59 protein-coding genes, 2 tRNA genes, 2 pseudogenes and 1 riboswitch (1 of these 64 running past the window's edge) are annotated in these 57,671 nt (G+C 34.6%); of the genes and pseudogenes, 35 read left to right on the top strand and 28 right to left on the bottom strand.

Annotated elements, in window-relative coordinates:
* From gyrA to CLV62_RS17285, 3 genes are all read left to right on the top strand, one after another.
* Positions 1-2,039 carry the 3' portion of a DNA gyrase subunit A gene (gene gyrA, locus CLV62_RS17295; protein WP_110312034.1) on the top strand. It extends 526 nt beyond the left edge of the window, so 2,039 of the gene's 2,565 nt are visible here — the last part of the coding sequence; its start codon lies beyond the left edge, outside the window; its stop codon occupies positions 2,037-2,039.
* Between the two features lie 27 nt (positions 2,040-2,066).
* Complete coding sequence (locus CLV62_RS17290) at positions 2,067-3,332, top strand: UDP-N-acetylglucosamine--peptide N-acetylglucosaminyltransferase SPINDLY family protein (protein ID WP_110312033.1); 1,266 nt, start codon at positions 2,067-2,069, stop codon at positions 3,330-3,332.
* Positions 3,333-3,770: 438 nt separating this feature from the next.
* The gene (locus CLV62_RS17285) at positions 3,771-4,349 is read left to right on the top strand and encodes a superoxide dismutase (RefSeq protein WP_087880175.1); all 579 of its coding nucleotides are present in this window, start codon (positions 3,771-3,773) and stop codon (positions 4,347-4,349) included.
* 88 nt (positions 4,350-4,437) lie between these two features.
* Here the strand turns inward: CLV62_RS17285 and CLV62_RS17280 are convergent, their stop codons facing one another.
* On the bottom strand, positions 4,438-5,418 hold the full coding sequence (locus tag CLV62_RS17280; protein ID WP_110312032.1) for a metallophosphoesterase family protein: 981 nt from the start codon (positions 5,416-5,418) through the stop codon (positions 4,438-4,440).
* Positions 5,419-5,607: 189 nt separating this feature from the next.
* Positions 5,608-5,695: riboswitch (TPP riboswitch) on the top strand.
* Between the two features lie 106 nt (positions 5,696-5,801).
* Here CLV62_RS17280 and CLV62_RS17275 point away from each other — a divergent pair.
* The 5 genes from CLV62_RS17275 to CLV62_RS17255 all read left to right on the top strand — a co-directional run bounded on the left by CLV62_RS17275 (position 5,802) and on the right by CLV62_RS17255 (position 11,621).
* Positions 5,802-8,027, top strand: a complete 2,226-nt coding sequence (locus tag CLV62_RS17275) for a TonB-dependent receptor (protein WP_110312031.1) — start codon at positions 5,802-5,804, stop codon at positions 8,025-8,027.
* A gap of 92 nt (positions 8,028-8,119) precedes the next feature.
* Positions 8,120-8,734: a nicotinamide riboside transporter PnuC gene (gene pnuC / locus CLV62_RS17270; protein ID WP_110312030.1), complete on the top strand. Its 615-nt coding sequence runs from the start codon at positions 8,120-8,122 to the stop codon at positions 8,732-8,734.
* Positions 8,721-9,365: a thiamine diphosphokinase gene (locus CLV62_RS17265; protein ID WP_110312029.1), complete on the top strand. Its 645-nt coding sequence runs from the start codon at positions 8,721-8,723 to the stop codon at positions 9,363-9,365. The genes pnuC and CLV62_RS17265 overlap by 14 nt, the downstream gene beginning before the upstream one ends.
* A 148-nt stretch (positions 9,366-9,513) precedes the next feature.
* Positions 9,514-10,164 (top strand): DedA family protein, encoded by a 651-nt coding sequence (locus CLV62_RS17260; protein WP_221409254.1) that lies wholly within the window; start codon positions 9,514-9,516, stop codon positions 10,162-10,164.
* A 134-nt stretch (positions 10,165-10,298) separates the two neighbouring features.
* Positions 10,299-11,621 (top strand): NAD(P)/FAD-dependent oxidoreductase, encoded by a 1,323-nt coding sequence (locus tag CLV62_RS17255; protein ID WP_110312027.1) that lies wholly within the window; start codon positions 10,299-10,301, stop codon positions 11,619-11,621.
* Positions 11,622-11,680: 59 nt separating this feature from the next.
* On the opposite strand, the gene CLV62_RS17250 is transcribed toward CLV62_RS17255, so the two are convergent.
* The 8 genes from CLV62_RS17250 to CLV62_RS17215 all read right to left on the bottom strand — a co-directional run bounded on the left by CLV62_RS17250 (position 11,681) and on the right by CLV62_RS17215 (position 19,789).
* On the bottom strand, positions 11,681-12,490 hold the full coding sequence (locus CLV62_RS17250; protein WP_110312026.1) for a glycosyltransferase family 2 protein: 810 nt from the start codon (positions 12,488-12,490) through the stop codon (positions 11,681-11,683).
* Complete coding sequence (locus CLV62_RS17245; RefSeq protein WP_110312025.1) at positions 12,487-13,338, bottom strand: beta-1,6-N-acetylglucosaminyltransferase; 852 nt, start codon at positions 13,336-13,338, stop codon at positions 12,487-12,489. Before CLV62_RS17245 ends, CLV62_RS17250 begins: the two co-directional genes overlap by 4 nt.
* A gap of 11 nt (positions 13,339-13,349) precedes the next feature.
* Entirely contained in the window at positions 13,350-14,405 is a 1,056-nt protein-coding gene (locus tag CLV62_RS17240) for a glycosyltransferase family 4 protein (protein WP_110312024.1), read from the bottom strand.
* Between the two features lies 1 nt (position 14,406).
* Positions 14,407-15,246 carry a glycosyltransferase family protein gene (locus tag CLV62_RS17235; protein WP_110312023.1) on the bottom strand — a complete coding sequence of 280 codons (840 nt, stop codon included), beginning with the start codon at positions 15,244-15,246 and terminating at the stop codon, positions 14,407-14,409.
* A 101-nt stretch (positions 15,247-15,347) separates the two neighbouring features.
* A complete protein-coding gene (locus CLV62_RS17230) occupies positions 15,348-16,394 on the bottom strand; it encodes a glycosyltransferase family 4 protein (RefSeq protein ID WP_245904112.1) in 1,047 nt (348 codons plus the stop codon).
* Positions 16,357-17,643, bottom strand: a complete 1,287-nt coding sequence (locus CLV62_RS17225) for a hypothetical protein (RefSeq protein ID WP_110312021.1) — start codon at positions 17,641-17,643, stop codon at positions 16,357-16,359. The genes CLV62_RS17230 and CLV62_RS17225 overlap by 38 nt, the downstream gene beginning before the upstream one ends.
* A 6-nt stretch (positions 17,644-17,649) precedes the next feature.
* Positions 17,650-18,711, bottom strand: a complete 1,062-nt coding sequence (locus tag CLV62_RS17220) for a glycosyltransferase family 2 protein (RefSeq protein WP_110312020.1) — start codon at positions 18,709-18,711, stop codon at positions 17,650-17,652.
* Positions 18,712-18,715: 4 nt separating this feature from the next.
* Positions 18,716-19,789, bottom strand: a complete 1,074-nt coding sequence (locus tag CLV62_RS17215) for a glycosyltransferase (protein WP_110312019.1) — start codon at positions 19,787-19,789, stop codon at positions 18,716-18,718.
* 192 nt (positions 19,790-19,981) lie between these two features.
* Here CLV62_RS17215 and CLV62_RS17210 point away from each other — a divergent pair, with 192 nt between their 5' ends.
* The 6 genes from CLV62_RS17210 (at position 19,982) to CLV62_RS17185 (ending at position 24,483) form a co-directional block, all read left to right on the top strand.
* On the top strand, positions 19,982-21,352 hold the full coding sequence (locus CLV62_RS17210; RefSeq protein WP_110312018.1) for a sugar transferase: 1,371 nt from the start codon (positions 19,982-19,984) through the stop codon (positions 21,350-21,352).
* A gap of 115 nt (positions 21,353-21,467) precedes the next feature.
* Positions 21,468-22,007: a nitroreductase family protein gene (locus CLV62_RS17205; protein WP_110312017.1), complete on the top strand. Its 540-nt coding sequence runs from the start codon at positions 21,468-21,470 to the stop codon at positions 22,005-22,007.
* A gap of 30 nt (positions 22,008-22,037) precedes the next feature.
* Complete coding sequence (locus CLV62_RS17200) at positions 22,038-22,361, top strand: LiaF transmembrane domain-containing protein (protein WP_110312016.1); 324 nt, start codon at positions 22,038-22,040, stop codon at positions 22,359-22,361.
* Positions 22,362-22,368: 7 nt separating this feature from the next.
* Positions 22,369-23,133: a Rossmann-like and DUF2520 domain-containing protein gene (locus CLV62_RS17195; protein WP_110312015.1), complete on the top strand. Its 765-nt coding sequence runs from the start codon at positions 22,369-22,371 to the stop codon at positions 23,131-23,133.
* Positions 23,134-23,140: 7 nt separating this feature from the next.
* Positions 23,141-23,662, top strand: coding sequence for a KdsC family phosphatase (locus tag CLV62_RS17190; RefSeq protein WP_110312014.1), 522 nt, complete (start codon positions 23,141-23,143; stop codon positions 23,660-23,662).
* A gap of 92 nt (positions 23,663-23,754) precedes the next feature.
* Positions 23,755-24,483 carry a glycoside hydrolase family 25 protein gene (locus tag CLV62_RS17185; RefSeq protein WP_110312013.1) on the top strand — a complete coding sequence of 243 codons (729 nt, stop codon included), beginning with the start codon at positions 23,755-23,757 and terminating at the stop codon, positions 24,481-24,483.
* Between the two features lie 326 nt (positions 24,484-24,809).
* Here CLV62_RS17185 and CLV62_RS17180 read toward each other — a convergent pair whose 3' ends face one another.
* Positions 24,810-25,976: an AIR synthase-related protein gene (locus CLV62_RS17180; protein WP_110312012.1), complete on the bottom strand. Its 1,167-nt coding sequence runs from the start codon at positions 25,974-25,976 to the stop codon at positions 24,810-24,812.
* 127 nt (positions 25,977-26,103) lie between these two features.
* Between CLV62_RS17180 and CLV62_RS17175 the strand changes: the two genes are divergently transcribed.
* The 11 genes from CLV62_RS17175 (at position 26,104) to CLV62_RS17125 (ending at position 36,647) form a co-directional block, all read left to right on the top strand.
* The gene (locus CLV62_RS17175; RefSeq protein WP_110312011.1) at positions 26,104-27,063 is read left to right on the top strand and encodes an SDR family oxidoreductase; all 960 of its coding nucleotides are present in this window, start codon (positions 26,104-26,106) and stop codon (positions 27,061-27,063) included.
* A gap of 156 nt (positions 27,064-27,219) precedes the next feature.
* A complete protein-coding gene (locus tag CLV62_RS17170) occupies positions 27,220-27,903 on the top strand; it encodes a TIGR02117 family protein (RefSeq protein ID WP_221409253.1) in 684 nt (227 codons plus the stop codon).
* Between the two features lie 196 nt (positions 27,904-28,099).
* Complete coding sequence (gene nusB, locus CLV62_RS17165; RefSeq protein ID WP_110312009.1) at positions 28,100-29,026, top strand: transcription antitermination factor NusB; 927 nt, start codon at positions 28,100-28,102, stop codon at positions 29,024-29,026.
* A gap of 108 nt (positions 29,027-29,134) precedes the next feature.
* Positions 29,135-29,452: a preprotein translocase subunit YajC gene (gene yajC, locus CLV62_RS17160; protein WP_110312008.1), complete on the top strand. Its 318-nt coding sequence runs from the start codon at positions 29,135-29,137 to the stop codon at positions 29,450-29,452.
* Between the two features lie 137 nt (positions 29,453-29,589).
* The gene (locus tag CLV62_RS17155; RefSeq protein WP_110312007.1) at positions 29,590-30,585 is read left to right on the top strand and encodes a YbbR-like domain-containing protein; all 996 of its coding nucleotides are present in this window, start codon (positions 29,590-29,592) and stop codon (positions 30,583-30,585) included.
* A complete protein-coding gene (gene coaE / locus CLV62_RS17150; protein WP_110312006.1) occupies positions 30,582-31,160 on the top strand; it encodes a dephospho-CoA kinase in 579 nt (192 codons plus the stop codon). Before CLV62_RS17155 ends, coaE begins: the two co-directional genes overlap by 4 nt.
* Positions 31,157-31,798, top strand: a complete 642-nt coding sequence (locus tag CLV62_RS17145) for a carbonic anhydrase (protein ID WP_110312005.1) — start codon at positions 31,157-31,159, stop codon at positions 31,796-31,798. Before coaE ends, CLV62_RS17145 begins: the two co-directional genes overlap by 4 nt.
* A 293-nt stretch (positions 31,799-32,091) precedes the next feature.
* Positions 32,092-32,955: a metal ABC transporter solute-binding protein, Zn/Mn family gene (locus CLV62_RS17140; RefSeq protein ID WP_110312004.1), complete on the top strand. Its 864-nt coding sequence runs from the start codon at positions 32,092-32,094 to the stop codon at positions 32,953-32,955.
* A complete protein-coding gene (locus CLV62_RS17135; RefSeq protein WP_110312003.1) occupies positions 32,948-33,745 on the top strand; it encodes a metal ABC transporter ATP-binding protein in 798 nt (265 codons plus the stop codon). The genes CLV62_RS17140 and CLV62_RS17135 overlap by 8 nt, the downstream gene beginning before the upstream one ends.
* Before the next feature lie 141 nt (positions 33,746-33,886).
* On the top strand, positions 33,887-34,744 hold the full coding sequence (locus CLV62_RS17130; protein WP_110312002.1) for a M48 family metallopeptidase: 858 nt from the start codon (positions 33,887-33,889) through the stop codon (positions 34,742-34,744).
* A 256-nt stretch (positions 34,745-35,000) separates the two neighbouring features.
* The gene (locus CLV62_RS17125) at positions 35,001-36,647 is read left to right on the top strand and encodes a diphosphate--fructose-6-phosphate 1-phosphotransferase (RefSeq protein ID WP_110312001.1); all 1,647 of its coding nucleotides are present in this window, start codon (positions 35,001-35,003) and stop codon (positions 36,645-36,647) included.
* Between the two features lie 74 nt (positions 36,648-36,721).
* Here CLV62_RS17125 and dprA read toward each other — a convergent pair whose 3' ends face one another.
* Positions 36,722-37,837, bottom strand: a complete 1,116-nt coding sequence (dprA, locus tag CLV62_RS17120) for a DNA-processing protein DprA (RefSeq protein WP_110312000.1) — start codon at positions 37,835-37,837, stop codon at positions 36,722-36,724.
* Positions 37,838-37,928: 91 nt separating this feature from the next.
* Here dprA and CLV62_RS17115 point away from each other — a divergent pair.
* The 4 genes from CLV62_RS17115 (at position 37,929) to CLV62_RS17100 (ending at position 40,359) form a co-directional block, all read left to right on the top strand.
* A tRNA-Gly gene (locus CLV62_RS17115) sits at positions 37,929-38,001 on the top strand.
* 270 nt (positions 38,002-38,271) lie between these two features.
* On the top strand, positions 38,272-39,501 hold the full coding sequence (locus tag CLV62_RS17110) for a site-specific integrase (RefSeq protein ID WP_110311999.1): 1,230 nt from the start codon (positions 38,272-38,274) through the stop codon (positions 39,499-39,501).
* Positions 39,502-39,523: 22 nt separating this feature from the next.
* Positions 39,524-39,760 (top strand): ORF6N domain-containing protein, encoded by a 237-nt coding sequence (locus CLV62_RS22275; protein ID WP_317048089.1) that lies wholly within the window; start codon positions 39,524-39,526, stop codon positions 39,758-39,760.
* Positions 39,761-39,963: 203 nt separating this feature from the next.
* Positions 39,964-40,359 carry a hypothetical protein gene (locus tag CLV62_RS17100; protein ID WP_110311998.1) on the top strand — a complete coding sequence of 132 codons (396 nt, stop codon included), beginning with the start codon at positions 39,964-39,966 and terminating at the stop codon, positions 40,357-40,359.
* Between the two features lie 270 nt (positions 40,360-40,629).
* Here CLV62_RS17100 and CLV62_RS17095 read toward each other — a convergent pair whose 3' ends face one another.
* From CLV62_RS17095 to CLV62_RS17085, 3 genes are read right to left on the bottom strand one after another with little or no spacing between them, the layout of a single operon-like run.
* Entirely contained in the window at positions 40,630-41,322 is a 693-nt protein-coding gene (locus tag CLV62_RS17095; protein ID WP_110311997.1) for a hypothetical protein, read from the bottom strand.
* A 4-nt stretch (positions 41,323-41,326) separates the two neighbouring features.
* On the bottom strand, positions 41,327-42,109 hold the full coding sequence (locus tag CLV62_RS17090; RefSeq protein ID WP_110311996.1) for a ParA family protein: 783 nt from the start codon (positions 42,107-42,109) through the stop codon (positions 41,327-41,329).
* A gap of 24 nt (positions 42,110-42,133) precedes the next feature.
* Positions 42,134-42,592 carry a DUF3408 domain-containing protein gene (locus tag CLV62_RS17085; protein WP_170120087.1) on the bottom strand — a complete coding sequence of 153 codons (459 nt, stop codon included), beginning with the start codon at positions 42,590-42,592 and terminating at the stop codon, positions 42,134-42,136.
* Between the two features lie 544 nt (positions 42,593-43,136).
* Between CLV62_RS17085 and CLV62_RS17080 the strand changes: the two genes are divergently transcribed.
* From CLV62_RS17080 to CLV62_RS22090, 3 genes are read left to right on the top strand one after another with little or no spacing between them, the layout of a single operon-like run.
* Positions 43,137-43,604: a plasmid mobilization protein gene (locus tag CLV62_RS17080; protein ID WP_110311994.1), complete on the top strand. Its 468-nt coding sequence runs from the start codon at positions 43,137-43,139 to the stop codon at positions 43,602-43,604.
* The gene (locus tag CLV62_RS22180; RefSeq protein WP_262509961.1) at positions 43,589-43,714 is read left to right on the top strand and encodes a hypothetical protein; all 126 of its coding nucleotides are present in this window, start codon (positions 43,589-43,591) and stop codon (positions 43,712-43,714) included. Before CLV62_RS17080 ends, CLV62_RS22180 begins: the two co-directional genes overlap by 16 nt.
* A gap of 18 nt (positions 43,715-43,732) precedes the next feature.
* Entirely contained in the window at positions 43,733-44,386 is a 654-nt protein-coding gene (locus tag CLV62_RS22090; RefSeq protein ID WP_110311993.1) for a relaxase/mobilization nuclease domain-containing protein, read from the top strand.
* 24 nt (positions 44,387-44,410) lie between these two features.
* Here the strand turns inward: CLV62_RS22090 and CLV62_RS22380 are convergent.
* The 7 genes and pseudogenes from CLV62_RS22380 to kdsA all read right to left on the bottom strand — a co-directional run.
* Positions 44,411-45,025 (bottom strand): annotated as a pseudogene (locus CLV62_RS22380) (PD-(D/E)XK nuclease family protein); the annotation flags it as partial.
* A 126-nt stretch (positions 45,026-45,151) separates the two neighbouring features.
* Entirely contained in the window at positions 45,152-46,279 is a 1,128-nt protein-coding gene (locus CLV62_RS17065; RefSeq protein WP_110311991.1) for an OmpA family protein, read from the bottom strand.
* Between the two features lie 140 nt (positions 46,280-46,419).
* Positions 46,420-46,962: a glutathione peroxidase gene (locus CLV62_RS17060; RefSeq protein WP_110311990.1), complete on the bottom strand. Its 543-nt coding sequence runs from the start codon at positions 46,960-46,962 to the stop codon at positions 46,420-46,422.
* Between the two features lie 124 nt (positions 46,963-47,086).
* Positions 47,087-47,629 (bottom strand): hypothetical protein, encoded by a 543-nt coding sequence (locus CLV62_RS17055; protein ID WP_110311989.1) that lies wholly within the window; start codon positions 47,627-47,629, stop codon positions 47,087-47,089.
* Between the two features lie 81 nt (positions 47,630-47,710).
* Positions 47,711-48,937: a CinA family nicotinamide mononucleotide deamidase-related protein gene (locus CLV62_RS17050; protein ID WP_110311988.1), complete on the bottom strand. Its 1,227-nt coding sequence runs from the start codon at positions 48,935-48,937 to the stop codon at positions 47,711-47,713.
* A gap of 28 nt (positions 48,938-48,965) precedes the next feature.
* Complete coding sequence (locus tag CLV62_RS17045) at positions 48,966-49,538, bottom strand: Maf-like protein (protein WP_110311987.1); 573 nt, start codon at positions 49,536-49,538, stop codon at positions 48,966-48,968.
* Positions 49,539-49,626: 88 nt separating this feature from the next.
* Positions 49,627-50,424: a 3-deoxy-8-phosphooctulonate synthase gene (gene kdsA / locus CLV62_RS17040; protein WP_110311986.1), complete on the bottom strand. Its 798-nt coding sequence runs from the start codon at positions 50,422-50,424 to the stop codon at positions 49,627-49,629.
* Between the two features lie 517 nt (positions 50,425-50,941).
* Between kdsA and CLV62_RS17035 the strand changes: the two genes are divergently transcribed.
* Entirely contained in the window at positions 50,942-51,679 is a 738-nt protein-coding gene (locus CLV62_RS17035) for an HAD family hydrolase (RefSeq protein ID WP_110312038.1), read from the top strand.
* Between the two features lie 84 nt (positions 51,680-51,763).
* On the opposite strand, the gene CLV62_RS17030 is transcribed toward CLV62_RS17035, so the two are convergent.
* The 6 genes from CLV62_RS17030 to CLV62_RS17005 all read right to left on the bottom strand — a co-directional run bounded on the left by CLV62_RS17030 (position 51,764) and on the right by CLV62_RS17005 (position 56,195).
* Entirely contained in the window at positions 51,764-52,192 is a 429-nt protein-coding gene (locus tag CLV62_RS17030) for an Hsp20/alpha crystallin family protein (RefSeq protein WP_110311985.1), read from the bottom strand.
* A 295-nt stretch (positions 52,193-52,487) separates the two neighbouring features.
* Positions 52,488-52,697, bottom strand: coding sequence for a hypothetical protein (locus CLV62_RS17025; RefSeq protein WP_110311984.1), 210 nt, complete (start codon positions 52,695-52,697; stop codon positions 52,488-52,490).
* 247 nt (positions 52,698-52,944) lie between these two features.
* Positions 52,945-53,721 carry a carbonic anhydrase family protein gene (locus CLV62_RS17020; RefSeq protein ID WP_110311983.1) on the bottom strand — a complete coding sequence of 259 codons (777 nt, stop codon included), beginning with the start codon at positions 53,719-53,721 and terminating at the stop codon, positions 52,945-52,947.
* Between the two features lie 176 nt (positions 53,722-53,897).
* Complete coding sequence (gene lipB, locus CLV62_RS17015) at positions 53,898-54,569, bottom strand: lipoyl(octanoyl) transferase LipB (RefSeq protein ID WP_110311982.1); 672 nt, start codon at positions 54,567-54,569, stop codon at positions 53,898-53,900.
* Between the two features lie 4 nt (positions 54,570-54,573).
* Positions 54,574-55,431 carry a lipoyl synthase gene (gene lipA / locus CLV62_RS17010; RefSeq protein ID WP_110311981.1) on the bottom strand — a complete coding sequence of 286 codons (858 nt, stop codon included), beginning with the start codon at positions 55,429-55,431 and terminating at the stop codon, positions 54,574-54,576.
* Between the two features lie 680 nt (positions 55,432-56,111).
* Positions 56,112-56,195, bottom strand: a tRNA-Leu gene (locus CLV62_RS17005).
* A 374-nt stretch (positions 56,196-56,569) separates the two neighbouring features.
* Here CLV62_RS17005 and CLV62_RS17000 point away from each other — a divergent pair.
* Both CLV62_RS17000 and CLV62_RS16995 read left to right on the top strand, forming a co-directional pair.
* Positions 56,570-56,910: pseudogene (locus tag CLV62_RS17000) on the top strand (helix-turn-helix domain-containing protein).
* 32 nt (positions 56,911-56,942) lie between these two features.
* Positions 56,943-57,272, top strand: coding sequence for a helix-turn-helix domain-containing protein (locus CLV62_RS16995; protein WP_110311980.1), 330 nt, complete (start codon positions 56,943-56,945; stop codon positions 57,270-57,272).
* A 97-nt stretch (positions 57,273-57,369) separates the two neighbouring features.
* Here CLV62_RS16995 and CLV62_RS21565 read toward each other — a convergent pair whose 3' ends face one another.
* On the bottom strand, positions 57,370-57,573 hold the full coding sequence (locus CLV62_RS21565; protein WP_146212777.1) for a hypothetical protein: 204 nt from the start codon (positions 57,571-57,573) through the stop codon (positions 57,370-57,372).
* Positions 57,574-57,671: the final 98 nt, after the last annotated feature.

The raw sequence follows: 57,671 nt of genomic DNA, 5'->3' as shown, positions 1-57,671 counted from the left end.
TAGGTATGGCAACAAATATGCCTCCTCACAATATGGTTGAAGTAATCAATGCAACTATTGCCTATATTGACAATAGAGAAATTGACATTGAAGGCTTGATGGAGCATGTGAAAGCTCCCGACTTCCCAGGAGGAGGTTTTATATATGGTTATCAAGGTGTTAAAGATGCTTTTGAGACCGGACGTGGACGTGTTATTATGCGTGGACGTGCGGAAATTGAAATGGATGGAAACCATGAAAAAATTGTAGTTTCAGAAATTCCATATCAAGTTAATAAAGCTGATTTAATTAAGCATATAGCCGATTTAGTTGGTGATAAAAAGATTGATGGTATAAGTAATGTCAATGACGAGTCGGACCGTGAAGGAATGCGTATCGTGGTTGATATTAAGAGGGATGCCAATGCTAATGTTGTACTAAACAAACTGTATAAACTGACAGCATTACAAAGTTCTTTCAGTGTTAATAACATTGCATTGGTAAAAGGACGCCCACAAATGTTGAATCTGAGAGATATGATTTCGCTGTTTGTAGAACACAGACATGAAGTGGTTATCCGCAGAACAAAATATGATCTTTTAAAAGCCGAAGAAAGAGCTCACATCTTAGAAGGTTTAATTATTGCATCAGATAATATTGATGAAGTAATTGCTATTATACGTGGTTCTAAATCGCCTCAAGAGGCAATAGAAGGACTTATAAACAGATTCCAACTATCAGATGTTCAAGCACGTGCAATTGTTGAAATGCGTCTACGCCAATTAACCGGACTAGAACAAGACAAACTACACAGTGAATATTCTGAGATACAAAAGCTTATAGCCTACCTCAATGAAATCTTGAATGACGAAGCACTTTGTATGCAGGTTATCAAAGATGAATTAGTAGAAATCAGAGATAAATATGGTGATATTCGTCGTAGTGAAATCGTTTATTCGGATATCGAAATGAATCCGGAAGATTTCTATGCTGATGATGAAATGATCATCACAATATCTCATATGGGATACATTAAGCGTACACCACTATCGGAATTTAAAGCTCAGCATAGAGGTGGAGTGGGAGTTAAGGGTTCTGAAACCAGAGACACCGACTTTGTTGAATATATTTATCCTGCATCTATGCACAACTATATGTTGTTCTTTACTCAAAAAGGTAGATGTTATTGGTTGAGAGTATTTGATATACCTGAGGGTAGCAAGAATTCGAAAGGAAGAGCTATTCAGAATATGTTGAATATTGAAGCTGAAGATAAGGTTAATGCATTTATTAGAATTAAGGGTCTTAATGATACTGAATTCGTAAATAATCACTTCCTTGTGTTCTGTACTAAGCAAGGTGTAATTAAGAAAACCAGTTTAGCAGCATACTCAAGACCTCGTCAAAACGGTGTTAATGCTATTACAATTCGTGAAGACGATAAAGTTATCGAAGTATTGATGACTGACGGTAATAGCGAAATATTAATAGCTAATCGTAATGGTAGAGCTATTCGTTTCCACGAATCGGATGTACGCGAAATGGGTCGTACAGCAACAGGAGTACGTGGAATGCGTATAGACGAAGATCCAACAGACGAAGTAATCGGAATGATTGCAATGTCTAAAGATGCTCCGGAAGAAACTATCATGGTTGTGTCTGAACTTGGATACGGAAAACGCACCAGACTGAATGACGAAGATGGAGAGCCTGTATATCGTATAACAAGCCGTGGAGGTAAAGGTGTAAAAACCATGAGTATTACTGAAAAAACAGGTAAACTTGTTTCGATCAGTAATGTTACGGATGAAAATGACTTGATGATCATCAATAAATCGGGTATCACGATTCGAGTTAAGGTTGATAATCTGAGAGTTATGGGACGTGCTACTCAAGGTGTGAAACTGATTAATCTAGGTAAACGTAACGATCAGATAGCGTCTGTTTGTAAGGTAATGTCTGAAAAAGACGAAGATATCATCATCGAGGATGATATAATACTTGATGAATTAAACAATGAGAATAATATATCTTCGAACGAAGACAATTCTGATGAATAACAATAATTATTAAAATTTTAATAAACGATGAAGAAAGTACTTTTGACAGCAACATTGTGCATGGTAGTAGCGCTATCTTTTGCACAAAAAAAGGCGGTAAAAGATGCTAAGAGTGAAATGAACTCGAACAATTTTACTGAAGCTCGAGAACTAATCAAACCGGCACTTACCGATCCTGAAACAGCTAATGATGCTGAAACGTGGAAAGTTGCAGGTGATATTGAAAATAAAGCATTTGATACTCAAAGAACAAACCAAATGCTTCAAAAAGAGTTCAAAGAAGACATCATGTATGATGCTCTATTGAATTCATATGCACCTTATATCAAAGCTGATGAGTTGGGTCAAATACCTGATGAAAAAGGAAAAGTAAAGAACAAATTCAGAAAAGATATATCTGTAACTTTAAGAGCTAATCACCCGTTCTTTATCAATGGTGGTGTTTATTATAATGATAAACAAGATTATAGTAAAGCATCTATCTTCTTTGAAAAGTATTGGGAGTTGCCTTCTTTGAAAATATTTGCTGATGATAAGGATAAAATAAATACTAATGATAGTACATTTCAAACTATCAAGTATTATGCTGTTATCACTGCGATTCAAGCTAAAGAAGATCAAAGAGCCATTGAACTGTTAAGCAGAATACTTTCTGAACCTTTTACTCCTAACAGTACATACAAAGAAAGTGACGTGTATGAGCTTTTAGCCAGCGAATACGAAAACACTAAAGACAGTGTGAACTTTGTAAAAACACTGGAGCTTGCTGCTGCTAAATTCCCTGATAACAAATACTTTATGCCTAATCTGATCAATCAATATATAAAGGCCGGTAAATCAGAAGAAGCTATTGCGTATTTAGATAAAGCTATTGCTAATAATCCTGAAGGATCATGCGATATGTATAGCGTAAAGGCGTCATTATTTGCTGAGAAAAAAGACTTTGTAACTGCAGATGCTACATACCAAGCTGCCATAAGTAAAGATGCTGCTTGCGAAAGGGCTCTTGAAGGTTTAGCTGTATCTTATATTGTACAAGCACAAAATTTAAAAGAAGAAGCCGGTAATGTTTCTTCAGCCAAAGAAAGAGCTGAATTAGATGATAAGGCTAAAGCCTTATATACTAAAGCTGTTCCATTATTGGAAAAGTATAAATCAGTATTGGAAGGTCGTTCTGCTGACGAGTTAGAAATTAAATCAATGTTGGTAAAATTGCAAAACGTATACTATAATCTAAACATGGAGAAAGAATACGAAGCTATGAGTGCAGAACTTGAAAAATATAAGTATTAATTAATAGACTAACTTAGTTTTATTAATTATAAGAGGTTGTCCCATTGGACAACCTCTTATTTTCTTATGAAGGTCTTATTTTTGCTCTTTACTGCGAATACATAAAAGTTATATAATTACCATTATGTTTAATTGTTCTTTTATTAATTAATGAGTCAGGTAATAATCAATCAAACACTCCTATTCAAAGTATAGTGAACTAAAGTATTATGTTAAAGAATATACTCTGTCGATACAGACTTAGAAACAATCTATATAAATATGGCAGCGATATTCAAACAAATGTGGAATAGATTTGTTTAATTTGTATAATGCTTAATTAAAAACAAAAAGTATATGACTACGATTATCTCTTACTTTCTTATAACTTTACTTAGTTTTAATTTAAACGTAGAGGATCAAACAAATAATAATAACGATAATAAAAGTACAGAAGCTATGAAATTTGAAATGCCTAAGTTGCCATATGCAACAAATGCCTTAGAGCCAGTTATCAGTCAACAAACTGTAGAACTACATTATGGTAAACACCTTCAAACGTATGTAAACAATCTGAATAATTTGGTACCGGGAACTAAATTCGAAAACTCAGATCTTATTACTATAATAAAGGAAAGTGACGGAGCTATCTTTAATAATGCAGGTCAGATTTTGAATCACGATCTATATTTCGCTTCATTTACAACTCCCGGAACAGGTGGTTCTCCCAAAGGAAAATTAGCTGAAGCTATTACTGCTAAATTCGGTTCGTTTGAAAACTTCCAAAAGGAATTCAATACAGCTGGAGCTGGCCTATTCGGATCTGGTTGGGTGTGGTTAGCTAAAGATGCTAGCGGCAATCTATCTATCGAAAAAGAACCTAACGGTAGCAATCCTGTTGTAAAAGGTTTAACTCCAATTTTAGGAATTGACGTTTGGGAACATGCATATTACTTGGATTACCAAAACCGTCGTGCTGATCACTTAGCTGAAGTTTGGAAAATCATCAATTGGGATGTAGTTAGTGCACGTTACTAATCAAAACTCATAAATTTAACAAAAGCAGTCTTATATAATAAGACTGCTTTTGTTTTTTTAACAGAAGTCCCCTACTCTCTTTTAATTCTTAATATATGCAGGTTATATCTGTTATCAAAGCGGAACTTACAACCTTCTCTTGAGTTAGATTATTAACTTGTTCAGGTCTATCCAATTCCTGCGGTGAAGGTGGTATAAAAGAGCTTTTTGAGCCCTTGATTGATACCAGACGAGCTTTAGAATCAATTGATATATTTGCATACAAAGCACTTCTATACGGGACTGTATAAGGTAAAGCGGAACGTGTTTGATAAACTGATTCAGGGAAACGCGTTCTATCAGCATATCTTTCGCCAACCCATACATAGCTCGCGCTATTAATCTGCATATAATTTATTCCATCTCTAATTGTATGATTATCTATATGATTATGACCACTTAATACACCTACAATAGTTGCACCAGCTAACTTTGCATTATCTAAAACTCCTCTTAGAGCCACAAAACTCTCATTATCATCAAATGTTCCATCAACAGGTGCATGAGTAAACAAAATAATCTGTTTACTTCTGTCTTTTAATAAGGTTTCCAACCAATCTAATTGTTTAGATGATATTCTGTCATTCTTCTTTCCGTAATAATTAGAATCGGCATAATCTATCGTTTCGCCATCAGCATCAATAAAGTAATTAGTATCCAGAACTATAAAACGAAATATGCCTTTATCGAAATAGTAATAAGGAGCTTTCATCCTTAGATATTCAATATATTCTTCTTTTGTACCAATATCCATATCATGATTTCCCAACACAGAATATTTTTCCATTGGATAATTAAGCCAGAAGTCCACAAAAATTTTATTATCAGGTTTTTGCATAGCGAAATCTCCTAATTGAATGATAAATTGTGATGAATTTTTCTCCGCTGCTTCAAATATATCCCTCAGGCGTATATCTGCATCATTTATTATATCCTGATGGATATCTGTAAACAGAGTAAAATTAACAGCCTCTTGCCCTTTTAAAAATGGAGAAAATAATAAGGATAAAATTAAAATTCGTGTGTACATAGTAATGTGAGATTTATTGGGTTAAAAAGATAAATTACTAAGGTAGCTCATCATGATATATCAATAATACAAATTAGAAACGAAATACCCCCCTCAAATAATAAAGAATAATACAATTCCCTACTCTATCCTATTCTTTTTAACTATTACAGTGTCTAGTTGTGTCTTATTCTTTTATATCTTTGCCCACTGATCTAGGGGTGCCCAAAAGGCTGAGATTATACCCATATAACCTGATCCGGGTAATGCCGGCGTAGGGAAATAGATATGCTTCGTGCACAATGCATACTACTTCACAATAAGGTAAACTTCTCTTATCCCCTTTTTTATTTATTAAGCCCGATGAAATGTTCTGCATTTTATCACTAATCATTATTATTTAAATGAAAAAGGAAATATTATCTATCACTATTTTTCTATCCAGTATTTCTCTATTCTCTGAGGAAATAGAAATTCCAATTCCAGACAGCCTGAAACAAGTAAATCTAAGTGAGATTATTGTATCGGCAACCCGAGTTAACGAACGTGCTCCCATCGCATTTTCAAATATCAGCTCTATAAAAATAAAAGAAAACAATGCAGCAAGGAATATTCCCTATATTCTGGAAACAATGCCTTCTGTAGTTGCTTTTTCGGAAGATGGCTCGGGAGTAGGAAACACCTCTCTCCGAATACGAGGCACAGATGCCACCCGTATCAATGTAACTCTGAACGGAATGCCTCTCAATAATCCTGAAAGTCAGGAAGTATATTGGGTAAACATCCCCGATATATCTAATTCTCTGCAAAGCATTCAGGTACAACGTGGTGTGGGGTCTTCAACTAACGGAGCAGGAGCCTTTGGAGCCAGTATATCCATGAAAAGCCAAGGAGCAAAGCCCGAAGCATACGGTGAAGCATCGACTGCTATCGGTAGTTATAATACCTTTGTTTCTACTATTGCAGCAGGAAGTGGTATTTTGAAAAATGGACTTTCTCTTGATGCCCGTTATTCCCGTGTAACAGGAGACGGATATATCCGTAATGGCAAAGTAGATCATCACTCTGCATATGCTGCACTATCTTATTATACAGATAATCAACTATTAAAATTAAGCTACATTAATGGTATTCAGCATACAGGTATCACATGGGAAGGAATTAGTCCTGAACAGATCAAAATAGACCGAAGATACAATACTGCCGGCAGATTTTATGATGCTTCGGGGAATGTAAAATATTATGATAATGAAACAGATAATTATTATTCTAACATAGTACAGCTAACCTATTCTAATACTTTGAGTGATCAATTGTCATTAAATGTAGGATTTAACTATAATCATGGATATGGATACTATGAGAATTATAAAATGGATCAGAAATTCAAGAAATTTGGTTTAGATCCTCAGGCTGTGAATGACTCCTTATATAAGTCTTCTGATATTATCAGACAAAAACTGATGAAAAATGATTTTTACACAGGCAATATTACTTTAAATTACACTACGGATCAATTAGGTTTGGTTGGGGGTGTTATGGTATCTTCCTTTGCAGGAGATCATTATGGTCAGCTTAGATGGGCTAATTTCAACCAAAATATTCCAACCAATTTTGAATGGTATCGCAATGATGCAAACAAGAAAGAGTTTAATATCTTCACTAAGGGATCCTATAGAGTAACCGATCGTTTTTCTTTATTCGGAGATCTTCAATACCGATATATCGATTATAGAATGAAAGGCATTGATGATGACTTGCAAAATATAACCAACAATAATTATTTTAGCTTCTTCAACCCGAAAGGCGGGCTTTCTTATACCTTTGATAGCAAAAACGAAGTGTATGCGTCATTATCTTTTGCTCAACGCGAACCTTTACGGACAGATATAAAAGAATCTGTAAAGGGAGATAGCCATCAACGAATCAAACCTGAACAAATGCTTGATTACGAATTAGGGTATAGATATGCATCGGGAGGGGCTTCCTTTAATGCCAATATCTATTATATGAAATATAAAGATCAGATGGTTCAAACAGGTAAATTAAACGATGTTGGCTATAAACTGATGGAAAATGTACCTGACAGTTATCGTTTAGGTTTAGAACTGATCGGAGCTTATCAAGTTGCGGAATGGATTCGTTTAGATGCTAATCTAACGATAAGCAGAAACAAAATTAAAGACTATACTGCCTATTTCGATTTGTATGACAATCAAACCGATTGGAATTTGGTAGGTCAAACCTCTGAGCATTTCAAATCTACAGATATTTCTTTCTCTCCCAATGTTGTGGGCAGTGGAGTAATTACTGTTACACCTTACAAAAAATTGTCTATTGCCCTTATCAATAAATATGTTGGAAAACAATATTATGACAATACCTCTAATAAAGAGAATCAATTAGCTGATTATTTTGTAAGCAATCTGGCTATCGGATATACATTCAAAACTCAAAAAATGGGAGAAATTGATCTTCAATTCTTTGTAAACAATATATTTAATAAAGAATATGTAGCTAATGCATGGGTATCTACCGATAAGTTTGAGGATAATACACAGGTTGTATATACAGGATTATTTCCTCAAGCACCTCTCAATATAATGGCTAAATTGGGTATCAGATTTTAAGGTATCAGACCTTTTTGTTACTTTGGCAGGTAAAACAACAATAACCTGTTACAATTTGAGAGTATATCATTAAATACTTCCATTTATTTAAAATGAGACATATCATAGATTTTATTGAATTAAATTGGGTAGAGATTATAGGAGCCATCGTTGGGCTACTATATCTCTATTACGAATATAAAGCCGATCTCAAAATGTGGCCGGCAGGTATTATTATGTCCTCTTTTTATACGTTTGTATTTATACATGCCGGATTCTACGCGTTTGCCTCTATTAATATATACTATATCTTGGCAGGAATATACGGATGGATAAAATGGCATAAGCCTTCCAGTGAAGACGCCGGTGTAACTAACGAAGTAGGACTGCTACACACCCCTACCCGATTATTTCTGCCTCTTACTGTAGCCGCGATTATTATCTTTGGCATTATTGTATTTGTTTTACAAACTTATACCGATAGTGGAGTCGTATATGGCGATAGTTTTGTTACTACAATTAGCATTGTAGCCATGTGGATGCTCGCTCAGAAGTATGTTGAACAATGGCTTTTACTCATTGTTATAAACATTGTATCTGTTTTTTTATACTTATATCAGGACTTATACCCAACTTCTGTTATGTACCTTGTTTACAGTATAGTTTCTGTATTCGGATACCTAAGATGGAGAAAGATGATAACAAACAAAATAAATGAAAACATATAAATACCCTACTGCATCAACTAAAGCCGATGCCATAATATTGGCTGATGGAGAATTCCCTACTCATGATGTAGCCCTTTCTATTTTGCATAATAATCGCTATATTGTATGTTGTGATGGTGCTATTGATACACTTTCTCAAACTAAGGTTACACCTCAGGCTATTGTAGGTGACTGCGATTCGTTATCTGAAAAAAACAGAATGAAGTATCAGGATATTATTATCCAAATTGAGGAACAGGAGACTAACGATCTTACAAAATCAGTACAATATTGCTCCGATCAAGACAAGAAACACCTAATCATTCTGGGAGGAACGGGTAAAAGAGAAGACCATTGCATTGCTAATATCGGTTTATTAGCTGATTATATAGAATATATCGATGATATATGTATGATCACCAATTATGGCGTATTTAATGCTATTAACACTTCAAGTGTTTTTGAAACCTATCCCGGTCAGCAAATTTCCATATTTTGTATTGCACCTTGTGAGGTAACAACATATGATTTGAAATATCCGATACATAAAAGAGTATTTACCAATTGGTGGCAGGCAACATTAAATGAGGCTGAAAACCATACTTTTACAATAAAAACTACAGGAAAATTAGTTGTATTCAGGGCTTTCTGACATTGCAACATAGCCTTAATTTTAAAATTGATAAAGCCTGATATAGCTGTATTTTAGCCTTTACAGTATTTTTATTAACGATAAAAAAGCAATATCTTTGTCTCACATTAATATTGATGTTGTTTATACTACTTAATCAATGGAATTTATACACTTTATTATCGATTTTATCCTTCACATCGACAGACACTTATTGGAACTTGTTGAAAACTATGGCGTATGGGTATATGCTATTCTCTTTTTAATCGTTTTTTGTGAAACTGGTTTGGTGGTAACTCCATTCTTACCGGGAGATTCTCTCCTATTTGTAGCAGGAGCTCTCGCAGCATCCAATGTTACCGGCGATTTTAACATTATCATTCTAAATATAATACTCATCACAGCTGCTATTTTGGGCGATGGAGTAAACTATACAATTGGGCGTTTCTTTGGAGAGAAACTCTTTAGCAATCCCGATTCCAAGATATTTAAACAAAGCTATTTAGAGAAAACCCATCAATTCTACGAAAAGCACGGAGGTAAGACAATCATCTTAGCCCGCTTCGTTCCAATCGTTCGTACATTCGCTCCTTTCGTTGCAGGAATGGGACACATGGGATATAAACATTTCGCAGCATATAATGTTATAGGAGGTGTAATATGGGTTGTGTTATTTACACTTTTAGGTTATTTCGTAGGTACTATTGAGTGGGTACAACAAAATCTTAAACTACTAATGGTAGCGATTATATTTCTTTCGATTGTACCGGCTATCGTTGAAGTAATCAGAGAAAGAGCTAAGAGCAAAAAAGAAGCTTAAAACAAGCATTCTGCATAACTCATTTATTTAAAGTAATTAAAATATTTACTGTCACATTCAAAAATCATAACTAGCGGTTACTTAGTATGTTTGAATAGACACCAAATAGGTCTGAGACCTTAACTATAAAATAAATGGAAGCAATAGCAAATATACCTGACTGTCAGTCAAAAAAAAGAATCGTTATAATCGGAGGTGGTTTTGCCGGCTTGGAAATAGCTCGTAAAATCGATTCGGCTTATTATCAGGTTGTATTAATTGATAAAGTAAATTACTATCAGTTTCAGCCTTTGATGTATCAGGTAGCAACTGGAGGTTTAGAGCCCAGTTCTATATCCTATCCGCATCGAAAAACATTTCAAAGAAAGAAAGATTTTCACTTTAGAACTTGTTATGCAAAACAGGTTTTAGCCGATGAAAAGATCATTGAAACCAGTATTGGGTCTATAAAATACGATCATCTGATAATAGCAACAGGTTGTGATACCAATTATTTTGGGAATGACAGCCTCAAAGAATCGACATATGCTTTAAAATCTATTTCCGAATCGTTACTGGCTAGAAATAGAATTCTTTTCAGCTTCGAAAAAGCGTTAAGTGCCAGGACGGACGAAAAAGTGCGAGAGTTACTTACTTTCGTTATTGTTGGAGGCGGAGCAACAGGTGTTGAGCTATCGGGAGCTTTGGCGGATATGAAAAAAACAATACTACCTAAGGATTATCCGGAGTTAGACTTTAATAAGATGGAAATACACTTGGTAGATGCTTCTCCACGCTTATTATTTGCAATGTCGGAAGAATCTTCGGCAAAGGCAGAGGAAACATTACGTAACAGAGGTGTTATTATCCATCAGAATATATCCGTAAAGGACTATAATAAACCGTATGTAGAATTATCTAACGGCGAAAAACTCCATTCACACAATGTTTTTTGGGTGGGAGGTGTTAAGCCTAATAGCTTAGCCGGATTGAAAGAAGATTCTTACAACAGAGGCCGTATTCTTGTAGACGAATACAATGAAGTTATCGGTTATAACAATATATATTCTATTGGTGACACATGCTTGCTTATTTCAAACAATTCACCTAAGGGTCATCCACAGGTTGCTCAGGTAGCAATGCAAATGGCAAAAAACTTAGCTAATAATCTTAATCAGGAAGCTAAGGGTTATACCGTAAAAGAGAAATTTTCCTATACAGACAAAGGATCATTAGCTACTATCGGTAGAAATGCAGCCGTAGCAGATATATGGAAACTTCATTTTGGAGGAACCGTTGCATGGTGGTTGTGGCTATGGGTACACATCCTTTCTATTGTAGGAATGAAGAATAAAGTATCTGTTTTTATCGACTGGGTGTGGAGTTATGTTACTTATGATGTTTCGCTTCGCTTATTTATCCGTCCTAAACACGATAAAATGTATGATGAGATAGACGAAAGGGAAAAGAATAATTAAGGTTTATTTACCAAAGCAATAAAAAGGTCTAAGACCTTAAACAATAAAAGAGATCTGAATCAGATCTCTTTTATTGTTATATCGGTTTGCTTCTTTATTTTGTTTTCTCTCATTCTTTCCCATATAAAATGAGGTATCAAACGTCTCATATATTGCCTCAGGTAAGCATTTCTTATATATTTTTTGAAGTAAGAAGAATCTTTAGGAGCGCCATACGCTATTTGCATATCTACAAATTCTTTCGCATGCTTCACTTCGCTATTCATACTTATACCAACCGAAGCATCATAAGAGCAAACAATAACGGAAACATGTTTCAATACATAGCCTTCTCTATTCAACCGAAGGAAGAATTCTGTATCGGCAGCTATCTTATATTTAAGATTAAATTTATTCTTCTTGGCAACATCAACCCGGGCAAAAGCAGCCTGATGCGAAAATGGCATAAAGTGATCTCTATCACACTCATAGCCTTGTCGTATATACGAAAATGATTTTAAACGGTATTCAGCATCACCGTAGACCGTAGCATAATTAGAATAGTCTTCTTGTACATCAAAAATCTCAGAGACCGCATCAGGTGAGTAAAAATGATCTCCCGCATTCATGAAATTAATCCAATTACCCGTAGCCTTATCTATACCTTTATTCATGGCATCATAGATACCTTTATCCGGCTCACTCACAAATATGTATAGCTGATCTTCGTATTTCTTTATCAATTCGACAGTACCGTCTGTAGAACCTCCATCAATAACGATATATTCAATATTAGTGTATGTTTGGGATAATACACTTTTAATTGTTTCTTCTATTATAGACACTGCATTATATACAACGGTTACAACCGATACCTTATCTTGAATCATTGTTTTTCAGCATTTAATTTGTCTAACATATCCATTAATTGACTATCGATATTTATATCTAACTTGCGTGCAAACCAAGCCTTAGAAACTTCTATCTGAGGAAAATCTTCCGATGTCAGTATCTTTGGACTTTTGCCTTTATCTCCCCAATCAAAGAATCGATAAATCTCCTTTACCATATCTTTTTTTAGTGGAGAGTTTAATAGTACCGATTGAATATATAATTCGTCGGAACATCCTGTATGTTTAAAAAAATCCAATATATTCGGATTCTTTCCCGTATAATCCAGTAAATAGTTTACTGCTTCCATGGATAAGGTAAACCAACAAGATCCATAGTACACCTCAGGAAATGGATATTTACGTTTGAAACCCACTTTTTTAAGAATTTTCTTTATAATGTGGTTATTCCGGATATCATTTTCAGGCAAAAAGAACCAATATTCGAAACGCTTTCTCATTAAGTTAGACCAATCGTCATCTCCTAATTTAAAATAGTCTATATAACTTTTATTCGGATTATTATATAGAAATTCTACAATCTCAGACATCGGCACAATGGGATAATCCAAGCCACTGATAAATAAAATATGAGAATATGGAACTTTTGTATCGGCTATCTCATTAAATGAATTGAGGATTTGTTGTAATTGGGAAAATCTCCCCCAAACAACCTCTACCCTGTCATCCAAAAAATATACATTCTCTATAACATTTTTGAAAAGCTGTATATTAACCTTCCCATCCACATTGATAAAGATATCTACATGGGGATGTCTAAGACGGGATACTAATCGGGCAAGCTGCTCAGGGTTAGTATGTGCATGAATTAACAAGGCTACTTTCATAACAAAATAAATTATGAATATAGTTTCACCAGATCGAGAACTTGTCGGGCTGACTTATCCCATGAATATTTTTGAACCTGCTCCCTACCCTTTTCGCTCAATTCTCGCCTCAATTCAACATCACGAATCAGCATATCCATTTTAAGGCTCATATCAGCAACATTTAATGGATCTATATACAAAGCTGCATCTTCGTTTATTTCTTTCAAAGCAGGTATATCTGAGGCTATTACAGGGCAACCATATGACATGGATTCTAAAGGTGGTATTCCGAAGCCTTCATACAAGGAGGGATATACAGAGAATAAGGCATTCTTATACATGCTTTGCAAAGACTCATCATCGAGATACCCTGTTAGAATAACATTTTGACCAATGAGTTTTTGCATATCCGGTGTATTAAATGCTTTAAACTGCATCCCGATAATATATAGCTTTACCGATTTGTCTTCAATCCTATTAAAAGCCTCTACTAGACGAATAAAATTCTTTCGCGGATCCATTGAGGATACTGATACGATGTATCTTTCCGACTCTTTATTATTAAATTCTACGATTTCATTATCAATAGTATGATAAGACGGAATACTACAATTTATTACATGAATTTTTTCAGGTGAAATAGCCAGTGTCTCTTCGATTTCTTTCTTCGAAAATTCGCTCACTGTAATAACGGCATGAGCCTTTTTGCCTATCCGAGGCATCATATAGCCATAAAACCGGCAATAGTTTTTAGAAAACCATTCGGGATGCCTTTCATGGGAGACATCATGTATTGTAATTATCTGATTAGAATAGTTTAAGGGACCACACCCCGAAAAGCTTACTAACAAAGGGTTTCCCTGCTGTTTCAAATATTTAGGCAAACTGATTTGTTCCCAGAGATGGGCACTCATCGATCCGCATTGAACAGTCTTAAAAGTAAATATGTAGTCCGGATTAATTTCTTTTGGTACAGCCACATAGAAGTCAACTCCAAGTTCATGAAGTTTATTACATATCTCAAAAGCAAATCGGTGAACTCCTGTTGGCTTTTGTGTTAAAAATCGACCATTTACTACAAACATATTATTGGGTAATATCTCTATAATACTTCTTTTTAAACCAGCTTCTCTTGATAAAGAGATAAGTTAAGCGAATCCAAAAATACATTTTGAACCTCTCCCATCCTTTATTAGATATAGCTTCTTCTTTAAAAAAATCCGAATTGGCAACTATATTAAAATAACGCTTCTTCTGCGGCATTCCGCCATTTAAGAATTCAATATGATGCGTAACCATTTTTGATTTGGGAAAAACGTAGAACCGTCTTTGAACCGAATCATCAACATACGGGTACTTAGATACATAACTAGGTACATGAACAGGCATATTTTCGGTTATCCATTTAAATCTTACATCTGCATCCCTCAAATAATTGGCAATATAACATTCCGGATAAATCTCGAAATCAAATAATTTGGGATTTTGGCGAATAAAGTCTGATTTTATTACAGCAAAATCCAGAGCCAAAGCATAATCCTTATCATACCAGTCTGCACTAGCCCATACCACTTTGGATGCTTCCTCCATAAATTCAATATACTCTTTGACCGTCCGATCGGTATACATCCATGTATCAGCTTCGAGTATAACCGTATAGTCACAGTTGACAGGAATACATTTCTGCCCTTCCAATAACAATTGAGAATTACCTTTTTTATGTCCTGTGTTATGTTCTAATACCAAAAAGTTATCTATAAGACTTACTGATTCGGCACTGATACGGTGACCATCAGGATAGCCGTTACTTACAACAATAATATGATAATCAAATTCAGTCCATGTACGCTTTATGATCTGAAGGTTATACTTCAGGTCTTCAACACGATCATATACACGAATTAGAATTGCAACTTTTCTTTTCATCTAAACATTAAAGTAATATAAAATAGCTATTTCTATACTTTATAGCTATAAATAATTATGGTTATCGCACTCTCACCAAAAGCAATAAAAGGATCTGCATCTTAATTTTGGACTAAGTTCTTAACGATCTTATCCATTTTATCCACTGCAACATCCCAAGAAAATTGTTGTATAAAACTATTGCCTCTTTCCGCTAAGGATACCCTGTTTTCATTATTAACAATCAAACTTATTATTTTGTTAGCTAATTCATTTGAATCTTTAGCTTTATATAAAAGAGCTGTTTCATTGTCTTTTCCATACTCCTCGTGCCCTTTTATATCTGTTAATATAGCTGCACAACCGCAAAACATGGCTTCCATAGGGGTTAATGCCATTCCTTCGGTTAATGAATTGGATATAAATATAGCATTTCTATTATAAATCGAGCATAAATCTTTAGGATCCCGATAAAAAGTAATCCAATCCGGTAAGTTATCAGGCTCCGGGCATATTCCAAATAAGTCAACAGTCAATTCCGGATACTTCTCCTTTACTTGTACCAAAGCCTCAAGCCCATAAATCGATCCTTTGATTTCCTGTATAGAGTAAAGCATACAAATTGAAGCTGATCTTCTTCCTTCTATAGACTCTAAAACTCTGTACTTATCTTTATCAATTGCATTGGGTATAAGAAATGTAGAATTTTCAGTATATTTTTCAACAATCTCTTTCAGATATGAAGCAACTACAATATTGGTTACACCTTCCATATTATAAGAAGCATGTAATTCATCCTCATGTCCTGTCCAATTTTCATATCCTTGAATAAGGTTTATCTTTTTGCCTTTTGAATTTTTTAAAGCCCCCATTTCCAAGGCTGTTGCCCACCATGTTGCTATTATAATGTCTGAGTCTCTAACATTTTGATCTTTAAGTGAATTAGCATAAGACATTGATATTTTAGGTCTGAAATCAAACCATCTACTTGTTCTAAAGCCTTCTATATATGTTAGCAAATAGCGCACGATATATGGTAAGCGATACTCCATATACCTTGTATTCAAAGGATAAGTTATATGCACATCATACCCTAAATCAGATAATCTATTTGCATATTCGTACATAACTCTAAATCCTCCTGCGGGACGTCGAGCCTTGAACGGCATTACGAAGTGTAATCGGATTGTATTTTCCAAGTCTATATAATTGTGGTGTATAAATATAATATCTATAATGAAGAAAATAAAATACAAATAGATACATAAACAAATTTAAGTCGGACAAACCTTTATAATTCAGAGCTAAGTTATATGCATACATTACCAATAAGGTAAAGACAAAAGCCTTGTCATTAGTAAAAGACATTTTTATTAGCATAAATTGATAAAAGAAGTAAGCTATAGTACCCGGTAGCCCAACATAAAATAGCAAACGTGTGTATCCCACATCACTACCCCAAAATGACATAACTCCCCATCCATATAGCCATTGGTCAAATGTATGTGGTGTCTGAAACATTTCTCCCAGCCCATCAGAGGAAGCTGTTCTAAATTTTCCTGTTTTACTGAAATTTATAAAGGCCTCAAATGCCCAATCAGCAAATTCCGGAAAATAAATATACGCAAGTGCCTGCCCTATAAAGCCAAATAAAGCTCCAATTGCCAAAAATCGATAAAACTGTTTCCTTTGTGTATTCTTCTCATCACCAATAAAAATAAGAATTACGGCTAAAATAATACTTGCAAAAAGACCAATGGATGTAGTCCTCGCTGAAAGAAGCCCTACATATAGAATAAAACAATAGACTCCCCCAAGCAGAATAAGTGCAAATAGGTCTAACTTTGTTCTTAATATAATATATACCAGAATTATAAGAGCAAAACCACATGAAATACCTGCACCAAAAAAAGCAACTCCATATCCCAGCAAACGCGCACCTTCTGTTTCTTGCCTCTTTGCCAATGCAACGACATCTATCATTTGCAAGGAATTGAAAAAATCCCGAATGACTTCATTTTTGTGCATAGCAATAGAAATGACACACTGTACAAATATGGCTGCAACTATGTAATAAAGAAATAAAGTGAAACTTCCTCGCGGGTGCACTATAAAGAAAAGAGTAACAATAAAATACGAACCAAATATCCAGGCAATTTGACTTTTTGTATAATCCATCATATATGGATCTTTGTATGGAGTTAAATAACTAGTAAGAAAGCATGCGAATACAAATGGGATATACGATAAGAAGATATTAACAACCTCAGGAAAAGGTCTTCCGTTATAGAAATACCAGGCAAGACCTAGTGCCCCGGATGTAAATAGAAAAGAGTATCCAAAGAACGATAGAGCCTGTGGATATAGTGTGTAAAAAAGAAAAACAAATAATATCGTTATTAATAATATCCTTTTCATAAGATTTTATCTAAATACCAATTTATACAGAAATGATTTTTTGTACTCCATCTTAAATGTACACTTAATCAGCAAAATTAAAACATCTCGTCTTTTATAATAATCTTTATTATATAGCGGAGATGTAAAACATTTATTTAGAACCCGAACTCCCAATCTTGAATTAGCGCAAATCCGAATCCAATGTAAAGAGATGATTTTCTCTAAATAATCTGAAGAACAAAATTGGTTGCTCTTATTCTTATCTAACAATATTTTCATAAAATGCTCACATCTACTAAGATATTCCATAGTTGAATGCAAAGGAACACATTCTGCTACTGATGCGTATATATCTAAATCTTCTTCAGTTGACGACAATCCTAATTTTTCACAATGAATTCTAAACACTTCCTTTTTATTTCCGATTTGTTTTTTTTCATTTAATGAAGAAACTTGAGATTCATGAACCCTATAATATAAAAGAGGTTCATTTATATTTGCTAATCTTGTGCAATATAAAGCTTTAGACCATAAAGCATAATCTTCAACATGAAGATATTTCTCTTCGAATTTCAATCCTAATTCGGTAAAAAGAGTTTTACGAATCATTACTGCAGGATGGCAAATGCCGGATCTGAATAAAAGATAAGCCTGCAATTCTTCATGTGTTACCGGATTTATATACAAGTTACGCTTCGAATTATCGGTTTTAAAGGTATAAAACATTGTACTTACAATATCGTAATCAAGATTTCGTTCCAGAAAATCCACCTGTTTCTCTATCCTCGACGGAAAAGAGATATCATCCGCATCCATACGAGCGATGTATTTACCGTTACATAATTCTACACCTTTATTTAAGGTCTTTATCAATCTTAGATTTACATCGTTATTATAAATCTTGATTCGCTGATCCTTACGAGCCAATTCTTCCAGTTTATTGGCGGTACCATCAGAAGATGAATCATTTATAATAATGATCTCCAAGTTAGTATATGTTTGAGTCATTATGGAAGAAACCGATTCGATCACATAATTCTCGACATTATAACAAGGTATTAAAACTGACACCAGAGGTTTTGACATATCTTTATGAACGTTTTCCTTTATTATATATTGCCTTAAATATAGAAGTATATCCTTTTACCATTTTATCTATTGTAAAATTTTTCAAGTAAGAATCCCGTGCATTTAGCCGCATTACTTGATTTCTTGAATCATCTAAAACATAATCGATTTTACTCGTAAAAGATAGAACATTATTCTCCACAGCAAAACCATTCTTTCCATCCAGAACTTCCCCAATTCCTCCCACATCAGAGGCTACAACAGGAATACCAAAAGATAAAGCTTCTAATAAGGAAATAGGCAACCCCTCATAATTGGAAGGCAGAATAAAAACATCTGCATATCGAAAATAGATATATGCTGAATGTGTTTCACCTAAACAAAACACATTAGAAGGAAGATCATTTATTATTTCTTTATTACCGATCCATATGAATGCATATTCAGACTTTTCTTTTGCAATATCAAGAAATAAATCGAACTTTTTCTGAGCAGATATTCTCGAAACACACATTATAACCTTAGAATATTTACCCCTTATATCCTCTATCTTACGTTTTAAACTTGAATCTTCCAGAGAGGCCGTATCATCCGCTTTATGATCTGCAACTCCATTATAAACAAGCTCAACATTATGAGATATTCCTTCTTCTCTTAAACAATCTACATCATATTGGCTTACTCCAACTATTTTAGCAGCTCTATTTTTTAACAATCTCTCTACAATCAAAAATTTCCGAAATGCTTTTCTTATAGAATCGAATCCATGTACACTATAAACGATTGTTTTAGGATTAAAGACAATGCGCCCTATAGCACCCATTTTAGAAGAATGCAAATGAACAACATCCGGCTTATATTTAAGCCTTAGGCGTAGCAATTTAAAAACCAAAAACATATCCTTCCAAGAAACTTCCTTACGATGCTCACAGATTTTAATGAGATTCACTTTTCTCGTAAGGGGCTTCCAAGCCTCACCGTTTCCGCCATATAGAATAAAGACTTCATCATCGTCATTCAAACCTTGAACAAGATTCGCCACAACAGACTGAGCTCCACCAAATTCTGATACAGTTATAACTTGAAATATTCTCATCCTTTTTAACTTCCTAAATTAATAGCAAAATACAAAGATATTCCTTTTTAGTCAAAAATAATGAAGACATCCGATCTTTCCTAGTTCTTATTTCTATTAATTAAAATTTAGAATATATCCTTTTTTAGTAATATCTTTCTAAATTTGCAAATCAATACTAAATTTAGGATTTAACAATTTTAGAAATTATATATGGAAAGACTATTTACGAGAAGGGGGTTTAGTATGTTTATTTTACTCGTAGATCTCATTATCATTTATCTATCAACCTATCTTGCGTATTTATACTTCGCTGATAGTCTGGCTGCATATAACGACAATTTATACTCCATCATATCTATGGCTCCATATATCGGTTTGTTTTACCTGATTGTTGGGCATGTATTTGAACTTGATAAACCTAAGGAGTTTACATTATTTGGTGTGGCTTATTCTGTCACTGTGGCAATCCTTTGTTTGTTTATGTTAACAATGGCTATGAGTTTCCTTACAAGAAGGCTGGCTTATCCGAGAAGTATATTAATTGTCAGTTCCATAGTTCAGGTCGTTTTATTAACACTCTGGCATTTATATATTAACAAAAAATATCTTAGAGACAATGTACTGAAAACAGTCTTAGTTATCGGATATGACAAGGCCAAATATCTGGCTCTGAAATTACTGCATTCGAAAGGTATTTGGTCTAATGTTACACATATTTGTACTCCCGAATCTTCTAATCTGGAGAAATATGTAGCAAATTCTGATTTGATCTTCATATCAGATGATGTAGATGAAAGCAAAAAACAAGAAATGGCTGAAGATTGCGTCAAAAAAAACAAACAGTTTTTTTACGAACCTAAATTTCAAGAGATATTTTTATTTAATGCCAATTTTATTCAAATAGAAGATACCCCTGTCCTAAAAGTAAGGCAGTTTGATATAAATATAGAGCACGATTTTGCTAAACGTATTTTAGATATTTTACTATGCTCCATCGCTTTTATTGTAGCATTTATCCCAGGTTTATTTGTTGCTTTATGCTTGAAAATTGGAGGAGGTACCGTATTTTATAAACAAGAGCGTATTACGCGAGGCAACAGACCGTTTTTCATCTATAAATTCAGAACAATGATTGAAAATGCTGAAGCAGCTTCAGGACCCACCTTAGCACAACAATCCGATAATAGAATCACCAAACTAGGTGCTTTCTTACGAGCAACACGATTGGATGAAATACCTCAAATTTATAATATCCTTAAAGGCGATATGAGTATTGTAGGACCACGCCCCGAACGCCCGTTTTTTGTAGACCAATATTGTAAAGAGATTTCCGAATATAATTTGCGCCACAGAGTTAAAGCAGGGTTAACAGGATTGGCTCAGGTACAAGGTAAATACAACACTTCGGTTAAGGATAAACTAAAATACGATCTGTTATATATCAATGGATATTCATTTGCTTTAGACATTAAACTAATCATGCAAACCTTAACTGTATTATTAAAGAAAAGCAGTACTGAGGGGGTTCGCGATATTGTAGACCATGAAGAGTTTATAAATAAACTTATGGATAAGAACTGAATAATGCAATATTAAAGTTTCTTACTCCATTTAATATTCCGGTATACCCTGTTGCAACTCGAAAATATATTGTTAAACCTCATTCATTTAAATAAATTATTTATCCAAACCAACAATGAATAATTTCTCTGAATTAATCACTAAGAGGCGAAGTATACGCAAATTTACCACAGAGCCTCTTACTGCAGAACAAGTAGAATTAATTTTAAAGGCGGGGCTAAAGTCTCCTACTTCAAAAAATGCAAAGCCCTGGCGTTTTATTGCTATCGAAGATAAAGAGTTATTAACTCAACTTTCGCTATGCAAAAAAATGGGTAGCAAATTAATTGCAGATTGTGCTTTAGCCATAGTCGTAGCCGTTGATCCTCTGACTAGCAGTGTCTGGATTGAGGATGGCTCTATAGCCTCTATAATGATGCAACTTCAAGCCGAAGATTTAGGTTTAGGCAGTTGTTGGATACAAATCAGAGATCGTTATACAACAGCGGAAACTTTGTCCGAAGAATATGTAAAAGACCTGTTAGATATCCCTATGCAATTACAAGTTCTATCGATTATAGCTTTTGGTCATAAAGATCAGGAAAAGCCTCCACATGATGATGATAAATTAGAATGGGAAAAAGTACATATAGGTAAATATAATAATAAGCAGTAAACTTAAAGAAAACATTAAATACCTTTTTACATGGCTAAAAGTTCAGGAAACAGACTTCCATATGGTCTTTTGATTCTTATTATCGGTATCATTTATTTACTCAGCAAGACAGGGATACTATCGAATATCCCCTATGCTGACAAACTTATGAATATTGGTACCTTCTTTATAATTGCCGGTGTCATCTTTCTATTTACAAAGGCAGAGAAGACAATGGGCATCGTATTTACGGCTATAGGTGTTATTATGAATTTCGATTTCTTTTTTGGTTGGATTCATAACTATTCGTCGTTAATTGTCCCTGTCATATTAGTTATTATCGGACTTTTTATGGTCATAACGGCAAAAAAATAGACTTTTAATGAATATTGTATTTATTGGAGCGGGCAAATTAGCCACACATTTGGCTGTTGAATTAACAAAACACTCGTTTAATATTCAACAGGTATATAGCAGGACTGATAGTTCCGCACAAGAATTAGCTAAAAAAGTCAACTCCAGAGCAACCTCCGATATCAAAAAAGTCGATACCAATGCTGACATCTATATATTTTCGGTAAAAGATTCGGCATTACCTTCACTTATCGCAGAAATGCCGGTGAATAATGGCCTATGGCTACATACAGCCGGTAGTATTACTTCAGATATATTTAAAGGTCATGTTGACAGGTACGGAGTACTCTATCCTTTCCAGACATTCAGCAAAGACAGACAGTTAAATTTCCGTGAAATTCCTATCTTTATAGAAGCTAATAATAAGAATGATCTGAGTTTATTAGAGAATATTTGCCTGCAAATCTCAGATAAAGTATACGCACTGCCCTCGGAAAAACGTCAATATCTGCACTTAACAGGTGTATTCGCTTGTAATTTTGTAAACCATATGTATGCAATTTCTCAACATATTTTAGAAAAAGAGAATATTCCATTCGAAACACTCTTGCCATTAATTGACGAAACGGCCTCTAAGGTTCACTCATTATCGCCTCAGGAGGCTCAGACAGGTCCCGCAATACGTTACGATGAAAATGTAATTCAAAAGCATATTGATTTGATAGAAGATCCTGATTTGAAGGAAATATATTCATTAATCAGTAAGAATATACACAAAACGAATAAGTCTTAATAAAAATATGAGTTCTATAAATTACGATCTAAATAAAATAAAAGCCTTTATCTTTGATGTAGATGGAGTATTATCGCCTGACAGTATCCCTATGTCTCCCGAAGGAGAGCCTATGCGTATGGTCAATATCAAAGATGGTTATGCTCTCAATTTGGCATGCAAAACAGGGTATGGACTAGCTATTATAACAGGAGGAGACACGGAAGCTGTAAGATTACGTTTCTCTCGTTTGGGAATAGAACATATATACATGAAATCATCTATTAAAATAACTGATTTCAATGATTATTTATCCAAAACAGGCTACAAGCCCGAAGAAATTATTTACGTTGGCGATGACCTGCCCGATTATCAGGTTATGCAAGCAGTTGGCTTACCTGTGGCTCCTGCAGATGCAGCACCCGAAATCAGAGGTATTGCTAAATATATATCGCATAAAAAAGGTGGAGAAGGTGTTGCCAGAGACGTTATAGAACAAGTTATGAAAACGCAGGGCACATGGATGAATGACAAAGCATTCGGATGGTAAATTGAGGTCTCAGACCTTTTTAATATTAGGGCTTATGAACTTGTTCTCTAATGACTAGTAAACTTGAAAAGTAAATACCTTTATTTACCTAAATGACTAAAAAACGCATTATATACACTTCTATTTGTTTAGCTATAGCTTTTATTAGTTTTATAGGTATCAGGTATGTGTATAACTCCGGATACATAAGACTTAATTATCCCTCTGTTGAGCTTTATCCTGTTCACGGAATTGATGTCTCACATCACCAGAAGAAAATATACTGGGATAAGCTTGATAAGCAAAAAGTGCAATTTGCATTTATAAAGGCAACCGAAGGTGGTGATTTTAAAGATACTCGTTTCGTTGAGAATTGGCAACAAGCTAAGAACCTGAATATTGCTGTAGGAGCATATCATTTCTTCACATTCTGCAAGGACGGAGAGTTACAAGCCCTGAATTTTATAGGTTCTGTTCCCAAAGATAGTACCAATCTGCCACCAATCATCGACCTTGAGTTTTCGGGGAATTGTAGTAAAGAAAATTATCGTGAGGACATTCTTCATGAAATAGATCTCTACATCAAAACGATTGAAGCTCACTATGGAAAAAAAGTGGTAATTTACACTACATGGGAGTTTTACAAGAAGTACCTGACTCAGAATTTTACAGAGAACCCTATCTGGATTCGTGATATCCAAACTACGCCGCAATTAGATAACGATAGAGAATGGCTATTCTGGCAGTATACAAACAGAGGTGAGCTTGAGGGGATAGAAACCTTAGTCGATTTAAATGTATTTTCCGGAACTCGACACGAATTTGAGAAACTCATGAAATAAGTGTTTATTTTTCAATCAGGAGGGTGATAAATATAAAAAAGGGGCATAAGGTATATTGCGAAGTATAAAGAAAGTCATTGTTACAATGAATACAATCATACCAAATCTACCGGAAAATAAAAATTATCAAGAATTTTTAGCTTCTTAAGCCCATAAATCTCTATTAATACAATACGAAAAAAGGTAATACTATCTCATATTACCCTCTCACTTATAATATAAACAAAAAGACCTCTATAACATGGACTAAAGGTACCTAAAACTGTGGCAACTATAGCCATTGGTAAATGACCTATTTTTCATATAGAGATCAAAATACTTGTTTGTTAATAACGAAATGTACCAAATTCACTTTCGATAACAAGCTCTGTTTTAGCCGATTCTTCGACCCGTCCTACTATCTGAGCATCAATATTAAAGGACTTAGATATATCAATTACCTTTTGAGCATGTTCGGGAGATACATAAATCTCCATTCGATGCCCCATATTGAAGACTTTATACATCTCCTGCCAATCGGTACCCGATTGCTCATGTATAAGCTTAAACAAGGGAGGAACAGGGAACATATTGTCTTTAATAATCTTCACCTTATCTACAAAATGAAGTACTTTTGTTTGAGCCCCGCCCGAACAATGTACCATTCCATGAATTTGTGGACGCAACTGCTCCAATATTTGTTTTATAACAGGAGCATACGTACGGGTTGGAGAAAGCACCAACTTACCTGCATCAAGAGAAACGTCAGCAATTGTATCAGTCAGTTTTTTATCTCCCGAATATGCTAAATCAGCAGGAATAGAGGCATCATAACTTTCAGGGTATTTCTGAGCCAGATAATTGGCAAACACATCATGACGTGCCGATGTTAAACCATTACTACCCATTCCTCCATTATATTCAGTTTCGTATGTTGCTTGCCCCGATGATGATAAACCAACAATAACATCACCCGCTTGTATATTATCATTAGATATCACATCCGAACGTTTCATACGGCAAGTAACCGTGCTATCCACTATTATTGTACGAACTAAATCGCCCACATCGGCAGTTTCGCCTCCCGTAGGATATATATTTACTCCTAATTGAGAAAGCTCTACACACAAATCGTTAGTAGCGTTTATAATAACAGAGATAACTTCTCCCGGTATGAGTAGCTTATTACGTCCGATTGTTGAAGATAATAAAATATTATCGGTAGCTCCTACACAAAGTAAATCATCGACATTCATAATCAATGCATCTTGCGCTATTCCTCTCCAAACAGATAAATCTCCTGTTTCTTTCCAATATATGTATGCAAGAGAAGATTTAGTTCCTGCTCCATCGGCATGCATGATATTGCAATATTCAGGGTCTCCGCCTAATACATCAGGTATTATTTTACAAAAAGCTTTGGGATATAATCCTTTATCTATGTTCTTTATAGCATTATGGACATCTTCTTTGGAGGCTGATACACCTCTCTGATTATATCTTTGATCACTCATGGGTATTTAATGTAATGTTTCTCTAAATCTTATTAATAACTTTTTGCAAATGTAAGAAAAAAAGAGCTTTGAGACGTACTTATATAAGGTATATTTGTCTTTCGGTATTGACTCAAAATAAGTTTTTATGACAAAACAACGAATTGCTATAACAGGAGCGGCAGGTAATCTGGGAAACCTATTAGCGTTAGGCTTACAAAAGGAAGATGTGGAATTAAATCTTTTAATTCATACTAAAAAAGTATCCGACAATTTAGCTGATAAAGAAAATGTCTCTGTTTTTAAAATAGATTTAGCCAAGGAGAACACCTTATTTGCAGCATTCAACAATGTGGATACAATCGTTCATTTCGCAGGAGTATTATTTAAAGCAAACCCTGAAAAATTTCTTCCCGAGACTAACACTCAATACTTCAAAAATCTACTGAATGTAGCAACTAAACAACAAGTTAAAAGAGTTATTCTCATAAGTTTTCCGCATGTAGAGGGCGAAACTACACCACAAAATCCGGCAACAGGGGTACTAAACGGTCAACCAATATCGTCACATGCCCAAACCAGATTAGAAGAAGAAAAGTTACTTTTCCAGTATGCAGAGCAATATAAATTCGAACCTGTTTCATTAAGAGTCGGGATGGTCTACGGGAAGGGCATATTAATGATCGATGCTGCTCAATGGTTTGCCCGGCACTACTTACTAGGCATTTGGAAACAGCCCACATATATTCATCTTATATCTAAAGACGACTTTGTGAGTGCCGCCATAGCAGCAGCACTAAAGCCCAACATTGAAGGAATATATCATATCGGCGATGAAGGTATTCAAACATTGCAGCAGTTTCTTGACGATATTACAACTTACAAAAATAATCATAAACCCTGGCGAATGCCTCTTTGGATGATAATGACTGCAGCACATTGTTTTGAATTTTATTCATCCATATCAGGGAAAATAAGCCCTCTTACACGAGATTTTATAAAAATAGGCAGAGTATCCTACTATGGTGATACTAAAAGAATGAGGCAAGAGTTACTTCCTTCACTAAAATATAGAACATATATGGAAGGAATAACGTTATTTGATTAAATGGGGTTATTCTAATTGTATCAGATAACTCAATTAGAAATCCAAGTTCGCAGAACTATTTACTGCTTTGGCTATTGCAACAACAAGCGTTAGTTATTGTTTTGAAACATTGCATTAAATAGTTGAATTTACTTATTAATAATCAAATAATATATTTTGAAAATAACATTGAAAATCTTAAAGGTAATCGGTCTTACATTATTAATAATCGTTGGAGCGTTATTATCATATATCATAATCTCTCTCATTCTTTCTTGGATAACTATATCTCAAGAACCCGACACAAAGCCCGAAATAGATATTTATATTTCGACCAATGGTATGCACACCGATATTATTGTACCTGTGAAATCAGACCAAATAGATTGGAGTAAAGAAATCAAATTTACTGATACAATAAGCAAAGATTCAACTTATAATTATATCGGATTTGGATGGGGTGATAAAGAGTTTTACATGAATACTCCGGAGTGGTCGGATTTAAATCCCAAGTTAGCTTTAAAGGCCACTTTGGGACTCAACACATCTGCTATTCATACTACATTCTTTAAAGAAATGGTCGAAAGCAACGATTGTAAACATATCAGCATATCCCAAGAGCAATATACCAGACTTGTTCAATATATTCAAAAGAGTTTTAAAAGAGATGCTAATGGAAATGTTATTTTCATCCCAACAAATCTTACTTATGGAGATTCAGATAGTTTTTATGAAGCTATAGGACATTACAGCATGGTACACACCTGCAACTCTTGGGCAAATAGTGCTCTCAAAAATAGCGGACAAAAAGCATGTTTATGGACACCTTACGAATTTGGCATATTTTATCATTACAGATAATTTTAAGTTCGCAGAACTATTTGTTACTTTGGTAAGCAAAACAGCAATAAATAGTTATACTCTTTAAATGTATCATTAAATATTTTCTGTTAGCCAATATGCACGAAAAATCAAAAATAGAAGAAAAACTAGCAATCTAGCACCAATTATATGACAGGAATCATTACCTTTGCACCTCAAATTTACTTATTGAGCAATGATCAATCGCGTTCTTATTCGTATTCGGGTTATACAAGTATTGTACTCTACTTATCTAAATGAAAGTGGAGACCTAAAAAAAGCAGAAACCGAACTAATGTTTAGTCTTCAAAAGTCGTATGACTTATACTATTATCTGCTGGCTCTTCTTATAGAAATTACTGATACCCACACCAGACGTCTTGAATCTCGTAAAGCGAAATTACTGCCCACCGATGAAGACATCAATCCAAACACCAAATTAGCAGAGAACTTGTTCATCAAACAATTAAAAAGCAATGAACAATTCAACAAATATGTTTCAGACAGACCACAATCGTGGGAAGATCACGAAAACTATATAAGAAGTTTACTTGAAAAGATTTTAAACTCTGACATCTATGCTGAATATTTAGCTAACGAGGTTTCAGACTACGATACAGATCGCGAATTCTGGAGAAAAGTATTCAAAACATTCATCTATTGTGAAGAACAATTAGATGATCTTTTAGAAGACGACAGCTTATTCTGGAATGACGACATTGAGATAGTACAATCATTTGTTATTAAAACAATCAAGAAATTTGATCCCGAAAAAGGAGCAAATCAACCTTTACTTCCGATGTTTAAAGACGAAGAAGATCGTCAATTTGCGATTAAGCTACTCAGAGAGACGATGTTTAATGTAAAATTGGCTCGTGACTATATTGATAAATATGCAAAAAACTGGGAATCTGAGAGAATCGCCTTTATGGATATGATAATTATGCAGACCGCAGTATCTGAACTATTAGCTTTCCCATCTGTTCCTATTAATGTGACCATGAATGAGTATATAAACATAGCTAAATCATACAGCACTCATAAAAGTTCTTCTTTTATAAATGGTATACTTGATTCTATAGTTACAGAGCTAAAGAGCGAAAACAAATTATTAAAAAAATAAAATCTTAGCACCGTAAAGTGCAGGATATACAGTTTTCACTTTTATATTTTACAAAAAAAAGTATCTTTGTAGAAAGAGACTTAATAAAAATAAAAAACGATAAATTTTATGAATTCATTAATTGTATTCTTACAAGCGGCAGAAGGGCCAGCTGGAGGAGCATGGGGAACAATCGCTATGTTTGGTCTTATTATTGTGGTATTTTATTTCTTTATGATACGTCCACAACAAAAGAAACAAAAAGCAGTGCAAGAAGCTCGTCAGGCAATGAAAGTTGGAGACAAAATTATTACAGCCGGAGGGGTGCATGGTAAAATCAAAGAAATTAGCGACACTTACTTTCTAATTGAAATTGCTGACAGCGTAAGAATCAAAATAGATAAAGCTTCGGTATTTGCAGTTTCTGAAGGTGCGCCTAAAGCTTAAGGTAGCAGACCTTTTATTGCTTTGGCAAATATAACAATCAGAGAGAGACTGTCATAATCCAAAATATAGCAATAAATAGTTGGAATTCCTTCATAGAACAGAGTAAATTACATTGACGAAATAAAGATGCATAAGCGATGAGCAATGCGGCAAATAAAATATGGCAAAAAGTCAGAATTTTCTTAAGAAAAATATCTTGGAGAAAAATTCTGACTTTTTCTTTTTTTGTCATTATAGCTGCAATCCTCTGGTTTATGCAGGTTTACAATCAATTTTTCGAAACATCCATTTCAATTCCTATTAAATATGTATCTGTACCGGACAGCATAATTTTTCAGGATTCTTTACCCTCTCAAATCAATTTGAGGATTAAAGATAATGGTTTTAGTATGTTCAAATACTATTTTAAGACAAGAGACACATTACGTTTAGATGTTTCAGCAATAATCAATAGTAGTTCGAGTAAAGTCTTACAAGGTAGTACATTCGACATGTATGTAAGAAAGGCACTTCCCTCTTCTACCCAGATATTAAATTACGACCCTCTGCGTATATCTTTCAATTATTCGATTCTTGAATACAAAAAGATACCCGTGATTTTTGATGGTCAGATAAATCTGTCTCCCGGATACTTTCTCAATAGTGATATAAAAATTATTCCTGATAGTGTCACTGCATATGCAGCAAAACCCGATCTTGATAAATTGATGTTTGCTTATACGGTAAGCGATACTGTAAGCGGACTAAACTCAGATAGAGTAATATCATATAAATTAGTATCTTTAAAGAACATCAAGTTTGTACCTGATGTAGTTGATATTGATGTGCCTGTAGAAGCATATACTCAAAAGAATGTAGATATACCGGTAGAATGTATTAATCTACCTGAAAATCTGAACATTAAATTCTTTCCTTCAAAAGTGAAACTTTCATTCTTTGTTGGAGTTTCAGAAGTAGATTCTATAAAGATTAAAGACTTTTCGGTTGCCATTGATTACGATGGTATAAAAGATTCAAAACAGGCTTCTGTTCCCGTACGTATAACTTCCAGCCCGAGTTATGTACGTAATCTTACTATATCACCGCCTAATGTTGAGTTTATTTTCGAATATAAAACAACAAAGGTGCAATGATAAGGCTAGGTATAACAGGCGGGATTGGCAGTGGAAAATCTACTGTAACTAATATCATTAAGTTATTGGATATACCTGTTTATATTGCCGATATAGAAAGTAAAAAGCTCACAGAATCGTCTCCTGTGGTTCGCGAAAAATTAATGCAGGCCTTTGGGGATAACCTATACGAAGGTCATGCTTTAAATAAACAATTATTAGCCTCCTATATTTTCAATGATAAACACAAGCTTGCAATAGCTAATTCAATTATACATCCTGTAGTTGATCAGCACTATTGCGAGTGGGTCAAAAGCCACCAACATCATCATATAGTTGCTCTCGAAGCTGCTATTCTTTACGAATCGGGTATGCAACGGTTGACAGACAAAGTCATGATGGTGTATACACCTCTTGAAGAACGTATCGAACGGACAATGCTGCGGGACAATACTACCCGGGAAAAAGTTCTGGAGAGAATAAACAGCCAATTATCCGATGATGAAAAACTAAAGTTAGCTGACTATATCGTGTATAACGATGAAAGAAAGTCGCTAATACAACAATGTATTGAAATAATTGAAAATATAAAATGATAGAAGATAATTTATACAATGATATATTTGAAGCTAACAAACGTTGGGTTGAGAATAAATTAAAAGAAGATCCCGAGTTTTTTCACCATTTGGCAGACGAGCAACACCCCGATTTTTTATATATCGGATGTTCTGATAGCAGAGTACATGCCAATGAAATCATGGGTCTTAGACCCGGACAGGTTTTCGTTCACCGAAATATAGCCAATATGGTTATAAATACAGATCTCAATGTGCTATCTGTTATAAACTATGCTGTGCAAAACCTGAATGTTAAGTACATTATTGTATGTGGGCATTATAACTGTGGAGGAATAAAGGCTGCTATTGAATTTAAAGATTCAGGATTAATAAGCCCTTGGTTGAGAAGTATTCGTGACGTATATAGGTTATATGAAAAAGAACTTAGTCAAATAAAAGATCCGGAAGAAAGATACCGACGCTTTGTTGAAATAAATATTTATGAGCAATGTATCAATGTTATCAAGATAAGAGAAGTTCGGGAATCTTTCAAAAATACAGGCTATCCGCGTGTTGTCGGTTGGGTATACGATATAAATGAAGGACTGATCAGAGACTTGGATATTGATTTAAATAAAGAATTCGATCGAATACATAATTTATTTCGCCTTGGTTAAGACAAAATAAATTGCTTTAGAAGTTGAGTTATTTATCTATCTATATAAGGATCAAGCAGCAGTAAACAGAGTGAAGTCGTTACAGATTGACCGAATCAGGAAACAGTAAAAAAAGATCATAAAAAAGTGTTACTTTTGTTACCTTTGTAACTTTTTAAATGATTATTCTTTGATTTACAGTGATTTACAAAATATGCAAAAGTGACGCTTTTTAGTCATTTACCCGTTACTTTTGTTACTTAATTTGTTTACTTTTTGTAATTAATGAGTCTCTATATACATACCATATTGAAATGAAATATATAATTTATACACTTAGTTTATTGCTTCTTACCCTATCAGGGTGTAAGCCTACACATAAAGATTCAGATAATAAATTATCTGTATCCATTGAGCCTCAGAAGTATTTTCTGGAGGCTATTGTAGGAAATAAGTACACTATAAATACAGCTATACCGGCAGGATCAAACCCCGAATCGTATGACCCTTCTCCTTCTCAAATGGTAAATATCGGAAAGAGTCGGATGTTTTTTAAAGTAGGGAATCTTGGTTTCGAAAATACATGGTTAAACAACATAAGTATCAACAATCCTAATTTACAGATAGTTGATTGCTCTGTAGGTATCCCTATCATTATGGATGACCATGGACATGAAGGCCATAGCCATCAGGGAAGCGATCCTCATATCTGGAGTTCGCCGTCAACAGCACTTATAATCTCCAAAAACATGTTTAACTCAATCATTGAGTCAGACCCTAGTAATAACGATTATTATCTCGATAGATTTACAGATCTTGAAAAAGTTATACTTGCCACAGATAGCACTATTCGATCCTATTTATCGCAAGCTCCAAGTAAATCTTTCGTTATCTTTCATCCGGCATTAAGTTACTTTGCCGATCAATATGGTTTAACCCAATACAGTATTGAGGTTGAAGGGAAAAATCCAACACCGCAACAAATGTCAGAACTAATTCAACAAGCTAAAAAAGACAATGTAAAAGTAGTCTTTGTACAAGAGGAGTACGACAAAAAAAATGCTGAACCGATTGCTAAAGAAATAGGAGCCGAAATAGTATCTATCAATCCATTGTCTTATTCATGGAATGAAGAACTTATTAAAATAGCAAAGGCTATTGCACAAAAACATGACTAACAAGATTCTTGAATTAAAAAATATAACTGTTGGCTACGAAGCTAACAGACCTATACTTAATGATGTTAATCTGGACGTATATCAGAATGACTTTCTTGGGATTATAGGTCCTAATGGCGGAGGCAAAACAACTCTGTTAAAAACGATGCTGGGGCTTATTAAACCCAGTACAGGAGATATTTCATTCTATAAAAAAGATCAGTCGGTAAGCCGCTTAAATATAGGTTATTTACCTCAGATCAATCAAATAGACAGGAAATTTCCTATATCTGTTTTTGATGTTATTTTATCAGGTCTTACTCCGAGACGCAAGTTTTTTACTTATTTTACGAATGAGCAAAAACAACAGGCTAAAGATGTCGCTAACAGAATGGGATTAGAGTCTTTAATCAATAGACCGATAGGAAATCTTTCGGGAGGACAACTTCAACGGACATTATTGGGACGTGCTATTGTAGATAATCCCGACCTGCTGATACTGGATGAGCCTAACTCTTATGTAGACAAGCGATTCGAAACTAACTTCTACAAAACACTAGAGGAAATAAACCTGAATACTGCTATTATTATTGTTTCACATGATGTAGGAACAGTAATTTCTTTGGTAAAAAACATTGCTTGCGTTAACGAAGGGCTGCATTATCACTCTGGTTCAAATGTCAGTAACGAATGGTTGGAACAAACCTATACATCTTGTCCGATAGAGATCGTTGGTCATGGAGATTTTCCACATCGTATCCTTGAGAAACACGATGGCTGTAAATGCTGCGATAATCCCCTGCCCGATTGAACATTATTTAAATAATGTTGTTTTCAATAATATAAGGTCTCAGACCTTTTTATTGCTTTGGTAAGTGTAATATCGATAGACAGTTATAGTTGTGAAGTGTAACAATAAATATTTACTATTACTTAATAATAATCGAAAAAAATGAAAAATATCCTTATATACTGTATTTCAGCCGTAGTTTTATTATTGTCAAGCTGTAGCAGTGTGCCTTTAACGGGACGGAAGCAGGTATTGTTAGTTTCCGAACAAGAGGTTCTAAACTTAAGTTTGCAGGAATATGGTGAATTTATGAAAACCGCACCAAAGTCTACAGATAAAGCAAATACTGCATTGGTACAAAAAGTAGGACGGAACATAGCTAATGCTGTAGAAGCTTATCTGAAGGCAAATGGTATGGAAAGCATGATTGCTGAATATGCATGGGAATTTAATCTTGTTAAAAGTGCTGATGTGAATGCATTTTGTATGCCCGGAGGTAAAATTGTTGTTTACGAAGGGATCTTACCAATAACCAGAGACGAAACAGGCTTAGCTGTAGTATTAGGACACGAAGTGGCACACGCTGTAGCAAAGCATGCTAATGAACGCATGAGTCAACAAATGCTTCAACAATATGGAGGTGCTGCTTTAGGAGTGGCTTTAAGTGGAACTTCGAGCACCGTTCAAACAGTGGCTAATTCGGTATACGGTCTTGGTGCCGAATATGGAGTTATGCTACCCTACTCACGCAAACAGGAATTAGAGGCTGATAAACTGGGACTTATCTTTATGTCTATGGCCGGATATAATCCACAAGAAGCGGAAGGATTTTGGATTAGAATGTCTGAAAAGGCAGGAGGTGCAGGTGTTGCCGAATTCCAAAGTACTCACCCATCGGACGAAACTCGTATAAAAAAGATACGTGAAGCTCTTCCTGAAGCTATGAAATATTATAAGGGAGGAAAAACTTCAACTACTAAAAATCAATCAGCCAAAACGTCTAAAGATTGGACATTCTAAAGATATAAAATAATAAAAAAGAAAGATCTCCTGATAAAACTCAGGGGATCTTTCCTTTTTAAATCATTCCTCTGACTTATCATCTGATTACTATTTTATAATTCAAAAAAAATAGCGAAATTTGTACAAGATGGTATATCCTGTATTTTGGATTGTTTGTCTAGAATATCTATTCGGGATAATTCCTTCTCGGAAGGTAAAAAGAAATAAGAAAGGCCGGTAATTAATCCAATTTAAATAAACAAATAAAAACAACATGACTAAAAGTGCATTACAAGTAGCCAGAGCTGCTTATAAGCCTAAAATGCCTAAAGCATTGCATGGTACTGTAAAAATCGAAGAAGGTGCAGCAACACAATCAGTAGCAGACCAAGAAGCTGTGGAAAAACTTTTCCCTCATACTTATGGTATGCCTATCGTTAAATTTGTAGAAACTACTGACAAGATTGACTACCCTACTGCTAATGTTGGTGTTATCCTTTCGGGAGGTCAGGCTCCGGGTGGACACAACGTTATAGCCGGTATTTTTGACGGTATGAAGAGTCTGAACAAGGACAATAAAGTGTATGGTTTTTTGATGGGCCCCGGTGGTCTTATCGATCATAAATACCAAGAATTGACTGCTGATATTATTGATGAGTATCGTAATACAGGTGGTTTTGATATTATTGGGTCGGGTCGTACTAAATTAGAAACTACTGAACAATTTGATAAAGGTCTTGAAATTCTAAAAAAATTGAATATCAAAGCTCTTGTTATTATCGGTGGTGACGACTCTAATACTAACGCTTGTGTTTTAGCTGAGTACTACAAAGCTATAAATGCAGGTGTACAAGTAATCGGTTGTCCTAAAACAATTGACGGTGACTTGAAAAACGAAATGATCGAAGCTTCATTTGGTTTCGATACAGCATGTAAAGTATACTCTGAAGTTATCGGAAATATACAACGTGACTGTAACTCGGCTCGTAAATACTGGCACTTCATCAAATTGATGGGTCGTTCGGCATCACATATCGCTCTAGAATGTGCTTTACAAGTTCAACCTAACTTCTGTATTATCTCAGAAGAAGTAGAAGCCAAAGAACAATCTCTTGATGATATTGTAAATGAAATAGCAACTGCTGTAGCTAAACGTGCTGCTAAAGGCGATAATTTTGGAACAGTTCTTATTCCTGAAGGATTAATCGAGTTTGTACCGGCTATTAAAGCTCTTATTTCTGAATTGAACGATTACTTGGCACATCACCAAGATGAATTCGATGCTATTGCTAAAGATCAACAACGTCAATATATTATCAGCAAACTTTCTGCTGACAATTCAGCAGTATATGCAAGCCTTCCTGAGGGAGTTGCCCGTCAGCTTACTTTGGATCGTGACCCACACGGAAACGTTCAGGTATCGTTGATCGAAACTGAAAAGCTTTTAGCTGAAATGGTTGGGAACCGTCTGGCTGAATGGAAAAAAGCAGGTAAATATGCTGGTAAATTTTCACCACAAGTTCACTTCTTCGGATACGAAGGTCGTTGTGCTGGTCCATCTAACTACGATGCAGACTACTGCTATTCATTAGGATACACTGCTTCGGCTCTCATAGCTGCCGGAAAAACAGGCTATATGTCATCTGTTCGCAACACTACAGCCCCTGCTGATCAATGGATTGCCGGAGGTGTACCTGTAACAATGATGATGAATATGGAACGTCGTCATGGCGAAATGAAACCTGTAATTCAAAAAGCATTGGTAAAACTAGATGGTGCTCCATTTAAATTCTTCGCTTCAAATCGTGAAAATTGGGCTATTAATACTGAGTATGTATATCCCGGTCCTATCCAATATTTTGGACCAACAGAAGTTTGTGACCAAACAACTATAACACTAAGATTGGAACAAGGTAAATAATAAACCTTTATTATAATAGAGAAAGACTATCCGTTTTGGATAGTCTTTCTTTGCTTAGTAGAAGATATGTACTTTTATAATAGCTGATACGACCCACCCGGTATAGTCCTTACAATGCCTTTCATTTCCATTGTCAATAAGGTTGATAATAAATTAGACACAGGAATTCCTATTTGATTAGCTATTAAATTGATATGTAATGATTCGGTTGCAGCCAGTAAATCATAAACAGCTTGTTCATCGTCCGATAAATCAAGAAATAATTGTCGCTGTTTAGGCTTACTTATTTGTTTATTTACATCCCACTGCATATGTTTGATAAAACTATCTGCTGATTGTAACAGAATAGCTCTATTATCTTCTATCAACATATTACAACCTACCGATTCTTTATCGGTAACCCTACCCGGGAGGGAGAAAACATCCCTATTATAAGAATTTGCCATTTCTGCGGTAATTAAAGAACCACCTTTACTATCTGACTGAACAACAATGGTAGCATCAGACATACCTGCCACAATCCTATTACGGCGAACAAAGTTAAATCTATCTGGTTCTGTTTCACTTGGGAATTCGGTGAGCAGTCCTCCACGCTCTAACATTTCTACTGCAGTTTTCCGATGACCGGATGGATATATACGATCCAAGCCGTGTGCCAATACACCCACAGTAGGCAGATTATGCTTTAATGCAGATTTGTGAGCCTGAATATCTATACCATACGCCAGCCCGCTCACAATTAGTATATTAGGAAAAGCCGATGAAAGATCCTCTAAAAACTCCTCACAGAAATCATTTCCATAATTAGTCGATTTACGGGTACCAACGATACTTACTATTTTAGTAGCATTCAAATCGGCTTTTCCTTTATAATAAAGGAGAATCGGAGCATCTATACATTCTTTTAAACGATTACAATAATCACTGTCCGTATAAAAATATGTCTGAATATTATTCTTTTGCACAAATAAAAGCTCTTTTTCAGCCCTCTCTAATACTTTAGAATTTAATACTGCATCAGCCAGATAAGTCGATATACCTTTTACTGTTATCAGGGTTTTCTTGGCAGATGTGAATATTTCTTCAGGACTACCTATAGTATCTATTAAATTACGGGCTAATATATCTCCTACGCCTTCAATTTGTGTAAGAGCTATCTGATATAGTAGTTTAGTTGAATCGATGTTCATAGTTTATGATAAAATAAGGTCAAAGATATTGAATTCTTTTGGAGAAAAATTTTGGAAAAACAAAAAATGAGTATATATTTGCACCCGTATTGCGAAAGTAGCTCAGTTGGTAGAGCACGACCTTGCCAAGGTCGGGGTCGCGGGTTCGAATCCCGTCTTTCGCTCTCGGTCTAAAAGACATCAGAGAGAAATATATAGATAATAGCTTCCAAATCAATAGATTGGAAGCTATTTTTTTTAATATCTATTCCAATTTAAAGACTACAAAAAGCCAACGGCAGACAAGAAATAGGTACTAAATCGGTACCTGTTTTGAAAATGCCAAAACAGGTACCGATTTAGAGCATAAGTCTCTGGTTTGTCGCATATTGTCTGCCTACCTGTTCTTCTTTCGAATCAATTAAATTTATTTTTGTAATTTAAATCGAAAGAGTATGAGAAGAAGTACATTCAGGATTCTTTTTTATATCAAAAGAGGTAATCCGAAGAAAAACGGTAATGTGATTATAATGGGACGAATTACTGTAGACGGTGAACGTTCGCAGTTCAGTACAAAGCTCGAAATTATCCCTTCGCTTTGGGATAATACTTATGGAAAAGCGAAAGGAAACAGTGTTAATGCGGCAAACTTAAATCGTATGTTGGATAATATACGGGCTAAAGCATCTATGTATTATAACAAACTGACGGATGTCAATGGTTATGTTACTCCTGATAAAATAAAAAACGCATTGTTAGGATTAGAGGAAAAGAGCAAGTCGATTATGTATTATTTTGATAAATTCAATGAGCAATACAAATCTAAAGTAGGTATGATGGTTACACGAACTACTTACATGAGATATGAAACGGCACAGAAACGATTATGCGAATTTATGAAAGAAAAATACGATGTGACTGATATGCCTTACAGAGAGATTACAACTGTTTTCCTTCAGGATTTTTACTTGTTTCTTCGCAACAATTATAACTCTGCCAATAATAATACAATGAAAACGCTTCAGCATTTGAGGGCTGTCTTCTACTATATTAAAAATACGGGGGAAGCTTTTGCCGACCCGTTCGCCAATTTTAAGATTCATTTTGAAAAGATAGAACGCTCGTATTTGACTCAAGAGGAATTAACAGTACTGTCGAATAAAGAATTCGGGTGCGAAAGATTGGACAAAGTGAGGGATGTTTTCCTTTTCTGTTGCTTTTGCGGATTATCTTACTCTGATTTATCTGACCTGACAACAGATAAAATAAAGAAAGGAATAGATGGTCATTTATGGATCATGGATACACGTAACAAAACAGGGGTTCCTTACAAAGTCCGTTTGCTGGATATACCGGCGGCTGTTTTAAAGAAATACGAAAACTCACAGGATAATGGTAAACTATTGCCGGTTATCAGTAATCAAAAAATGAACAGTTACTTGTTTGAAATTGCTACTATTTGCGGTATTGATAAAAAAATAACCAGCCACTGTGCCCGGCACACGTTCGCAACTTTATGCCTGACAGAAGGTATGTCGATAGAGAGTGTTTCGAAGTTATTGGGGCATACAAAAATAAAAACTACTCAGATATATGCCCGGATAATCGATAAGAAGCTGAGCGAGGATATGGATAAATTAGCCCAAAAGCTGAATGTATCAGATAATCAGACAATAACAGCCTAAAATAAAGCTGAAATTAAAAGCAATGAATTTAGAAAAAATTAAAGATAAAATTATTCTTATTCAGGGACAACAGGTTATACTGAATACAGATGTCGCAAACTTGTACGCAGTGGCAACTAAACATATTAATCAGGCTATAAGAAATAATTCTGATAAATTCCCCGAAGGTTACGTTATTACTCTGACAGAAGAAGATAAAAATGAGGTGGTAAAAAAATTGACCACCTTTCAAACCTCAGATTCTCATCGACATCAATAACAAGGTCTGAGTGAAAAGGCATTATATATGTTGGCGACGATTCTCAAAAATCCTGTTGCAACACAAACAACAATTGCCATCATTTAGACGACTGATACTGAGACGACCCCGGAGCTTAATTTAGCGATACTCTCGGTAAAACATACTGTAAAGCGAAAACCTAAAAAGTGATGGATTAATTCCAATAGTAAAATAACATTATCATGAATAGAAGCATAATCAAAATAACTGAAAATTTCAATACAAGAACCTCCATAGAGATAGTTCCTGCCGGTGAAGAAGTCTGGATGACAAAACCTGAAATAGCCTACTTGCTAATGGTATATCAAAATACCATTGGAAGCAATCTACGGGCAATTTTCAAAGCCGGTATTCTAAATGAAAAAGATGCTGTCAAGGAGTATAGATACAAAGAACAGGATATTGAACGTATTACAGTTTATTACAATCTGGAAACAATTATTGCATTATGCTACCGCATACGCACTTTTCAGGCTGAAACCATCAGGAAGCTTGTCCAAAATGAATTCTATAATAGAAATAACAATAAGCCGGAATCTTATATTCTGCATAATCTGTCCGTCTTCTCCTTAAATTAAAAACTCTAATGACAGGATTATAAATTAAGATGTACCCGATACTTCAGATAGTACCGGGTACAGTTATTTATGGGCTGTCTTATATCTGCTATCTACTCTAGAAATTTCCACCTCATTTCCTTCAAAGTTTACCATCTTTATTCAGGCAAATATTTATGTAGATTTGCGAAGGAGCGGGGCTGATCATTTTTGAAATAAGATATATCGAAAACATATCGGAACAAATACAAAACAATGGCTGTATTATCCTAATTTGTTAATGTTTAAACCTTAATAATAAGACATATAATAACCCTGTGAAATAGCTTCCGCAAATTTCAGTATTTGCAATGCCTTTTCCTCCGCACCATTGACCTGACCGATAAATTGCCGAAACATATCGGTTCCTTTGATTCTCGGAATAATTTCAGCTACTTGTTTTTCTTCATCTTTGGAGACCGGATTTCCTTTCAACGATTTCGCCACCATCTCAAACTCATCCATTGTAAACGATTGGTTACCTGATAGCTCAACATCCGACTTATCATACGTTGTATCCAATATGATTTCTTCTTCCGAACTTACAGGCTGATCATAAGAGTTTTGATGTTCGGCATCTTGCTCTTTGGGGATTGCTTCTAAAGGAATACTCAATATTGACTGATTCTTAGTAACCTCATCCAATTTGTCTTTCAGGTTTTTAACTTCTTGTTCCAGTTGATCCTGCTTTCGCTTCTGTTGTTCTTCGTTCCATTTTGATTTACCGACAAAACTCGGAATATTTCTTTCATCTCCTTTGGATTCGCCAACCCTGCCGACTCGCTTATCCTGTTTCATTGCATCCCCTTTTCGTGCGTACCTTTCCTTAAACCAATCTTTAAAGAGTAACCAAAGATTCAAGCCTGCCATATACAAACAGGCTATTGGTAACAATACAGCTTTAAAAATGAATGTCGCCATTCGTTCAATCTCCGCAAATCCCATTGTCTTAATTATTTACTATTGTTATTATCTCTTCGACTAGCAAATCCAAATTACTTCCTTTCAATAGAGGTTTGTCAGGAGGAAATATAGTAGATAAGAACAAGTAGTCATTCCCTTCAATGGATTGTTCCCTGTCGTAACGCACACTTTTTGGAATACGGGTCTGCATTATAGGAATACCAAGTTCCAATATAGCTTTCTCATAATAGTCGTATAGTTCCTGCTTTTCTTTTGATGCTACCATATTCCAGAATGGATGAATACTTCTGAGTTTGATATTGCCTTGATTCATGGTAATCATTTCGTTTACCGAGATCATAAAAGGCAGGGTACTCTCCATATTGATGCGTGAGGTTGTAATAGGCACAAACAGATAGTCCATACTAAAATAGGTTTGTACAACACTTTCATTATTAACCGTACCGGGAAGATCGAATAGCACAACGTCATATATATGCTTTTCCTGTGATAGAAACTCTTTCGCTTGTTGTAGTCCTGCTTCGGGTTGACTGGGAACAATCGGATAAGTCAGTTTATTGAGTTTGGAAAAAAACACTTCTGCTTTGTTTTGGTAGAAACTATTCCGTTCAATTTGTTCTGCTTCTCGTTGACGCATCTTGTAAATACTCCACTGGGGATAGTCACAATCCATCACTGCAACATTATATCCTCTTTGATAATGTAGATAACTGGCGACTAGTGTCGTAAATACGGATTTGCCTGCTCCTCCTTTTTGTGTGCAAATAGCGATATACAGCGGTTTTCTGTTTTGATTTGTTGGACTCATAATCTTTTGTTTTTTAGTTTATTATTATTTAATTGGTTTTCTGAATCTGGATTCATAGAGCTGGTTTATTTCATCTTTAAATAGTTCAAAGTGATGTTTCAATACATTTTCGATAAAGCCACTGACTGTTAAGCGTGCATCCCCGATATTGTGAACAATCAGTTTGATTGTCTCATTCGTTTCTTTTTCGATGTAGATCCCTTGTCGGGATCTAAGTTCATAACGACTCAGGAAAAGTGTTGGATAGTCAATCGTATTTTGGTTCTTCTTTCGCTTGGTGGATTGTTTATCCATTTTATCAGGTTCAGTATTTACCTCCGACTGAATGGCTTCTACATTGTTATCCATTTCGCCTTCCTCAGTGTCAGTTTGAGGGAGTGGTTCGGTGTTAGTCTTCATGCCTGTGAACGGCATCTGAGTAATAAAGGCATTAGCGTTTATAACCACATTTGATTTCTTCTCTGTTTTATCGTTTTCTTTCATACTCATTTGTTATTATGAACTGTATATTGTTTTGATGCCTACATGATGACACATTAACAGATAGGCAATGGAGTAAATAAATCAGATATATACTCCCCTTGAATACTATCTTTCTATTATGCAAATTGGGTTGGTATCCATCATGTTTGCCTGATTTTCCCCACAAATAAAAGCAGAATATCAATCACTTTTACTGTTTATAACTCCCGTGTCATCCTCTGTCCGGAGCTGACATACCATGTCTGCCAAAGTAATGGCTATCAGTTCACAGCCATTGTCTAATTTTGAAAAAGAGAATCGCAAAATCCTAAAAAGGATAATGGAAACAGTGAGCTGTTTCGGATGCTATTCTTTCATATAATGAGCAACCGCCTGCGCTTGCTAGTATAGTCCGCCAACAATGGCGGATTTTATTGTCAATCGACAATAGCAAGAAGTGTTTTGAGCAGTAGAAAATTCCATTTTCACCTGCCAAAACCTTTCTTGCTCCAACCTTAGTTGGAGGGTGGTTCTCCCAAGTCGAACCTATTTAACCATTTGATGTATGAACAGGAAACCTGTTATTAAAGGGGCAGAACTGCCCAAGAAGACCCAAGAGGAACAGAAAAGGGGGCGAGGTCGCCCAAAGAAAGACCATTGTCTAAAATATAGATATATGTTTCGTCTAAATGATAGTGAGAATGAGAAATTCTTAGAGATGTACAAGCAATCCAAAATGAAATCCAAATCATCATTTGTTGTAGATCGTGTACTAAACAATCAACTAAAAATCATTCAGATTAATAAAAGTACAATTGATTTTGTCATGTTATTGACACAATTCTTTGCCCAATTCCGAGCCATAAAGAATAATTACAATCAGCTATTTACAACATTGGTTCGGAATATAGGGGAAGATAAGGCTCGTTATATGCTAAAGATAGTAGAGAAATCGACACTTGAATTTATTCAATCCAAGTTAGAGATCGAAGAGTTAGCCACCAAACTCAAAGAACAATGCTTGCCAAAATAAGTACCGGAAAGTCTGTTTTCGGAGTTTTAAACTACAATAAAATCAAAATAGAAGACAAACAGGCGGATGTTATTTACAGACAAAAGATGTTCGATTCGGCAGATGGTTAATTCTCTATTCGGGATTGTATGGACTCGTTTTATTCATACCTGGCAAATAATAGAAAGACAGAGAACGTCGTATTTCATGCTTCGCTGAATCCCGATCCAAAGGATAAGCTATCAGATGAACAACTAGCTGAGATTGCTCAAAGCTATATGCAAAAGCTAGGGTATGGTAATCAGCCTTATCTTGTTTTCAAGCACTCGGATATCCAAAGACAACATCTGCATATCGTTTCACTACGAATAGATGAAACAGGCAAAAAGATTAATGATAGCTACGAGGTCAGGCGTTCGATGAAAATTTGCAAGGAATTGGAACACGAATTTAAGCTTATTCCACTCAAGAAAGGAAAACGGGAAAATGAAGCACCTACAAAGAAAATAGACTATCAGGCAGGAGATATTAAACATCAAGTCGGCAATATTGCTAAATCGGTGATAGCAAATTATCATTTTCAATCATTGGGGGAGTATCGTACTTTATTGGAAATGTTTCATGTAACAATAGAAGAAGTTAAAGGAGAACATAATGGTATGAGTTATATTTCTATAGTAAGTAAATCTCTTGCCGAGCGTTTGTGGTTTCTCAAATTTTTCATTTATATGCTTTGGAGCGTCTTCGACATGGCATATTATATGTTTAATGTAGGACTCTCTTATCTCTGCTATTTGATTTGATTTCTCTGAATGATTAAAATAAAAATTGATTAGTTCTTTTTCCATAGAATTTGTTACATTAATTATATTTTGATAGAAGTCTTTTAAGAAAATAAGGTATTTGTCGCTTACTCCGGATATATACTTACCTATTTTATCCATGACAACATTCATTAACTCAATATGAGTAATATTTTCGAATTTATTATTCTTTATATTATTACAATCAATAGCTTGCAATGATAAGATAACACCTTGTTTTTTAGAGACTTTTATGGAATTCCAATAATCATCTAAATTATTATTCAGTAAATGAAAAACTTTATTCTCTATTATGATGGCTTCATAATCATTGCAAAGTAGTAGATCTATTCGTCCGTTGTCTTGTGTAGTAAATTCGGTAGTTATTCTGAAATTAGAATCAAAAGTAAATTGTTTTCCAGTTTTCTTGCTTATAACTTCTATGAGGCTACTCAAAAATAAATCCTCAAAGCCATGTTCTCCACTTATATCCAGGAAAAAGGCATAGATATTTGACCATACATTTTCATAATGAGGTTGCTTTGAAATTCCTAAAAAAGTAATGGGCTTTTTTATTATATTCGGAATCTTATTATCCCTTAGGAAAGATAATAGTAAAGGTAAATCAGTGTTCTTCATATTTTCTTTTTGATTCGATTTATTTAAAATATGTTTGGTGTTAAATATTGATATATAAAGAAGAAGGTCGCTGAAACTATCAGCGACCTTCTTCTTTATATATCTAATAAGAGTTTACTTACTTGATTAGTTATTTGCAGTAAATACTACTACACGGTTCCATTCATTGATTTCGAATGGTTGCTCTCTATCGCCACTAGCTTGTACATTGATACGGCCTGATGCAATGCCATATTTGTTAATTAAGATATCAGCTACTGCCTGAGCACGTTGTTCTGATAGTCTTTGGTTGATTGCAGGTGTGCCTGTCGCTTTGTCAGCATATCCTGTAACAGTTATATTTACTTTAGGATTTTCTCGTAAATATTTAGCTGCATTGTAGATATTGATATCTTGATTTTGTTCAAGTTTAGCACTTCCTAAGCGGAATACAACTACAGCATTCATCAATACTTCAGTTTCACCTCTTACTTCTTCTACAACTACAGGTTGAGCAGCTAGACGAGATATCTCGGATTGATATTTTTGAATGTCTCTGTCTTTATCTCTCAATTGAGATCTTTGAGCATTGATCTGATCATTCAAAGATTGAATTTGTGCAGGGTCAATTATGTCAACTCTTTCAAAGCCTTGTTTGTTGAATCGGTATGTGATACCCGCAAGTACATTTAGTGTTGCATCGTATTTAGTACCACCTACAACTCCGTTAAAATCATCATTCATTAAGTTACCAATACCTTCAATATTTAAACTGATATCTTGGTTCAATCTGAAATCGGCTTGTAAGCCTACACGCGGAACTACACTATTAGTAACGCGAACGTCATGGTCTTCGTTTTTGAATCCGTGAAGTACTCCAACTCCTACTATACCTGTTAAATTGAAGAAACGGTCTTCTGTATAAGTTGTAAATAAGTTAGTAAGATTCAACAATCCATCAACACTGGCTTGTATATAGTTTATCTTATAGGTTCCATTAATTGCAGGATTAAAACTTTTAGCATCCCATCCACCTACTTGTAAACGAGCACCCATTTCCGGAGAAAAATATTTACCGGCAGATACAGCAACATGAGGACTTAACAAATTGGTAAGATCTGTTCTTTTGAAGTTTTCGCTAAATGTGTGAGAAACTCCTACTTGTCCTTGAAGGAACCAGTTATCCCAAAATCCGTATTGTTTTATTGCTTTTTCTTGTGCAAATCCAGTCATTGATAATAATGCTGTTGCAACTACTAAGATAATCTTTTTCATATTTGTAATTTCTATTAAGTTTACATTAATGCAGAATAGAGTGCTCTATTCCAGACTGCAATGTTACGATTTTAAGTTAAAATATCGAAACTTTTTTGAATGTATTTTATCTGTATTGAATTTAATTCTTTGTATGAGATTTATTTCTTTTCTATCCAATTGATAATTTTCTCTGAAAGCGGACTTTCTTTAGATAGTGCAAAATCTACTAACTGACCATTTTCATCTATCATGAACTTCTGGAAATTCCATTGAACTTCAGCATCAAATTTTGAGTTTTCCGATTTTTCTGTTAGCCACTTATAGATCGGAGCTTTGTTTTCTCCTATAACAGTTACTTTATCCATTATGGGGAATGTTACTCCATAATTAAGAGAGCAAAATTCTTTAATCTCTTCATTTGTACCGGGTTCCTGTCCTTTAAAGTCATTGGAAGGAAAACCAATAACAATAAAATTCTGGTCTTTATATTTTTTATATAGCTCTTCTAGTTGAGCATATTGAGGTGTAAAACCACATTTGGACGCGACATTTACGATTAAGACTTTTTTCCCTTTTAAGGAAGCCATATCAAATTCTTTTTCATCGATATCCTTTACCTTAAAATCATATAGCGATTTTTGTTGTGCCATAGCAGAGTTTATAATTAAAGTCATGAGTATTGTGAGTATAATTTTATGCATAATAGTATTTATTTAGTCTGTTATATAACAACGCCCAAAGGTTTTTAGTTCTTATGATCATAAAAAAAAGAGAGAATTCTGAAATTCTCTCTTTTTTAGTATTCTGTAATCTATGTAGTTAAGCTTATTTCCTATAGGTGAAATTTCCATTAAAAGCAAAATTAACCTTTAGTGCATCTGCATCAGTAATTTTACTAGAAGGAGTAAAAGTTGCACTGACAATTAGTTTCTTTTGCGAAACCATTGTATTGAATACATTCTTAAAATATTCAAGATTTACATCATTATATAATTCGATTTTAGCTGTAGTTATATCCCCAAATTCTTTTGTAACTCCGTTAATGGTAAGAGAAAATTTTTGAAGTACAACGCCCTCTTTTAAACCGACAATTTCTATTGATGTTACTTTTGTCAGATTCATTGTTCCTCCGGTAATTGGTGCAACATAGTCATAGCCTTTTAGCATATCATCTAAATTAGTTGTCGTTTGCAGTGTTATTGTTTGTGCTCCGGCACTGGCTATTCCCAAATCATGTGAATATTTACATATGGCATCCTTTAAAGTGTATTCTGATTTACCATCACCATTATCATCGTCACCACCACAAGAACTAAAAGCGACTGCTATAGTAAGCATTAGTCCGAAAATTTTACTGATTGCTTTCATAAATTATTAATAAATTAAAAATGTTAGTTAAGTTTTTAGCACGCACAAAAGTATAATAATATTACTCGTTTCAAAATGATTTTATTCATTTATCATTCGTAATAATTGTAATATAGCTGTATTAGAGGCTCCTACGATATTTGCTTCGCGATATTTTCCTAATTGGTATCTTTTGACTTCCATTTTGTCTTTAATTGCTGTGGCAATCCATACAGTTCCAACAGGTTTTTCTGGTGTTCCTCCATCAGGTCCGGCTATTCCCGAAACAGCAATCGCACAATCTACATTTAAAGCTTTTTGGGCACCTCTCACCATTTCAATGACAACCGGTTCGCTAACGGCGCCGTATTCATTAAGGTTAGACTGAGAAACATTCAAAATGCTGCATTTGATCTCATTTGAATATGAGACAATGCTACCTTTAAAGTATTGAGAAGATCCCGAAATAGATGTAATCAGATGAGCTATATACCCTCCTGTGCAGCTTTCTGCCGTTCCGAGAGTTAAGCCTTGCTCAGATAAATGCTCTCCTACTATTTTTTCAAGTGGAATATCTTTTTCGGCAAGAATGGCATCTCCTAATAGAATTCTAAGCTTATTAACTTCTTCTTCCAGTTCTGGATTACGCTGTTCTCCTTTTACAAAAAGCCTCAATTTCATTAAGCGAGGGGAGGGGAGATAGGCTAATCCAAATCCTTCGGGCAAATTATTTTCGAAATCAGTTAAATGTATTGCCAGATTTGATTCGGTATATCCTCCAACTATCAATACATGTGAAACGTAGGCTTCTGCATTATACTTAGATTGTAGACGAGGTATAATTTCATTTTCCATATTATATTTCATCTCATATGGAACTCCCGGCATGGATGCTAATACTTTATCTCCTCGCTCAAACCAGGTGATGGGAGCGGTCCCCACTCTGTTTTGAATAACTGTACAATCTTTAGGAACATAGGCTTGGTCACGAGTTAAACCATTGAGAGTCGTGAAATTTGAAATTACATTATTTATATTTTCAAGAACCGATTCATCAAAAATGAGCTCTGTGCCGAAATATTCACATAAGGTTTTCTTTGTAATATCGTCTTTAGTAGGACCTATTCCTCCGGTAGTTAATATAACATCTACTCGTTGAAAAACATCCCTTATTGTATCTTTTATTTGTTGCGCATTATCGGCTATAGAAATTTTTTCTTCGACTTCAAAACCTGCTTCAGTTAGTTTTTTAGACATCCATGCAGAGTTTGTGTCCACTATCTGCCCTATCAGAATTTCATCCCCGATAGTTATTATTGCTGTTTTCATTTATTAATATGTGAAAATGATTGTATTCTTAGAATTTTTTTAATTCCTGATAGAGTCGTTGTATAGGTAATCCCATTACATTAAAATACGACCCTCCAATATATTCTACACCTACATACCCAATCCATTCCTGTATGCCGTATGCTCCGGCTTTATCTAATGGCTTATACTTGGAAACATAATATTCAATCTCAGAATCATCCAGATTTGAGAACCGAACATCAGAAATTACACTGAATGTTTTTTGTTTGCCTTTAGTGGTAAGGCAAACACCTGTTATAACCTGATGTGTTTTACCCGACAATTGGTGAAGCATATCTTTAGCATCTAATTCGTCGATAGGTTTTCCCAATACTTTTTCACCTAGAACAACGACTGTATCAGCCGTTATTAGTAAGGAATTTTCTGTTAGTAGTGATTTATACGCTTTAGCTTTTTTTTCGGCAATATATAAAGCAACTTCCTCTTTTTTTATATCCTGCGGGTAAGATTCATCTATACCGGGTAAAACCACAATATCATAATCTAAATCGAGACCTGATAAGAGTTCTTTTCTACGAGGTGAATTGGATGCTAGAATTATTTTATAGTTGAACTCCATAAATAAAAGTATTTAATGATCTGCCTTAGGGAAAGTAATAGCCTATAACTATTATTTTCCCCAAAGTATATTATATAAGTGTGTGATCTTATCTGATTGCTTCTCTTATTCGAACTAGTTTGGTAAGTAATCCTTCTAGTTGATCTAATGGTAGCATGTTTGCCCCATCGGACTTTGCTTCTGCTGTATTGGGATGAGTTTCTATGAACAGACCATCTACACCAACTGCTATTGCTGCCTTACACATTGTTTCGATCAACTGAGGCTGACCACCTGTTACCCCCGAAGCTTGATTGGGCTTTTGTAAACAATGGGTAGCATCTAAGACAACAGGAAATCCAAATTCCTGCATTTCAGGAATCCCTCTGAAATCAACCACTAAATCGCCATAACCATATGAAACGCCACGTTCGGTGAGTGTTACGTTATTATTACCCGAATCTATGATTTTCTGAGCTGCAAATTTCATAGCTCCCGGAGCTAGAAACTGCCCCTTCTTGATATTAACCATTTTGCCTGTTTCTGCTGCTGCAATCAAAAGATCTGTTTGTCTACAAAGGAATGCAGGTATTTGTAATACATCTACATATTCGGCAGCCATAGCAGCTTCATGTGCTTCGTGTATATCAGTAACTACGGGTACCCCAAATGTTTCACGCACTTTTCTTAGTATCTTTAAAGCTTTTTCGTCTCCAATACCTGTAAAAGAATCAACTCGTGAACGATTTGCTTTGCGATAAGAACCCTTAAATACATAAGGTATATTTAATTTTGTTGTAATATTCAATATCTTTTCGGCAATACTTAAGGCCATTTCTTCGCCTTCAATTACACAAGGACCTGCCAGAAGGAAAAAATTATCACTTTTTAATTCAGATATATTCATTTCGTATTTATTTTTTTTATGTTATTCAAAAAGGTTTGCAAGTTACGAAAAAATGTAACGAAAGAGGAACGGCTTATATTTAAAAATTAGGATAAACACATCAAGCCTCTAATAAGGTGACATTCGTTACAAAAGTTTCAAAAAGTAATCAATAAAGTGATGAAGGTGACTACAGTGTGTTACTTTTTTGAGTTTTATAATCATCTGTATATCAGTGGTTAATTGTTTAAAAGGTGACAAAAGTAACAAAAGTGACACTTTTTCACTGCCTTATTTCTCTTATTCATTCTTGTAACTTTAGTGATTTCATCAAGACCTCCTATATATTCCCTCTCATAAGGATAGGTTTTAATACATCCTTACTTGGATAGATAAAATAATTCGATTCCTTATTAAAACTGTAAACATAGTGTCTATTGTTTTTCATCAATTATTTTTGATGCTTTTTCCCTATTCTAAAAATAGACCCAATTGTATTGCTTCGATAAAAGCCGTACCTTTGCAAAAAAGAAAAGAGATGATTACTGCATTCCAAGAATATTTAACAAAACATAAGTATACTCATTTTGATATTAAAGCTGTTCTTTTCGATATGGACGGAGTTCTCTATGATTCAATGAAATATCATTCACGCTCTTGGTATCAAACAATGAGTGAAGAAGGGATTGATTGTACTCCGGAAGAGTTCTATTTACATGAAGGACGTACGGGTGGAAACACCATCAATTTATTAATTGAAAGATCTCATGGTCGACAAGCTACGGAAGACGAGAAGGAACGGATTTATAAAAGAAAATCAGAACTATTTACCCTTTATAATGATGGGGATACCATTCCTTATGCTTATGATATGCTTCGTGCAGTAAAAGAAAAAGGGTTGGATTGTATTCTTGTAACAGGATCAGGACAGCCTTCTTTATTAGGAAAGTTAGATGAAAACTTTCCGGATATATTTCAAAAAGATAAAATGGTGACTGCTTTTGACGTACAGCATGGCAAACCACATCCCGAACCTTATCTTATGGGATTAGAAAAAGGACGCGGTTTAAAACCTAATCAGGCAATTGTGGTAGAAAATGCGCCAATGGGGGTTGAGTCTGCTGTGGCTGCCGGAATTTTTACTATAGCTATAAATACGGGTCCTTTAGATGAACAAGTCTTATGGGATGCCGGTGCTGATATAGTATTACCTTCGATGAAGGTTTTATTAGATAATTGGACAGATTATTGTTTTACTCTAGGAATTAATAGCTAATAGATTAAGTTGTATTTACACACTTATTTAATATAAAATGAAAGCCTACTCAAAAGAGTAGGCTTTCATTATTAAGAAAGGGTTTTATTCAATTTCAATTCTTTTAATTTTATCTTCTGGAGTTTTATTTAGTTTTGGAATAGACAATTTTAATACTCCATCTTTATACTGAGCTGATATTTGTTCCATATCAACGTTCTCTGGTAAAACAAAACTTCTCGAAAAAGATGAAGATCTGAATTCTTGACGAATAAGTTTCTCTTCTTTGTCTTTTTCTTCTTGTTTATTTTCTTGTTTAGCTGAAATGATTAAAACATTTTTTTCAACTTCAACATTAAAATCGTCTTTGTTGAATCCGGGTACAGATAACTCTACTCTGAATTCATCTTTGTTCTCTACAACATTGGCAGCAGGTAAACCGCTACCTTCAAAGAAATTTGTGAAAAAATCATCATTAAAAATTAATGGTAAAAAACTTTTTCTAGAATCGAATTTCATTAATCTATTATTCATTTTAAAATCCTCCTATTATTTTAGTTCTACATAATTTTCAGATGAAAAAATACAAATAATATGCAATTCAGTTTTTTAGGCTATAAATTTAGAGAAAAATTAATATTCAATGTGTGTATCTTGTTTGTTATAAGTTAGTTATTCTGTTTTTTGAAGTTTTTGTTTAAATCGGTCATTTTGGCGTTTTGTGTTTGAAAAGTGACATTCTGACATTTTTTTGTTTTTGCATAGTATTAAAAACAGAGAAGATCGATACAATTTTGTATCGATCTTCTTTTATGAAATTCTTTGAAAATTACTTCTTCACGCTCGGATTGCTTTTCTTCTCCGTCTTTACCTCAGTTTTCTTTGAATCCTTTTTCGATTCAGGTTTTGTGGTAGCTGTAGCTTTGGCTTCAGTTTTCACTTTAGCGGGAGCAGCAGTTTTTTTTGAATCTTGAGCCATAACACTGACAGATGCTAAAAGAGCAATCATCATAACGCATGAAAGAACTACTTTTTTCATAATTTTTTTCAATTAAATAAGTGAAACATACTTGTTAAACACGCATCAAATATATACTAGTTTTAGAGAATTTTACCGTTAATTTGGTTTAAATAAAAACGCTCTAAGTGTAATGATTGTTAAGTGATGCTGTTGAGCTATAATTCTCTTATTAGTAGCTGGTTAGTATCTTGTTTGACGCTTTTTTAATTGTAAAAAAATGTAATGTTTTGATTGTTAGATGTATCAAAAAGGAGGTCTGTTAAAATTATTTCTTGTCAAAGAAATTAACCTTTCCTGTTTTCATATCATATACACCTCCAACGATCAATAATTCACCTTTATCTTCCATTTCTTTCAAAATAGGACTCTTAGTGCGAAGTTGTTCGATAGCTAGTTCAACGTTGTGATCACAAACTGCTTCTACGAATGCAGGATTTGCAGCAGTTTTTTCACCTTCAAATGTTTTACCGGCAGATGCTACAGCAGGTTTGATTTTAGCTAACAAAGCAGTAATGTTACCAAGTTTTACATCATCGATTGCAGACATAACAGCACCGCAATATTCGTGACCTAATACAACGATAACTTTTGCTCCGGATACTTTAGTTGCAAACTCAAAGCTACCTAGTACATCTTCATTAACGATATTACCGGCAATACGAGCAACAAAAAGATCACCGATACCTCTGTGGAAAACATCTTCAACAGGTACACGAGAATCTAGACAAGATAGGATAGCAGCTTTAGGGAATTGACCTGTTGCAGCATCTCTCACACGTTGAGTGTTGTTACGAACTGTAAGGTTGTCTTCTGTAAACTCTTTGTTTCCTTCTTTAAGTAGATTAAGTACATCTGCAGGAGTTAAGGCTGCTTGTTCTGCTGCTGTTAGAACAGTGTTGGTCAAAACTTCGGCTTCTGGGATCTGAACAGTTCCTTCGACAGCTGCAGCAGTTTTTTCTTCTACTTTAGCCTTGTCTTTACACGAAGTTGATACTAATACTAAACATAAGGATAGTAATCCTAATAAAGCTTTCTTTTTCATAAATAATCAAAGTTTATATAGTTAAATACATATAGATTAACAAACATCTAATAAAATAGTTTTCGAATAAGATTAAGCTTTATTTAATCTGAAGGTGATATTTGGATGGAATTTGTGAATCTGATACAAAATAATACCAATCGAAAAAATATCTAATTAGATCAATAACAGGCACTTTACGTATGTAATAATTTGATAAGTTCTTTTTTTAAGGTATTTTTAACTTCTTCTATATTTACAGATTTTCCTATCTCTTTTTCGAGAGAAGTGACTCCTTTATCTACAAAACCACACGGATTTATGTGGTTGTAATAGGATAAATCGGTTGATACATTGAAAGCAAGTCCATGCATTGTTACATAACGTGAGGCACGTACTCCAATTGCACAAATCTTTCGGGCAGTAGAGGTATTATAATCAAACCATACCCCTGTAGCACCATCGGCTCTTCCTGCTTTTATATTGTAGTGTGCTAAAGTCTGTATTACGGCTTCTTCCAAGTTACATACATATTGCTTCAGAGATAATCCCAATGCATCCAGATCTACTATGGGGTAAACAACAATTTGCCCATAACCGTGATATGTTATATCACCACCTCTATCTGTTTTATAGTAGGTGGCACCTAAAGCGGCCAGACGATCTTCTTGGATGAGCATATTACCTTCATTACCATTCCTGCCCAGAGTATATACATGCGGATGTTCACAAAAGATTATCTGCTGTAATTCATCCTTATTTTTCAAGTAGTCAGGCGTGTTTTTTATACTGATTAAGTGGGTGAAAATTTCATTCTGCTTATCCCAGGCTTCTTTATAATCAATAATTCCCCAATCTGTAAACTTCATAGTATTATTGTATAATTTGGTTGAATGTTGTTTCTGCCATGTAAGATGATCTAACGAGTGGACCACTTTCTACAAATTTAAATCCCATCTCAAGCCCTAATGTTTTATATTTGGCAAATTGGTCGGGGTGTATATATTCTTTTACAGGAATATGTTTTAAGGTTGGCTGTAAATACTGCCCAATAGTGAGCAATTGGCAGCCAGAGTCTCGTAAATCATGCATTAATTCTATTACTTCTTCTTCGGTTTCACCTAATCCAAGCATAATTCCCGATTTAGTGAAGAAACCTTTGCTTGCTGCATATTTTTGTACTTCAAGGCTTCGATCATATCTGGCACGACTTCTTATTTGGGCTGTTAATCTCCTTACTGTCTCCATATTGTGACTTAAAACATCGGGCTTAGCTTCAAAAACAATATCCAGTAATTCGGTTTTAGCATCAAAATCAGGAATCAATACCTCGAGTTTAGTATTTGGGTTTCGTCTCTTTACTTCGTTAATCATTCTAGCCCAGTAGTTAGCTCCCTGATCTGCTAAATCGTCTCTGTCAACAGAGGTTATTACACAATACCTCAGATTCATTTTCTGAATACTATCGGCTACTTTTCCAATTTCAGATTCATCCAGAGGTAAGGGTCTTCCACTTTTAGTTGCACAAAATTTACAAGAACGCGTACAGATATCACCTAATATCATAAATGTAGCTGTACCCATACTCCAGCAATGACCTAAATTAGGGCACTTTCCACTTACACATATAGTATTTAGACTGTTGTCATGAATCAATTTTTGTGTATGAGAATATCCTTTTCCTCCACCTAGTTTAATCTTTAACCATTCAGGTTTTTTTACTCTTTCCATGTATTTTTAATCGTTATTTAAAGTATTATTAGTAACAAATATAAGAGGAACTATTTATAATTTCTCTCTTAGCTAGAAATTGTATTGTTTTAGAAGCTCCTCTATAATAAAGGAGTGGTTAATACATAAAAGAAATGGTTGTCATCCCGACAACCAATCTCCATTATTAACCTTAAATCTAATACTATGAAAAACACATAATGTAAACGTTTGAGTAGCTCATAAAGTTCTATGAGTTATCTCTATATTAAATAGATATGTTTGATGACTATGTAACTAAATGAATTATATGATTTAAACATGCAGAGATAGGAAAAGAGTATAATTATATATCGGTCTGTTTTTATCCTTTTGGAGTTTGCTTATTGATATATTAATTTGTTTTGCTACTTTTGAAGATGATGTCTTTAATTTTTTATATTGTAAAGTGGATGTTTATATTAAACCTTATTGCTATTGTATTAGGTTTAATTCTTAGTAAGTTGGGGTACGTCAAACAGGCTCGAATATTATCATATGTTTCTGTTGTCGGTGTATTATTAGCTGTTGTATACGTAGCTGTTTTATTTGTGCGTTTCTATTTCTAATTAATTTTGATCGTGATATTGTTCGATGCCTTACATAGCTATGATTATAATAGAAAAAGCCCACTGAATGCGGGCTTTTTACTTTAGAAGTTGTGCACACGATGAGACTCGAACTCACACATCGTTACCGAAACTACCCCCTCAAAGTAGCGTGTCTACCAATTTCACCACGTGTGCTGAAGTTTTAAGAAAAAAAAATGTGACCAGTGCCACATTTGAGCGAAAGACGGGATTCTCACCCTTATTCGCTATATTCTTGAAGATAAACGTTTTTCCAAATTAACTTAAAGACTAAGTAGCGATTTAGTTACTTATTTCTGTCTTAAATTGTCATACAAGCGTCCTCTGGCAACCTGTTTTTCTTTTCGGGTTCAAAATTAGTCTCTTTTTTTTAATTACACAAGTCTTAAATCACTTTTCTTTCTTTTTCCTTGTATCGCTAAGATCAAACAAACATTTTCAAAAAAAAATTAGGCGAGTCGCTAGCGAGTATGAAAACTACCTTTTCAAATCATTCCATATTTGCATTATGAAAACAAAATTAATCAAATATGGAAGTTATAACAATTGACAGTGAAGCTTTCAAAAAGCTGGTAGCAAAAATAGACCAGATTGCAAGCTTTGTCGTAAAAGCGGAGCAATCTAAAGGTAAAGACTCTGATAATGACATCTGGATGGATAGTAATGAGGTGGCTGAATTATTACGCATCAGTACCCGCACATTACAACGCTTACGAAAGGAGAATATAATAAGCTATTCTATGCTTCGTGGCAGATGTTTATATCGGCTCTCAGAAATAGAGCGTTGCCTGGATGAGCGGATTATCAAATCCGATCCCGTTATACGATAGATGATTTTAAAAGGAACTATTCACTGAGATTCCGGGAATAGAGATATTACTTCGCATTTTAAAGCCTAATATTATGTTTATAGAAAGAGAACTTTTTAAGAAAAAGATGCAATACATAATCAAGCGTCTGGATAAAATAGATAAGACACTCGTTAGTATGGCAAAGCAGCGATGCTATCTTGACGGCGAGCTTTTATATGACAACTACGACTTATGTAAGTTGTTGAATATTTCTAAACGGACATTGCAGCGGTATCGTTCTTCGGGAGAACTACCCTATCAGACTCTATACCAGAAAACTTTTTACAAGGAGTTGGATGTCAGCAATTTCATACGCCTGAATTTTGGGAAGGATAAAGGAAACGATTCGGATAATTTAGAAGAAGAGATTGTTGATAGTTAATTAATATTGATTTGGTTTGTTCATTATTCTTTTTTTTTAGGTTTTACATTCTTTCATTGCGTTCCGTTTTGTTGTGATAACAAGGCGGGATTTTTCACTACATTTTTATCCCCTTGGATACCTTCTTCTTTATATCACCTGTATCCTCATTATCCTTTGGTTTACTTACCGAAGCAATTATAATACGATCCTTATTCGCATCTATAATCTCTTTTATACTCATGGGTTGCCCGGAGCGTTCATTCGATACATTTAAAACCGATAAAACAAAAATACAGATAATAAATAAGTTAGATTTCACACCCGTTTTGAGGTGTTATTTTTACACAATAAAGATTTAATTATTCATACCTTTGAATAAATTCTATACAAAACAATGAAAGAAGCATGAATAAAAGA

The organism is Indolivaga alginatilytica, from assembly GCF_003201355.1.
In the GTDB taxonomy this organism is placed as follows: domain Bacteria; phylum Bacteroidota; class Bacteroidia; order Bacteroidales; family Dysgonomonadaceae; genus Dysgonomonas_A; species Dysgonomonas_A alginatilytica.
The sequence above is the reverse complement of the archived record's forward strand: the minus strand, read 5'-3'. Positions and strand labels throughout refer to the sequence as shown.

What these genes read in the sequence shown, in the direction of transcription:
- CLV62_RS17290 (WP_110312033.1), top strand. Translation starts at nt 2,067, where the DNA reads ATGAAGAAAGTACTTTTGACAGCAACATTGTGCATGGTAGTAGCGCTA.
- CLV62_RS17285 (WP_087880175.1), top strand. Translation starts at nt 3,771, where the DNA reads ATGAAATTTGAAATGCCTAAGTTGCCATATGCAACAAATGCCTTAGAG.
- CLV62_RS17280 (WP_110312032.1), bottom strand. Translation starts at nt 5,418, where the DNA reads ATGTACACACGAATTTTAATTTTATCCTTATTATTTTCTCCATTTTTA.
- CLV62_RS17275 (WP_110312031.1), top strand. Translation starts at nt 5,802, where the DNA reads ATGAAAAAGGAAATATTATCTATCACTATTTTTCTATCCAGTATTTCT.
- pnuC (WP_110312030.1), top strand. Translation starts at nt 8,120, where the DNA reads ATGAGACATATCATAGATTTTATTGAATTAAATTGGGTAGAGATTATA.
- CLV62_RS17265 (WP_110312029.1), top strand. Translation starts at nt 8,721, where the DNA reads ATGAAAACATATAAATACCCTACTGCATCAACTAAAGCCGATGCCATA.
- CLV62_RS17255 (WP_110312027.1), top strand. Translation starts at nt 10,299, where the DNA reads ATGGAAGCAATAGCAAATATACCTGACTGTCAGTCAAAAAAAAGAATC.
- CLV62_RS17250 (WP_110312026.1), bottom strand. Translation starts at nt 12,490, where the DNA reads ATGATTCAAGATAAGGTATCGGTTGTAACCGTTGTATATAATGCAGTG.
- CLV62_RS17245 (WP_110312025.1), bottom strand. Translation starts at nt 13,338, where the DNA reads ATGAAAGTAGCCTTGTTAATTCATGCACATACTAACCCTGAGCAGCTT.
- CLV62_RS17240 (WP_110312024.1), bottom strand. Translation starts at nt 14,405, where the DNA reads ATGTTTGTAGTAAATGGTCGATTTTTAACACAAAAGCCAACAGGAGTT.
- CLV62_RS17235 (WP_110312023.1), bottom strand. Translation starts at nt 15,246, where the DNA reads ATGAAAAGAAAAGTTGCAATTCTAATTCGTGTATATGATCGTGTTGAA.
- CLV62_RS17230 (WP_245904112.1), bottom strand. Translation starts at nt 16,394, where the DNA reads ATGCCGTTCAAGGCTCGACGTCCCGCAGGAGGATTTAGAGTTATGTAC.
- CLV62_RS17225 (WP_110312021.1), bottom strand. Translation starts at nt 17,643, where the DNA reads ATGAAAAGGATATTATTAATAACGATATTATTTGTTTTTCTTTTTTAC.
- CLV62_RS17220 (WP_110312020.1), bottom strand. Translation starts at nt 18,711, where the DNA reads ATGTCAAAACCTCTGGTGTCAGTTTTAATACCTTGTTATAATGTCGAG.
- CLV62_RS17215 (WP_110312019.1), bottom strand. Translation starts at nt 19,789, where the DNA reads ATGAGAATATTTCAAGTTATAACTGTATCAGAATTTGGTGGAGCTCAG.
- CLV62_RS17210 (WP_110312018.1), top strand. Translation starts at nt 19,982, where the DNA reads ATGGAAAGACTATTTACGAGAAGGGGGTTTAGTATGTTTATTTTACTC.
- CLV62_RS17205 (WP_110312017.1), top strand. Translation starts at nt 21,468, where the DNA reads ATGAATAATTTCTCTGAATTAATCACTAAGAGGCGAAGTATACGCAAA.
- CLV62_RS17200 (WP_110312016.1), top strand. Translation starts at nt 22,038, where the DNA reads ATGGCTAAAAGTTCAGGAAACAGACTTCCATATGGTCTTTTGATTCTT.
- CLV62_RS17195 (WP_110312015.1), top strand. Translation starts at nt 22,369, where the DNA reads ATGAATATTGTATTTATTGGAGCGGGCAAATTAGCCACACATTTGGCT.
- CLV62_RS17190 (WP_110312014.1), top strand. Translation starts at nt 23,141, where the DNA reads ATGAGTTCTATAAATTACGATCTAAATAAAATAAAAGCCTTTATCTTT.
- CLV62_RS17185 (WP_110312013.1), top strand. Translation starts at nt 23,755, where the DNA reads ATGACTAAAAAACGCATTATATACACTTCTATTTGTTTAGCTATAGCT.
- CLV62_RS17180 (WP_110312012.1), bottom strand. Translation starts at nt 25,976, where the DNA reads ATGAGTGATCAAAGATATAATCAGAGAGGTGTATCAGCCTCCAAAGAA.
- CLV62_RS17175 (WP_110312011.1), top strand. Translation starts at nt 26,104, where the DNA reads ATGACAAAACAACGAATTGCTATAACAGGAGCGGCAGGTAATCTGGGA.
- nusB (WP_110312009.1), top strand. Translation starts at nt 28,100, where the DNA reads ATGATCAATCGCGTTCTTATTCGTATTCGGGTTATACAAGTATTGTAC.
- yajC (WP_110312008.1), top strand. Translation starts at nt 29,135, where the DNA reads ATGAATTCATTAATTGTATTCTTACAAGCGGCAGAAGGGCCAGCTGGA.
- CLV62_RS17155 (WP_110312007.1), top strand. Translation starts at nt 29,590, where the DNA reads ATGAGCAATGCGGCAAATAAAATATGGCAAAAAGTCAGAATTTTCTTA.
- coaE (WP_110312006.1), top strand. Translation starts at nt 30,582, where the DNA reads ATGATAAGGCTAGGTATAACAGGCGGGATTGGCAGTGGAAAATCTACT.
- CLV62_RS17145 (WP_110312005.1), top strand. Translation starts at nt 31,157, where the DNA reads ATGATAGAAGATAATTTATACAATGATATATTTGAAGCTAACAAACGT.
- CLV62_RS17140 (WP_110312004.1), top strand. Translation starts at nt 32,092, where the DNA reads ATGAAATATATAATTTATACACTTAGTTTATTGCTTCTTACCCTATCA.
- CLV62_RS17135 (WP_110312003.1), top strand. Translation starts at nt 32,948, where the DNA reads ATGACTAACAAGATTCTTGAATTAAAAAATATAACTGTTGGCTACGAA.
- CLV62_RS17130 (WP_110312002.1), top strand. Translation starts at nt 33,887, where the DNA reads ATGAAAAATATCCTTATATACTGTATTTCAGCCGTAGTTTTATTATTG.
- CLV62_RS17125 (WP_110312001.1), top strand. Translation starts at nt 35,001, where the DNA reads ATGACTAAAAGTGCATTACAAGTAGCCAGAGCTGCTTATAAGCCTAAA.
- dprA (WP_110312000.1), bottom strand. Translation starts at nt 37,837, where the DNA reads ATGAACATCGATTCAACTAAACTACTATATCAGATAGCTCTTACACAA.
- CLV62_RS17110 (WP_110311999.1), top strand. Translation starts at nt 38,272, where the DNA reads ATGAGAAGAAGTACATTCAGGATTCTTTTTTATATCAAAAGAGGTAAT.
- CLV62_RS22275 (WP_317048089.1), top strand. Translation starts at nt 39,524, where the DNA reads ATGAATTTAGAAAAAATTAAAGATAAAATTATTCTTATTCAGGGACAA.
- CLV62_RS17100 (WP_110311998.1), top strand. Translation starts at nt 39,964, where the DNA reads ATGAATAGAAGCATAATCAAAATAACTGAAAATTTCAATACAAGAACC.
- CLV62_RS17095 (WP_110311997.1), bottom strand. Translation starts at nt 41,322, where the DNA reads ATGGGATTTGCGGAGATTGAACGAATGGCGACATTCATTTTTAAAGCT.
- CLV62_RS17090 (WP_110311996.1), bottom strand. Translation starts at nt 42,109, where the DNA reads ATGAGTCCAACAAATCAAAACAGAAAACCGCTGTATATCGCTATTTGC.
- CLV62_RS17085 (WP_170120087.1), bottom strand. Translation starts at nt 42,592, where the DNA reads ATGAAAGAAAACGATAAAACAGAGAAGAAATCAAATGTGGTTATAAAC.
- CLV62_RS17080 (WP_110311994.1), top strand. Translation starts at nt 43,137, where the DNA reads ATGAACAGGAAACCTGTTATTAAAGGGGCAGAACTGCCCAAGAAGACC.
- CLV62_RS22180 (WP_262509961.1), top strand. Translation starts at nt 43,589, where the DNA reads ATGCTTGCCAAAATAAGTACCGGAAAGTCTGTTTTCGGAGTTTTAAAC.
- CLV62_RS22090 (WP_110311993.1), top strand. Translation starts at nt 43,733, where the DNA reads ATGGACTCGTTTTATTCATACCTGGCAAATAATAGAAAGACAGAGAAC.
- CLV62_RS17065 (WP_110311991.1), bottom strand. Translation starts at nt 46,279, where the DNA reads ATGAAAAAGATTATCTTAGTAGTTGCAACAGCATTATTATCAATGACT.
- CLV62_RS17060 (WP_110311990.1), bottom strand. Translation starts at nt 46,962, where the DNA reads ATGCATAAAATTATACTCACAATACTCATGACTTTAATTATAAACTCT.
- CLV62_RS17055 (WP_110311989.1), bottom strand. Translation starts at nt 47,629, where the DNA reads ATGAAAGCAATCAGTAAAATTTTCGGACTAATGCTTACTATAGCAGTC.
- CLV62_RS17050 (WP_110311988.1), bottom strand. Translation starts at nt 48,937, where the DNA reads ATGAAAACAGCAATAATAACTATCGGGGATGAAATTCTGATAGGGCAG.
- CLV62_RS17045 (WP_110311987.1), bottom strand. Translation starts at nt 49,538, where the DNA reads ATGGAGTTCAACTATAAAATAATTCTAGCATCCAATTCACCTCGTAGA.
- kdsA (WP_110311986.1), bottom strand. Translation starts at nt 50,424, where the DNA reads ATGAATATATCTGAATTAAAAAGTGATAATTTTTTCCTTCTGGCAGGT.
- CLV62_RS17035 (WP_110312038.1), top strand. Translation starts at nt 50,942, where the DNA reads ATGATTACTGCATTCCAAGAATATTTAACAAAACATAAGTATACTCAT.
- CLV62_RS17030 (WP_110311985.1), bottom strand. Translation starts at nt 52,192, where the DNA reads ATGAATAATAGATTAATGAAATTCGATTCTAGAAAAAGTTTTTTACCA.
- CLV62_RS17025 (WP_110311984.1), bottom strand. Translation starts at nt 52,697, where the DNA reads ATGAAAAAAGTAGTTCTTTCATGCGTTATGATGATTGCTCTTTTAGCA.
- CLV62_RS17020 (WP_110311983.1), bottom strand. Translation starts at nt 53,721, where the DNA reads ATGAAAAAGAAAGCTTTATTAGGATTACTATCCTTATGTTTAGTATTA.
- lipB (WP_110311982.1), bottom strand. Translation starts at nt 54,569, where the DNA reads ATGAAGTTTACAGATTGGGGAATTATTGATTATAAAGAAGCCTGGGAT.
- lipA (WP_110311981.1), bottom strand. Translation starts at nt 55,431, where the DNA reads ATGGAAAGAGTAAAAAAACCTGAATGGTTAAAGATTAAACTAGGTGGA.
- CLV62_RS16995 (WP_110311980.1), top strand. Translation starts at nt 56,943, where the DNA reads ATGTTTATAGAAAGAGAACTTTTTAAGAAAAAGATGCAATACATAATC.